Source organism: Paraburkholderia sp. MM5496-R1, assembly GCF_050436205.1.
GTDB classification, from domain to species: domain Bacteria; phylum Pseudomonadota; class Gammaproteobacteria; order Burkholderiales; family Burkholderiaceae; genus Paraburkholderia; species Paraburkholderia tuberum.
Genome location: NZ_JBNDLT010000002.1, coordinates 1,201,640 through 1,259,310, shown reverse-complemented (window position 1 = coordinate 1,259,310; position 57,671 = coordinate 1,201,640). Strand labels below are relative to the sequence as shown.

Below are 57,671 nucleotides of genomic sequence, written 5' to 3'. Positions count from 1 at the left end.
GGCAACTGCACGCTCGCGCTGCCGGCCACCGCGCCGTGACCGTAAATCAGCGTGTTGCACAGCACGGCCGAGCGCACGTTGCGTTGCGCGGCGTCGAGCACCAGTTGATCGATCGCGACGCGCGCGGCCTTGTCGGCGGTCGGGGTGGGCAGCGCGTCTTCGTGATAGATGCGTGCTTCACCCGCTTCGCCGCCCGACGCATCGCCGACGATGCTCGACCCGCTGGTGTGCAGGAACACCTTGCCCGAACCGGCGAGTCCGTCGATCAGCGCGCGTACCGCGCCTTCGTGATCGCTGCTCGCGGCGTTGATCACCGCGTCGGCCGCTTGCGCTTCGGCGATCAGCAACGCGCGGTCGTCGAGCGTGCCGAGCACGGGCTCGATGCCGAGCCGCTGCAACTCGCCGCTGTGTTCGGGTTTGCGAATCAGCCCGCGCACCTGATGGCCGGCGCGCGCCAGATGCGCCGCGATCGAGCCGCCGATAAAACCGCTTGCACCAGTAACGAAAATCTTCAAGACGTTCTCCTGAGGGAAATGCCAAGACCGCAATCTCTTGCATGGGATCGGAGTAAGCGCTAAAGCGCCAACTCCGATCGACAGGCACGCAGTATCGCTCGCGCGGATTCTCGCAAAAAGCGTGTTAGTCTCAAATCAATCTTGATCTGAAATCAACAATGAAAACCTCCACCGACGAATTGCTGGTGTTCGTCACCGTGATCGACAGCGGCTCGATTACCGCGGCGGCCGAGAAGCTGGGGCAGACCGTCTCCGGCGTGAGCCGCGCGCTCACGCGCCTCGAGCAGAAGCTCGACACCGCGCTCGTGCGGCGCACGACGCGGCGTCTGCATCTGACCGAGGAAGGCGACGCGTTCCTGCGGCGCGCCCGCGCGATCCTCGACGCGCTCGAAGAGGCCGAGGAGTCGGTCGCGCGCGGGCGGCAACGGCCGTCGGGGCGCTTGCGCGTCGATGCGGCGTCGCCGTTCATGCTGCATTGCGTGGCGCCGCATATGACCGCGTTTTCGGCGCTGTATCCGCAGATCCGGCTCGAATTGACCAGCAACGAGCGGATCGTCGATCTGCTCGAACAGAAGGTCGACATCGCGATTCGCATCGGCGCGCTGCAGGATTCGACGCTGCATGCGCGCGCGCTCGGCGAGAGCAGGCTGCGCGTGCTCGCGAGCCCGGCGTATCTGGCCGAGCACGGCGAGCCGACCACGCTCGACGCGCTGCACGCGCATCGGCTGATCGGCTTTACGGCGCCGGAGCATTTGAATCGCTGGCCGTTGCGCGAAGGGGGCAGGGGAACGAAGCGCGCCAAGGGGCAGCGCGACGAAGCCGCGCTGCTGAAGATCGAACCGTCGATCACCGCGTCGAGCGGCGAAACCTTGCGGCAACTGGCGCTGTCCGGCTGGGGCGTCGCCTGTCTGGCCGACTTCATGACCGCCGGCGACGTGCGCGAAAACCGCCTCGTGCCGATTCTCGGCAACCTGCTCGTCGACGAACGGCAGCCGGTGCATGCGGTGTACTACCAGAGCGCATCGCTCGCGGGGCGCGTGCAGTGCTTTCTGGATTTCATCGCGGCGCGGGTCAAGCTCTGATCCGCGTCGCAGAGCCTTCTGTCCTATAACCCAGATATCGGCGGAGCCGGCGTGTCCGGCTTCCCGCCAGCGAGAGCGCGCCAATTTTGGCCAGATGGCGACCCGCGCCGCGAAGGTGTATATACAACTGTGGGCTAAATCACGGCGGCCACGCCGACCCATGCGTCCAGCACACGCCGCCTAAGACCTGCCGCCAAACCCGCCGCGCTCCCGCCGAGCCACGTGCCAAATAATGGAAATCCCCAGGCACGAAATCTCGAAAAACAAGTTGTATATACAAGGCCCGCCGGCTAGACTTATTTGAACTTGTATAGACAGGACGACAACCATGATTCTGAAGCCCGGCTACCTGAGCCTCCCGCAACTGCGCCAGATCGCGCGTGAGCAGGTCACCCTGCAACTCGATCCCGCGAGCCACGCCGCCATCGACGCGTGCGCGCAGGCCGTCGCCGACATCACCGCCAGGGGCGAGCCGGCTTATGGCATCAATACCGGCTTCGGCCGCCTCGCCAGCACGCACATTCCGCGCGATCAGCTCGAACTGCTGCAACGCAATCTGGTGCTGTCGCACGCGGTCGGTGTCGGCGAGCCGATGTCGCGCCCGGTCGTGCGTCTGTTGATCGCGCTGAAGCTGTCGAGCCTCGGCCGCGGCCACTCGGGCATCCGCCGCGAAGTGATGGAGGCGCTGATCGCGCTGTTCAACGCGGACGTGCTGCCGGTGATCCCGGTCAAGGGCTCGGTCGGCGCATCGGGCGACCTCGCGCCGCTCGCGCATATGTCGGCGACCCTGCTCGGCGTCGGCGAAGTGTTCGCGAAGGGCGAGCGCATGCCGGCCACCGAAGGCCTCGCGCTCGTCGGTCTGAAGCCGCTGACGCTGCAGGCGAAGGAGGGTCTCGCGCTGCTGAACGGCACCCAGGCTTCGACCGCGCTCGCGCTGTACAACATGTTCGCGATCGAAGACCTGTACCGCACGGCGCTCGTGGCTGGCGCACTGTCGGTGGATGCGGCGATGGGCTCGGTCAAGCCGTTCGACGCGCGCATCCACGAACTGCGCGGCCATCGAGGCCAGATCGACGCGGCCGCGGCTTATCGCTCGCTGCTGCAAGGCTCGGCGATCAACGTGTCGCACGCCGACTGCGACAAGGTGCAGGACCCGTACAGCCTGCGCTGCCAGCCGCAGGTGATGGGCGCGTGTCTCGATCAGATGCGCAATGCCGCCGAAACGCTGCTGATGGAAGCGAACGCGGTCTCCGACAATCCGCTGATTTTCCCGGACACCGGCGAAGTGCTGTCGGGCGGCAACTTCCACGCCGAGCCGGTCGCGTTCGCGGCCGACAACCTGGCGCTCGCCGTGGCGGAAATCGGCGCGCTCGCCGAACGCCGCATCGCGCTGCTGATCGACGCGACGCTGTCGGGCCTGCCGCCGTTCCTCGTCAAGGATGGCGGCGTGAACTCCGGCTTCATGATTGCGCATGTGACGGCCGCCGCGCTCGCGTCGGAAAACAAGACGCTCGCGCATCCGGCTTCGGTCGATTCGCTGCCTACGTCCGCGAACCAGGAAGACCACGTGTCGATGGCGACGTTCGCCGCGCGCAAGCTCGGCGATATCGCCGACAACACTGCGAACATCCTGTCGATCGAACTGCTCGCTGCCGCCCAGGGTGTCGATCTGCGCGCGCCGCACAAGACCAGCCCGAGCCTGCAGAAGGTCATGGACCTCGTGCGCAAGGACGTCGCGCACTACGAGCTCGATCACTACTTCGCGCCGGATATCGCGGCGGTCACGAAGCTCGTGCAGGCCGGCGCGGTCGCGAAGCTGAGCCCGTTCTCGTTCGCGTCGGAACAATGAGTCGTCGAGAGCGCGGATCACACCCATGAACGCACCCGCTTATCAGGGCATCAAGGACTTCATCCTCGCGCGCATTCATGCGGGCGAGTGGGCCGAAGGCGACCAGGTGCCCTCCGAAAACGAGCTTGCGCGCGAATTCAGCGTCGCACGCATGACGGTCAACCGCGCGTTGCGCGAGTTGACCTCGGAGCAGGTGCTGACACGTGTACAAGGCTCGGGTACTTTCGTCGCCCGTCCCAAGTACGAGTCGACCCTGGTGGCGATCCGCAGCATCTCCGATGAAATCGTTGCGCGCGGTCATCGCTATCAGGCGAGGGTGCTGAACATCGGCGCCAGCATCGCCGATGCGGCGCTCGCCGAAGAGATGCAGGTTAGCGCGGGCAGCCCCGTGTTTCATTCGCGCCTGCTGCATTTCGAAAACGAGGAGCCGGTGCAGCTCGAGGAACGCTGGGTCAATCCGGCCGTCGCACCCGAATACGCGCTGCAGGACTTCACGAACACCACGCCCAACCAGTACCTCGTGCGCGTCGCGCCGCTGCAGCGCGTCGAGTACCGCATCGAGGCGCTCGCCGCCGACGAGATCACGCGCGAGCTGTTGAACATGAGTGAACGCGAACCGTGTCTGGTGCTGCACCGGCGCACGTGGTCGCAAGGCGAGGTCGCCTCGATCGCGAATCTGTGGCATCCGGGCACCCGTTACCGCTTCACCGGGCATTTCTGAATTCGCTTTTTCGTCTTCGCCGAATCTTTATCGAACCTCTTCACGCATGATTAGGGACACCATGAACAATTCGAAACACATCGATCCGCGTCTCGATCCGACTCGCACGATCCGCGCACCGCACGGCGCGGAAAAGACCTGCAAGACCTGGATCGCGGAAGCCGCGTACCGGATGATCCAGAATAATCTGGACCCCGAAGTCGCCGAGCACCCGCACGCGCTCGTCGTGTACGGCGGCATTGGTCGCGCCGCGCGCAACTGGGATTGCTTCGATCAGATCCTCGCGTCGCTGAAGGACCTGAACGAAGACGAAACGCTGCTGATTCAGTCGGGCAAGCCGGTCGGCGTGTTCCGCACCCATGCGGACGCGCCGCGCGTGCTGCTCGCGAACTCGAACCTCGTGCCGCACTGGGCGACGTGGGAACACTTTCACGAACTCGACCGCAAGGGCCTGATGATGTACGGCCAGATGACCGCGGGCAGCTGGATCTACATCGGCAGCCAGGGCATCGTCCAGGGCACCTACGAGACCTTCTTCGCGGTCGCGAACCAGCACTTCAACGGTGACCCGAAGGGCCGCTGGATTCTGACCGGCGGTCTCGGCGGCATGGGCGGCGCGCAGCCGCTCGCGGCGACGATGGCGGGCTTCTCGATGATCGCGGTCGAATGCGACGAGACGCGCATCGACTTCCGTCTGAAGACGCGCTACGTCGACAAGAAGGCGAACACGCTCGACGAGGCGCTCGCGATGCTCGACGAAGCGAAGCGCGCCGGCAAGCCGATCTCGGTTGGCCTGCTCGGCAATGCCGCCGACGTGTTCGCCGAGTGCGTCGCGCGCGGCATCACGCCGGACTGCGTGACCGACCAGACGAGCGCGCACGATCCGATTCACGGCTACCTGCCGCAGGGCTGGACGGTCGGAGACTGGCGCGAGCGCATGAAGACCGCGCCGGAAAGCATCGTCACGCCGGCCAAGCAGTCGATGGCCAGCCAGGTGCAGGCGATGCTGACGCTGCAGGAACGCGGCGCGGCAACGCTCGACTACGGCAACAACATTCGCCAGATGGCGCTCGAAATGGGCGTGGAAAACGCGTTCGATTTCCCTGGCTTCGTGCCGGCGTATATCCGGCCGCTGTTCTGCGAAGGCAAGGGCCCGTTCCGCTGGGTCGCGCTGTCGGGCGATCCCGAGGACATCTACAAGACCGATGCGAAGGTGAAGGAACTGATCCCCGACGATCCGCATCTGCACAACTGGCTCGACATGGCGCGCGAGCGCATCGCGTTCCAGGGTCTGCCGGCGCGGATCTGCTGGGTCGGCGTGAAGGATCGCTATCGTCTCGGCCAGGCGTTCAACGAAATGGTCAGGAGCGGCGAGCTGAAGGCGCCGATCGTGATCGGCCGCGATCACCTCGATACCGGTTCGGTCGCGAGCCCGAACCGCGAAACCGAATCGATGAAGGACGGCTCGGACGCGGTCAGCGACTGGCCCTTGCTGAACGCGCTGCTGAACACGGCGGGCGGTGCGTCGTGGGTGTCGTTGCATCACGGCGGCGGCGTCGGCATGGGCTTCTCGCAGCACGCGGGCGTCGTGATCGTCGCGGACGGCACGCAAGCCGCGCACCAGCGCCTCGGCCGCGTGCTGTTGAACGATCCGGCCACCGGCGTGATGCGTCACGCGGATGCGGGCTATGAACTCGCGCAGCAGACGGCGCGCGAGGCCGGTCTCAATCTGCCGATGCTGGGCCGCTGATCGTGACCATGGCCAACCAGGCGGGCGGCATGGCAAGCGTCACGCTGATTCGCGGCGCCGATCTCGTGGCGACGCCGTGGAAAAACGGCGGCGGCATCACGCGTGAGGTCGCGGCGTTTCCGTCGCCAGGCGGCGGGCAGGGTGCGGCGAGCGCCGACTTCGTGTGGCGCGTGAGCGTCGCCGATGTCGCGCAGGCGGGACCGTTCTCGCGCTTCGACGGCGTCGACCGGACGCTGGTGTTGCTGGCTGGCGCGGGCATGCTGCTCGATGAGCTGGGCGACGCGGGCGTCGCCTCGACGCATGTGTTGCGGCAGCCGCTCGACATCGCGCGCTTCGATGGCGCGACGCGCATCGACGCGCGGCTCGTCGACGGGGCAACGCGCGACTTCAACCTGATGGTGCGGCGCGACGTGGCGCAGGGCGAGTTGGACGTGTGGCGCACTGGCACGCGGCAGGATGCGCCGCGCGTGCTCGACGGCGACGTGGCGCTGCTGTTTTGCGCGGGCGGCGCGGTCACGGTCGGACTGGCGGCGGACCACGCGCAAGCCGTGCGGCTCGACACCGGCGACACGCTGCGCGTCGACGGGCCGAACGCGCTCGCTTGTACGCTGACGGGCGACGGCGCGGTGCTCGCGATCACGATCCGCTACACGCGATGACGAATCAACCGTGATAGGGCCTCACATGCGCTCCATCGCGGACAACCCATCCACAGACACGCAACGAGCGGCAAAGAGCACGCGATGAAGCAAACCGTCTGGCATCACCTGAATTTGTGCCCGCAGGGCGATCCTCGCCACACGCTCGCCGATGCCGCGATTGCGGTCGACGGCGGCCGCATCGCGTGGCTCGGCGCTTTCGCCGATTTACCCGCGCCCTATGCCGCATGGCCGCGCGAGGATCTGCGCGGCGCATGGGTGACGCCCGGGCCTGATCGATTGCCATACGCACCTCGTGTACGGCGGCCAGCGCGCCGACGAATTCGCGCAGCGGCTCGCGGGCGTCAGCTACGAAGCAATCGCGCGACAGGGCGGCGGCATCGTGTCGACGGTGCGCGCGACGCGCGCCGCGGACGAAGCGTCGCTGTTCACGCAAGCGGCCGCGCGGCTCGAACCGCTGCTCGCCGAAGGCGTGACGGCGATCGAAATCAAATCGGGCTACGGCCTCGATCTCGCGAGCGAGCGCAAGATGCTGCGCGTCGCGCGGCAACTCGGCGAACGCTATCCGGTCACGGTCTATACGACGTTTCTCGGCGCGCACGCGTTGCCGCCTGAATTCGCGGGCCGAGCGGACGCGTATATCGACGAAGTCTGCAACACGATGCTGCCCGCGCTCGCGGACGAAGGCCTCGTCGATGCGGTCGACGTGTTCTGCGAGCGCATCGGTTTTTCGCTGGAACAGAGCGAGCGCGTGTTCAACGCGGCCGCGCGCTACGAGCTGCCGGTCAAGATGCACGCCGAGCAGTTGTCGAACGGCGGCGGCACCGCGCTCGCGGCACGGCATCGCGCGCTGTCGGCGGATCACCTGGAGTTTCTCGACGAAGCCGGCGTCGCCGCGATGAAGGAAGCGGGCACCGTCGCGGTGCTGCTGCCGGGCGCGTACTACTTCATCCGCGAGACCCAGTTGCCGCCGCTCGAACTGCTGCGGCGCTACGAGGTGCCGATCGCGATCTCGACCGACAGCAACCCGGGCACCTCACCGGCGACTTCGTTACTGCTGATGATGAACATGGCGAGCACGCTGTTTCGCATGACCGTGCCCGAGGTGCTGCAAGGCGTCACCACGCACGCTGCGCGCGCGCTCGGCAAGAGCGATCGGCACGGTGCGCTGCAGGTCGGTCGCGCGGCCGACTTCGCGGTGTGGTCGGTCGATTCGCTGGCGGAGCTCGCTTACTGGATTGGCCGGCCGCTCTGCGCGCGCGTCGTGCGCGCGGGCGAAACCGTCTATACGCGGCGCGAGTCGCGTGTGACCTGAACTAGAACCTGAGAGATGACGCAATCCAATCAATCGCTGTTCGCCGCTGACGCGTATCTGCCTGAGGGCTGGCGCCGCAACGTGCTGCTCGAATGGGACGCTCACGGCACGCTGACCGCGGTCACGACGGATCAACCCGAGGCGCCGGCGGGGGTGCCGAAGGCGGCGGGCCCGCTGATGCCAGGCATGCCGAATCTTCACTCGCACGCGTTTCAGCGCGCGATGGCGGGGCTCACCGAATATCGCGCCAACGCGACGGATAACTTCTGGTCGTGGCGCGACCTGATGTATCGCTTTGCCGCGCGCATCACGCCGGAAGGCCTCGCGAGCGTCGCGCAGTGGCTCTACATCGAGATGCTGAAGGCGGGCTATACGTCGGTGTGCGAGTTCCACTACGTGCACCACGCGCAGGACGGCCAGCGCTACGCGAATCAGGCCGAGCTTGCGCAACGCGTGGTGGACGCGGCATCGGCGAGCGGTATCGGCATCACGATGCTGCCGGTGCTGTATCAGTACAGCGGCTTCGGCGCGCGCGCGCCGCGCGACGATCAGCGGCGCTTCATCAATACGCCTGAGAGCCTGCTCGATCTGCTCGGCACGCTACGCGCCGCGCGCCCCGAACATGCGGCGCTGCGTTACGGCGTGGCGCCGCATTCGCTGCGCGCGGTATCGGAGGCGTCGCTGCGCAGGTTGCTCGGCGGCATCGACGCAACCGTGCCTGTCCACATCCATATCGCCGAACAGACCGCCGAGGTCGACGCGTGCCTCGAAACCGAAGGCACGCGGCCGGTGCAATGGCTGCTCGATCGTTTCGATGTGGACAGCCGCTGGTGTCTCGTGCACGCGACCCACGTCGATGCGAACGAAACGCTCGCGCTCGCGAAGAGCGGCGCGGTCGCGGGTTTGTGTCTGACCACCGAGGCCAATCTCGGCGACGGCATTTTTCCCGCGCAAGACTATCTCGACGCGCACGGCCGCATCGGCGTCGGCTCGGATAGCCATGTCGGCGTCGATTGGCGCGCCGAGTTGCGTCTGCTCGAATACGGCCAGCGTCTGACGCGCCGGCAGCGCAACGTGCTGGCGTCGGCGCAAGCTCCGCATGTCGCGGATCGTCTGTACGCGGCCGCGCTCGACGGCGGCGCGCGTGCGGCCGGCCGCGCGGTCGGCGCGTTGCAGCCGGGTCGTCGCGCGGACTGGCTCGTGCTCGACGCCGACCATACGAGCATCGCCGGGCATGAGCGCGAGGCGTGGCTGTCAGGCGTCGTATTCTGCGAGCACGGCGATACGCCGATCCGCGACGTCTACGCGGGCGGCGTCAAGGTCGTCGACGATCGCCGGCATCGCGACGAAGAGGGTGCCTATGCGCGCTATCGCGCGGCGCTCGCGGAACTGCTCAAATAACGGCCATGACCCGCCGAACTGATTCTCCGATCCCACTGATTCCGGACTGACATGACTGCTTCGAACCTCACGCCGGTTTTCTCGCTGCATCGGGGAAGCCTGCCGCTGCTGATCTCGATCCCGCATCTGGGCACGCAAATCCCCGCCGACATCGCCGTGACGATGACACCGGTCGCGCAACGCACCGACGATTGCGACTGGCATCTCGATCGCCTGTACGCATTCGCGAAGCGCCTCGGCGCGTCGATCCTGACGCCGACCTACGCGCGCTACGTGGTTGACCTGAACCGTCCGCCCGACGGCGCGAACCTGTACCCGGGGCAGGACACTACGGGTCTGCTGCCGGTCGACACGTTCGACAAGGAGCCGCTCTATCGCGACGGCCATCTGCCCGACGACGCCGAAATCGCGCGCCGTCGCGACGCTTACTGGAAGCCGTATCACGACGCGCTGACCGGCGAGCTCGCGGCGCTGAAGGCCAAGCACGGCAAGGTGCTGCTGTGGGAAGCGCATTCGATCCGCTCGCGCGTGCCGCGTTTTTTCGACGGACGTCTGCCGGATTTCAACTTCGGCACGTCGAACGATGCGAGCGCCGAGCCGGGCCTGGCTGACGAACTGGCCGCGCTGGTCGGGCGTCACGGCGGCTATACGGCGATCGCGAATGGCCGCTTCAAGGGCGGCTATATCACGCGGCAATACGGGCAGCCCGAGCAGGGCGTGCATGCGGTGCAACTCGAGCTGTCGCAGATCACCTACATGGAAGAGCGCCTGCCTTATGCATACGATGAAGACCTCGCCGCGAAGGTCGCGCCGCTGCTCGAAGCGCTGGTAACGACGGCGCTCGCTCGCGTGAAATCCGCCTGAAGCTTGTATTCCTTTCTCACCACGCGGATCACGATTGCTGCAGGAGCGCGCGGCATCGTGGTCCGCGTCGGCCTGCATCGGTCAGCGTATCGCGAAGGTGTAACAGCATGTGTCCGTGATTGCGTGCCGGCGCGTTCATATGGAATGGTTTGAGCGTCGAGCGCGCACAGCGTATCGTGCGCCGGCTGTTTCAAGACGCGGCGCGCCATGAAAAAAAGCCCCGCGAAAGCGGGGCTTTTTGATGTGCACCGCGTCCCTCGGACACGGTTTCACCGCCATTAGTGGCAGCGCTTTTCCCAATGATGATGCACGCGCACCTTATGGCACTCGTGGTGATGCTCATCGGCCTGAGCGGGGACGATCACGCTCAGGGTGGCAACGGCTGCGGCGATGGCGAGAACGATTTTCTTCATTACGAAACCCTTAAGTCAGTGTTGTGGAGCCAGCCATGCAGCACGACGCGTGCCGCATCGGCGTGTAAGCATGCCACATCAAGCGGCCGCGGATAGGACCGGCGCGCAAATACGTGTGTCGATGCAACACGCGATGTGTCGTAAGCCCTGTTTTAACGCGCTTTGCGCTGAATTGGCCGGTGCGTACCGTGTCAAATGTGTACCTTCGACATCTGGGCCCCCCCGCACGCAAAGCGGCATAGCGGCATTGCACGCGACACCGCGAGACGACGACCCTTTCAAAACGATGACATGCGCGATGCGGTCATCGATTCATCAGGCGAAAAGATGGAAGACCCAGCGATGGAAGATTCCGACGAATTGCTGCTGCCAGTCTGGCGCGCGAACCTGGTGTTGCTGACCAGCGAGGTCGGCGCCGCGAGCCGGCTCGCGCGCATGATGACGTTTTCCGCGAGCTACCTGAAGCTGATGCTGTCGGGCCAACGCGAATTCAGCGAGGAATTCGTGCGCGGCGTCGAGGCCGTCACCGGTTTGCCGGGCGGCTGGATGAACGTGCCGCACACCGGTCAGGAGATCCCGCCAAATGCGCGCGAGGCGATCGACAACGAGCAGCCGCTCGCGCGCTTTCGGGGCACCGCGCATCCGGTGCGCAAGAAGACGGTGTTGCGGCCCGAGCCGATTTTTGGGCAGCCGCCGCCCGCGCGACGCCTCGAGGAAGAAACGCTCGATGTCGAAGCGCACCGCCGTCATGCGCATTTTCGCAAGGTGCGCGATCTCGCGACGCAGGAAGTGCGGCGCTTCGAGCGGCATCTGCTGCACGCGCCGGTGGAGCTCGCATCGATGCGCGCGAAGGTCGAGGACGTAATGGCCGCGGCCGAACTCGACGACCGCATTCAAGCCGACCTGGAGGGCCGGCTCGAACAGATCGACAAGCACCGGCACATGCTGCTGCGGCACGTGGAAAAACTGCAGGCGCTGCTGAGCCAGCTCGACGACGGCGAGTGAAGACGATCGACGCCGGCCGCTGCGTCGCGGGAGCGCCTGTGACTCCAATGCCGCTCGAGCTCGACGCGGCAACGCCGACCCCACCCCGAAACGCACGGGTCGGCGATGTGCTACAACGACGACACGAACCTGGCCGAGGTGGATCTTGGGGAACGTCGTCGTCACGTTGGCGCACACGTCGATCGCGATGATCGGGCGCGCATGCCGCGTGCGCGGCGTGCGCGCCGCGGCGTTGCTTGCCGCGCTATCCGCCGCGGGCGGCATCGCCTTGCCCCTTTGCGCGGCAGCCGGCGAAATCGCCACCTCCGCCAACGAACGCGCCCCTGCGACGATCGAGCGCGACGTCCATTTGTTCGTGATCCAGAAAGACGGTTCCGTCGAGGAACACGACGACACGCTGATGCGCGCGGACACGGCCAGCGGCGTCGACGAGATCGCGCAACGCTACGTGTGGTTCAACAAGGACATCGAGCAGGTGCAACAGTTGGCCGCCGAAACGATCGACCCCGACGGCACCGCGCATGCGGTCGGTCCCGAGGCGATCCGCGACGTGCAGGAGCCCCGCTCGTCCGGCGCGCCGAGCTTCGAGGACGGTGTGTTGCGCACCGTGATCTTCCCCGGCGTCACGATCGGCTCGCGCGTGCACCTGGAATTTCGCAAGACCCGCGCGAAGCCGCTGCAAGCGGGCACCTTCGCCTATCTGGTCGAGCCGTCGCTCCAGCCCGTCGACGAGCAGCGTCTGATCTTCGACCTTCCCGCCGACGTACCGCTCTATGCGGATGCGCGCGGCTACGTCGCGATGCCGACCATCACCGCGAACGGCCGCACGCGCTACGAGTTCGACTACCGGCACGGCCCCTATGCGCGGCTCGAAGCGGGCGCGGTCGGCTACGCGAACTGGGGCGACCGGCTGATGGTGTCGACGGTGCCGGACTTCGCGAGCTTTGCCGCGCGCTATCGCGGTCCCGCCGACAACGACGCGACCCGCGACGATCCCGCGATCATCGGTCTCGCACAGCAACTGACGGCCGGCCTTACCGATCCCCGCGACAAAGCCCGCGCGCTGTACGACTGGATGCGTCTGAACATCCGCTACGTCGCGCTTTTTCTCGGCGAGACGGCGGCGATTCCGCACAAGGCGGCCGACATCCTGCGCAACCGCTACGGCGACTGCAAGGACCACGTCGCGCTATACGGCGCGCTGCTCGCGGCCGCCGGCATTCGCAGCGAGCCGGTGCTGCTCAATCTCGGTCCGTACTACACGTTGCCCGAGGTCCCCGGCTACGGCGCGAGCGCGATCAATCACGCGATCATCTGGATTCCCGAGCTGGCGCAATTCGCGGACACGACGGCGGGCGGCACCGCGTTCGGCTATCTGCCTGGCGGCGTCATGGACCGGCCGGTGCTGCTCGTCGACGACGGCGTGCTCGCGCGCACGCCGGCCACTCAACGGCGCGAACGCAAGGCGCGCGTGCAGATCGACATCGACGAAAACGGCACCGCACATTATGCGTACCGGGTCGAGGATCGGGGCTATACCGCGGAGCTCGAACGCAACACGTTCCGCCGCGCGACGCGCGAGGGCGCGCAGCAGCTTGCCGCCAGGCGTCTGCTGCAAACGGGCTTGCACGGCTCCGCGCAATTGCAGACCGACGACGTCGCCGTGACCGGCGGTCCGTTCGCGACGTCGATGCAAGGCAGCGTGCCGCATCTGATCTGGCCGGACGGCACCACTGCTGTGCGGGCGCTCACGAGCCTCGCCGGCGGCATGGGCTCGCAGGTCGAGGCGTGGCTCGCGGAGCCCGTCAGAACGCAGCCGTGGGCGTGCATCGGCGGGGAGTTCGATGAAACGCTGGAAATGAGCTTGCCGCGCTTCGTACGCGTGACCGACCTGCCGACCGACAGCACGGTCGAGGACCCGTTGCTCACGTTTGCGTCGCACTACGTCTTCGATCCGGCGACGCGCACGTTGCAGGTCAACCGGCATCTGCGCGCCGCGTTCGGCCATCAGATGTGTACGCCAAACGAATTCGCGGCGATTCGCGACGCCCTCGTGCGCATCGAGCGCGATCTCGATGCCGAGGTGGTCGTCCGGGCGGCGAGCGCGTGGCAGTAGCGCGCCCCGCGCCGGCCACGCGCCGGGCAGGGCCGCGACGATCTACTGGACGTGGAGCTTAGGTGCCGCTCTTCGTCACGACCGGCACCCACGCGCCGTTCTTCACCTGATACAGCGTCGACGCGCCGCTCTTCAACGCGCCGGTGCTGTCGAACGAAATCTTGCCGGTCACGCCGTCGTAGTCGATCGACTTGAGCGCCGGACGGTACACGTTCGGCGAGTCGGATTTGGCCTGCTGCATCGCCTTGATCGCGACCCACGCGCCGTCGTAGCCGAACGGCGCATACGACAGCACGTCCGCGCCGAAGCGCTTCTTGAACTTCGCGTTGAAGTCCTTGCCACCCGGCAGTTGCGCGAGCGGGCGGCCGTATTCCCAAGCCATCGCGCCGTCGGACGCATCGCCCGCGAGCTTGATGAAGTCCTCGTCCATCACGCCGCCGCCGCCGACCAACTGTGCGTTCAGGCCGAGCTGCTTCATGCGCCGCGCGAAGCCTGCCGCCTGGCTGTCGAGGCCGGCGAAGAACACGAGGTCCGCATTGGCGCCCTTGAACTTGGTGATCTGCGTGCTGAAGTCGACCGCGTGGTTGTCGGTGTAGTCGCGCGCGACGATGTTGCCGCCGTGCGCCTTCACGGCCTTCTCGAACTCGTCGGCTTCGCCCTGGCCGAACGCGGTGCGATCGTCGATGATCGCGATGCGCCTGGCCTTCGTCACGTCGACGGCATAGGCGCCCGCATTGCCGGCGTTCTGCGCGTCGGTCGAAATCACCATGAAGGTGTTCGCGAAGCCGCGGCCCGTGATGATCGGATTCGTCGCGGCGGGATCGAGCACCGGAATGCCAGCCTGCTCGTAGACCTGCGAGGCCGGGATCGTCGTGCCCGAGTTGAAGTGGCCGACGACCACCGCGACGCCCGAGTCGACCAGCTTCTGCGCAGCCTGCACGCCGACGCGCGGGTCGGCCTGGTCGTCCTGCGAGACGATCTCGAAATGCGCGACCTTGTCGCCGATCTTGATCTTCTGCGCGTTGGCTTCGTCGATCGCGAGCCGCACACCGTTTTCCAGATCCTTGCCGTAGCCGGCATTGGCGCCCGTCAGCGGCGCGGCAAAGCCGATCTTGACCGGCAGGTCGTCGGCGAAACTGGCAACAGGCGCGACGGCAAACATCGCACCCACGAGCATGGCCAGCGGTTTCAGCGTGTTGCGAAGACTCATGGTCTCTCCTTGCATCGACGGTTGTTATGAAAGCGGTACGACAGCGAAGCGGTACGACACGTGAGGCCGAGGCAAGCCCTCGCGCATCGCAAGACTACGAAGGATCGCTCGCCGCTCACAATGCTGGAATACGCGCACTGGCGTTGAGCCTCGCAGCGTGTTCGCGACGTCAATCTGGGGCGAATATAGAAAGCCAAATTGCCGTCGTCTTGGCAATTCGTGGCGTTTTGGATGAGCATTTCGGCATAGGCGGCAACAGGTGCATGTGGTGCATGTGGTGCGCATGGAGCGTGCGTGAGGCATGCAAGCTGGCTTGCCGTGCGAAGGTCCGCCTGGGCTGCGGATTACGGCATATGCTTAAGAAGCCGGCGCGAGCGCGCCGGCCGGTGTTGCGGTGTTGCGGTGTCGGAGGAGATTCGAGCCTGTTGCCTAGCGCTCGCCTTGCTGGCGCAGCAGCTCTTCACGCAGACGCAAAAGCGGCGCCTTCGTGTCTTCGTCGGCCCACGTGTCGAGATCGTCGATTGCGCGCTGGCAGCCGTCGAGCACCACGTCGAGATCGACCGGCACGCCGTTGTTCAGCGCGAATTCGATCGTCTCGGCGAACTGCTGGCAGTCGTCCTCGCCGTACGAGATGTCGAGATTGTCGGCGATGATTTCGGCGATGTTGCTGCGTGCCTTGTCGTCGGCCGTCACCATGTCGACGATGCCGCGCGCGACGGCGGCCGAGTAGTAGAGCGCGATATCGAGCCATTGCGCGGGATCGAAGTCGGGCTGGTCGAACTGGTTCTCGAAGAACTCGATCGCTTCCTGTTCGTGCGCTTCGTCCGCGTCGACGCTGATGCACAACTGCTCAAAAAATTCTTCCCGCTCGCTGCGGATATGACCGTCCATCGAATGCCTCGTCTGCTGAATGCCGGATGCTGAAAATGCCATGGCGCGAGGGCGCAAGCCCTGGTCCACGCGGCACGCATTATAGGACGGCCGCCAGCAGGGTGCTGGCGAGGGGGCTCGGCAACGAGCGACGTGTCTAAGTTATCTAAGCCGTTTCCGCGACCCACGCATCGAACCACTCGCGCGGCTGGGCGATTTCATTTTGCATCGCCACCAGTTCGAGTTCATAGCGTCCGGCCTGCCAGGTCGCCTTGACGACCGCGTTGACCGCGGCGAGCGTGTGCTCGAAGGCCGAGCGGATCGAATCGCCGAGCAGCGTGCGCGCGACGAAGACCGCGCTCGTCAGATCGCCGACGCCGACCGGCTGGCGCGCGAACGGATAGAGCGGACGCTGTCCCATCCACGCTTCGCGTTCGGTGACGACGAGCATGTTGAAGCGGTCGGCGGGGCTGTTGCGATCGAGCAGATGCTTGACGAGCACGAGCTTCGGCCCACGCGCGAGCAGCTCGCGGCACGCGGTGACGGCTTCCTCGAACGTCTCGATCTCGCGACCGACGAGGCGCTGCAATTCGATGTGATTCGGCGCGATCCCGTCGGCGACTTGCGGCATTTCTTTCACGAGGAATTCCTGGATGCCGGGCTCGACCTTGTAGCCGCCCGTGGCGCCCATCACCGGATCGCAAAAGTACCAGGCGCGGGGATTGGCGGCCTTCACGGCCTTGACGATGTCAATCACCGCCTGCGCCTGTTCCTTCGTGCCGAGATAGCCGGAGACCACTGCGTCGCAGCGCGGCAGCATGCCGATCGCGCCGATGCTGTCGACGAGATCTTCCATCTGCGATGCGTCGATCGCGCTGCCGCTCCAATGCCCGTATTGCGTGTGATTCGAGAGCTGCACGGTGTGGAGCGGCCACACGTTGACGCCGAGCCGGCACATCGGAAACACGGCCGCGCTGTTGCCGGCGTGACCGAACACGACATGGGACTGGATGCTCAGAACGTTTTTCGTCATGGTAAGGCTCGCGCAACCGGTCATGCGCGGTCAACAAAACAACTGGAAGGGGAGGCTCGCGCGGGCGGGCCGATGGCCCGGGCGCCGTGCGGCAGACATGCCTGATACAGATGGTGCAGGAAAAACCCACGAACTGCATAGCCGGCAAGTCAGCAAACGATACAGGAGTTTGACAGCCGCGAGTTGATCCGTCCCCGTGCTGTTGCGCCGAACCATCAAACGCGCGTGAAGATTAACGAAACCGGACCGTTCAACGTGCGGCGGATGCTTCAGACGAGCTCGCGATACAAGGCCAGATAGCGGTCGGCCGACGCCCCCCAGCCGAAGTCCTGGCGCATCGCGCGCCGCTGCGTGGCCTTCCATTCGGTGCGGCGTCCGTACAGCGCGAACGCGCGGCGGATCGCCGAGGCGAGTCCCTTCGGATCGAAGCGTTCGAACACGAAGCCGGTGGCGAAATCGTCGGCGAGGTTTTCGAGCGATGCGTCGGCGACCGTATCCGCGAGACCGCCGATGCAGTGCACGAGCGGCAGCGACCCGTAGGCGAGCGCATAGAGCTGGGTGAGCCCGCACGGCTCGAAGCGCGACGGCACCGCGACCACGTCGCTGCCGGCGATGATCGTATGCGCGAGGGTTTCGTCGAAGCCGAGCTCGACCGCGACCGATTCCGGATGCGCCTGCGCGACCATCCTGAGGCCATTCTCGAGCGCCGGATCGCCGGTGCCGAACACGACCAGTTGCCCGCCGCGCTTGACGATCTCGGGCACCGCGCCGAGCAGCAGATCGAGGCCCTTCTGCTCGGTCAGCCGGCTGACGACGCCGAACAGCAGCGCGTCGCTTCTCTGCGCGAGGCCGAAGCGCTTTTGCAGCGCTTCCTTGCAGGCGAGCTTGCCCGCCAGTCTCGACGCGCTGTAGTGCGTCGCGAGCAGCGTATCGGTGGCGGGATTCCACACCGTGTAGTCGACGCCGTTCAGGATGCCGCTCAGATCGTGCGCACGATGGCGCAGCAGTGCATCGAGCCCGCCGCCGTGCGCGAGCGTCTGGATTTCGCGCGCATAGGTCGGGCTGACGGTCGTGATGCGCTCGGCGTAGTAGAGCCCCGCCTTCAGGAACGACAGCTGACCATAAAACTCGACGCCGTGCATGTTGAAGAAATCGTGCGGCAGGCCGAGCAGGCCGAACTGATGCGCGGGAAAAATCCCCTGGTAGGCGAGGTTGTGGATCGTGAACACGCTGCGCGCGGGCGCGCGGCCGTGCTCGCGTTCGGCGGCCTTCAGGTAGGCGGGCGCGAGCCCCGCGTGCCAGTCGTGCGCGTGAACGATCTGCGGCGACCACGTCGGGTCCGTTTGCTGCGCGAGTTGCGCGGCGACCCAGCCGAGCAGCGCGAAGCGCTGCGCGTTGTCGCCGTACGGCACGTGTTCATCGTTCAGATACGGGTTGCCGGGGCGATCGTACAGCGACGCGGCGCGGATCACGTAGACGGCGAGCCCGTTGGTGGGCAGCGTGCCGCGTTCGAGCGTCACGTTCGGCGCGCCGAAGCGCGCTGCCCAGTTGCGCGACCGGCTGCAGATCGCGCAGGCCGGCGAGCACGGCCGGAAAGCCCGGCAGCAGCACGCGCACGTCGGCGCCGCGCTCGATCAACGCGGACGGCAGCGCGCCCGCGACGTCGGCGAGACCGCCCGTTTTGAGGAGGGGATACAGCTCGCTTGCGACGTGCAGGGCGCGAATCGTCATAGGCCGGGTTTCTGTCGGGGTGGCAGGGTTGCTCGGGGTCGGCAAATAGTCAGCGGTGGTTCGGGCGAAGCCGGGTGAAGCAAGGTGAAGCCTGGCCGGCGGCGCGTGGCCGCCGGCGCGGGCAGCGGTGGGCGCGCTACTACGGATGCTCGCGCAACGCCTCCTGCGTGACCAGCACGACGCCTTCGTCAGTGCGATAGAAGCGCTCGGCGTCGCGCGCCGGGTCTTCGCCGATCACGGTGCCTTCCGGAATCGTGCAGCCACGGTCGATCACGACCTTCTGCAGGCGGCAACTCGCGCCGACCGTGACCTGCGGCAATAACACTGCCTCATTGATATTACAGAACGAACTCACTTTCACGTTCGATGACAACACCGAGCGCGAAATCTGCGAGCCCGAGATCACGCAGCCGCCGCAGACGATCAGATTGTTGCCCGAGCCCTGCAGCCCCTTCATGTCGCGTACGAACTTCGCGGGCGGCAACTGCTCCTGGTATGTCCAGATCGGCCATGACTCGTCGTACAGGTCGAGCGTCGGTATCGTCGACGCGAGGTCGAGGTTCGCGGCCCAGTACGCGTCGATCGTGCCGACGTCGCGCCAGTACGGCTCGACGCTCGGGTCCGACGACACGCACGACATGCTGAACGGATGCGCGATCGCCACGCCCCGCGTGACGACGCGCGGCAGGATGTCCTTGCCGAAGTCGTGATCGGTATCGATCGCGGCGATGTTCTCTTCGAGCTGCGTGTACAGGTAGTCGGCGCTGAACACGTAGATGCCCATGCTCGCGAGCGCCGTGTCGGGGCGACCGGGTATCGCAGGCGGGTCGGCCGGTTTTTCGACGAAGCCGGTCACGCGGCGATTTTCGTCGACGGCCATCACGCCGAACGCGACCGCTTCCATGCGCGGCACCTCGATGCAGCCGACCGTGCAGTCGGCGCCGCTGTCCGCGTGATCGGCGATCATGCGCGTGTAGTCCATCTTGTAGATGTGGTCGCCCGCGAGCACGACCACGTACTTCGGGCGGATCGAGCGGATGATGTCGAGGTTCTGGAACACCGCATCGGCGGTGCCGCGATACCAGTGCGCGCCTTCGACGCGCTGCTGCGCGGGCCACAGGTCGATGAACTCGCCCATCTCGCCGCGCAGGAAGCTCCAGCCGCGCTGCAGATGCCGCAGCAGCGAATGGGCCTTGTACTGCGTGACCACCGCGATGCGGCGGATGCCGGAATTCAGGCAATTGGACAGCGCGAAGTCGATGATCCGGTATTTGCCGCCGAAGTGCACCGCCGGCTTCACGCGCTTGTTCGTGAGCGGTCCGAGCCGGGTACCGCGTCCGCCGGCGAGGACGATCGCGAGGGTAGTGCGCTGTAAGTCGTTCAGCCGTGCCGGAGTATTCATATTTGTCTCCTGTCGATCGGAGTGAGCCCTTCAGCACTCGCTCCGACCGCATGCAAGATGGTTGCTTGATTGATATACCCCCGGGGGTGATCTGGTCGCTTCCTCTGCGCTGATGATTCGGGCTGCCTGGCAGTCGTGCCGCATTGCCGTTCTTCGCTGCCTGTTTTCGCGGGTCCGTCAGTCAGTTCTAGCACCGATTGGACGCGAGCGAATAATGTTTATTGCGGGGGCGGCGTGGCGGACCATCCTCGAACGATCGCCTGTTACGGCGCGTTTTTCGGTGCGGCGCAACACATTGGCCACGAGGTCGTGCCGGACGATGCTTGAGCCCAGAAGGCGCAATACGCATGCCATCTCGCCACGGCCGTGTGCCGTGTTCGCAGTGCACGACTGGCGGCGGAGTTCGGCGGCGCATCGTAGAATCGTGCGCTCCCTGCCTCGTGCATCCCTATTGCGTTTTTTGCAGAGCATCCCGATGAACCTTCGCCGCCCATTCCTGCTTGCCCTGTCGAGTGTCTGCGCCTGCGCCATGTTGTGCGCGGCGTCTGTCGCGGTGTCCGCCACGCAGGCGGGCGTGCCGGTCGGCGAGGCGAGCCCGGCCGTCGCGAGCGCCGCGGCCGCGTCTTCCCTCGACGATTCCGGCCCGGCCTACGGTCCGGAACTGCAGGGCTTCAGCTACCCGGCGTCGGTCGAACGCTTCGAATTCACCTCGCAGGGCGTGCCTTTGCAGATGGCCTACATGGACGTGAAGCCCGCGCATGCGAACGGCCGCACCGTGGTGTTGCTGCACGGCAAGAATTTCTGTTCGGCGACGTGGGACGCGACGATTCGCCGGCTGAGCGATGCCGGCTATCGCGTGATCGCACCGGACCAGATCGGCTTTTGCAAATCGAGCAAGCCCGAGCATTACCAGTACAGCTTCCAGCAACTCGCGCGCAATACGCATGCGCTGCTCGATTCGCTCGGCGTCAGCGAGGTGACGGTGGTCGGCCATTCGACGGGCGGCATGCTCGCCGTCCGCTATGCGCTGATGTATCCGCGCGAAACGCAGCAACTGGTGCTCGTGAATCCGATCGGACTCGAGGACTGGAAGGCGAAGGGCGTGCCGTCGCTGTCGGTCGACCAGTGGTATCAGCGGGAGCTGAAGACCACCGCGGACGGCATCCGCCGCTACGAACAGGCGACCTATTACGCGGGGCAATGGCGCGCGGACTACGAACCGTGGGTGCAGATGCTCGCGGGCATGTATCGTGGGCCGGGCAAGCAGATCGTCGCGTGGAATTCCGCGCTGCTCTACGACATGATTTACACGCAACCGGTCGTCTATGAGCTGGGGCAGCTCAGCATGCCGACGCTGCTGCTGATCGGTCAGAAGGACACCACCGCGATTGGCAAGGACGCTGCGCCGCCGGAAGTGCGTGCGAAGCTCGGCCATTATCCGGAACTCGGCAAGGCGGCCGCGAAAGCGATTCCGCATGCAACCCTCGTCGAATTCGCGGGGTTGGGGCACGCGCCGCAGATGCAGGACCCGCAAGCGTTTCATCAGGCGCTGCTAGATGGGATCGCGGCGGTGCCGGCGAATCGGTGAGCGTTCAAAAGGCTTTCTGTCCCGCCACCGTACTCCTACGTCGTTCACCGCTAGGCGAAACTTCCTAGCGGCTACTTTATGGTTCTTCGCGGATTTCAAGGGGGGACGCTCGCGGACAGGCTGTAGTCGGCCAGGAGCCGCCGGTCGAGGTCGCCATCCAGTTTAATCAGCCAAGGTCTCGTTTGCCTCGCTCAATGACCGGTTTCCGGCGAGCGAATTACCGGAGGCGCCGCCTCAACTCGGCCAGAAGCGGCCCTTCGGAATGGGTTAGCGAAGGTCCGTTCAAGTGTGAAGATCCGCTATTCGGCGACGCAAGCAGCCCGTCTTCCAGGCTGCCGACGGGTCGCTTAGCCAGTGCGAGACTGCTTTTCCCTGCGATCGGCGAAAGAAATGCAAACGTGCAGTCTGCCGAACATGTAAAGCGGTAGTGACTACTCGAATGAAATATTGAGTCGCGTAAAGCTCCCGGGACATTTGCGCCATCATGGGGTTTTATTGCGCTCTTACCAAACAGGCTTGGAGCTTTCGGAACGGAGCGTTAATCATTAGACGCTGGCTGCTTGCATCGAACCAAAAAGTAACCACCCGCTAGAGCCAGCACCACCGCGGCCACGCCGATGAGGGAAGTGCCCGCCATGTGCTCTACATCCAAATTAATCACGTGGCGGCCAACGGCGATGATGGCCACGGCCAAGATGGTTTCCAGCCGAATGCGGTGCGATTTGAAATATACACGCAGTGTCTCCATAAGCTCGAGCCCGAGAATGATGAGGAGCACGCCGGAAAAGGCCGACTGCACCGATTTCATCAGTTCCGGGACGGTATCGAGGCTGCTAACGCGCTCGACGAGACCGGACGAAAACATTACCCAAAGCTGGATGACCATCGCCAAGATCACTGCCATCAGCAGGATCTGAGCGGCAACCAATACGGATTGTTCGAACCAGTAGGTGATTTTGGAGGTGGGTTTTTCTACTTGCATGGCCGACGATATTCCTAGTTAAGGCGTGCTTAGACTATCCGTCCAATTACGCAGATGCGGGGTAGAGCCGGCGACTCAGTTCGTCCGGTCGGGTGAGCGAGGCCCTGCGGCACCATTTATTCATGGCGCAGTCGCGGGCGGCGAACGGTAAGTGACGCGTTGACGGCCTGGATAGCTTGCCGCGAGCAATTCGATGAACCACGGGGTTCAACGCGTCGCTAATCGGGCTGCCCGCTGATGGGGAAGTATTCTGCTCGAATCTCGCGGTCGATCCATGTGGATGACAAGTCAACTATAAGCTAATTGTAAGGTGACTGTATGCGACAGCCTGTCGCCAACGAATGCTTAATTGATCGGTCGGTGTTGCTTCTGGGAATGTGCTCAAAACACGCGTGGACTCAGATTTTCATTCCAGCGCGTGCCCAGGACAATGAGGGGATGAAACAGACCGAGCTGAACTTGACCTGACGAACCAGCGCGGCAGTTTGCATAGCAATGGCAGGTCAACTCCCGAAAGCTGCCATTGAGATCGTGCGGGTCCAAGGACCGAATCGGGTCGGGAGTACGCACTGGCGAGTGGCCGCTTCAGGGCAGCTGAATTCCAATGGCCGCTTTCCAGCGATGAGTTTGAAGCGCGGACGGACGCAACGCGACCCGTTGCAGCCGGTCGAGCAGTCTCTGTTCTAAGGGTAGGTATCGGAGTGGAACGATCATTCCGTGCCGTCGCCTGGGGGGCAAGTCATCGGCCTCTGCGGACGCTTAGACCCGTGAGTTGGTGAGGCGGCTTACGCCGTGCAAGGATGACGTCTTGCTCGACCCTCGAATTGCTCTCGAACTTAAGTTTGATTTCTCTATAAGCAATCAGCTTGTCGTTCACCAGATCGAAAGGAAGCGCCCGCAAGGTTAGGGATGGTGTTCAGAACTCGTTTTGCCGCACTGAGCCATCCACATAGGGCCGATGCGGTGGAAGCGGTGCGGCACCTGGCTCGAATGCAGCGCTACGTTCGGCATAAGGAAGGCGCCGATTGCCTGCCCGCGCGGGCGGCTTTTGCGCTCATGCAGCGGCCTCGCGCATCAGTCGTTCGCGCGTCATCCACAGATTGCTTAGAGCGAACAGCGTGTGCAACTCTGCGGGTTCTTCATCAGGCCGCGATAGCGCACCTTTAGATGCCACCGTGCGCGGCGATGAACATGGCGACGGCCGACCGGCAATAGGATTCGATTTCGTTGTCATCCTCTGCTCTCGCCTCATCGAAGCGTGCGACAAGCAGAAGATCGGATCCTTTGAAAAGCGCGGCAAACAAGCGGGCGGATCGGAGAGCATCGGGTACGTTCAGAATCGCTTTCGCGTGCAACTGACGCAACACGGCCTCGATTTGGGCGATGACATGGGCGGGCCCGGCTTCGTAATGGAGCTTGCTTAACGACTTTTGATTCGTCTTGTCGGCCAAAACCATGGCTTCGACACTGCGGACGTCCGGGCTCAACAGCGTGCGAAGCAGGGATGATCCCACCGCCATGAGCTGATCTTCGGCTGAACCGTCGACGCTTTCAGAAAGGGCCTGGGGTGCAAATTGATGGCAGTGGGCCACCATGGCCGCGCTGAACAGCGCCTCCTTGTTCTCGAAGTGCCGATAGATGCTGAGCTTGGATATCTTCGCCCGCTGCGCGACCTTGTCCATGGTCGTCGCTTGAAAACCCAATTCCACAAAGAGCTCGCAGGCGGCGTCGACGATCGTTTGGCGAAGCGCCTCGTTGGCGGGCCGGCCGCGCCGGCTCTGGCTGTTTTCGGTCACAACAATTCCAGTACTTGACAGTATTCAAATTCTTGCACTACGATACCACGCAGTATCTTAAATGTGCAAGCCAAGGACAGGTTTCAACCAGTTGCCCAAATCAGGTTTCCCCGGGGCGCCTGGCGATATCGAATGCGGGATTGTGGGGCCGATCAATACAGCCATCAGCAACTTTCTCGCCAATGCCGAAGCCCTACTCGCTGACCGTCTCAAGCGCGTATCGCTGGACGATATTGCACACCACGCCCAGCCCACCCCTCCAATCACAACACGGAGCCCATCACCATGGATGACGTCATCATCATCGGCGGCAGCTTCGCCGGCCTCGCCGCCGCCCTGCAGCTCGGTCGTGCCCGCCGCAAGGTCACGGTTCTCGATACCGGCCGGCCGCGCAACCGCTTTGCAGGCCACTCGCATGGCTTGCTCGGCCACGATCACAAGCCACCGCTGGACATCCTGGTCGAGGCGCGGCAGCAGTTGACGCGCTATCCAACGATCAGGCTGGTCAATGCCCGGGCCGAGAGCGTGTCTGGCGCCATCGACGATTTCTGCGTCGTCACTGACGATAACGAAAGCCTGAGGGCGCACCGCCTGATCCTGAGCTATGGCGTCGCCGACCAGATGCCTGATGTTCCGGGCTTTGCCGAAAGCTGGGGCACGTCCATCGTGCCCTGCCCCTATTGCGACGGCTTTGAAGTCGCCGGCCAGCATTGGGGCCTCGTCTGGTCCAGCCTGCAGTCGCACCAGTCTGCCAGGCTGTTCCGCGATTGGACGGACAAGCTGACTGTCTTCGCCGATGGTCATGACATTGCGCCCGATATCCAAGTCGATCTGGCGCGTCGCAACATACCTGTCGTCGATGGCCGGATCGTCGAGATCGCCCATCACAAGGGCCATATCAACACCGTCAATCTCGATACCCGCCGCAATGTCGCGGTCGACGTCCTGTTCGCCCATCCGCGCAACAAGCCGTCCGCACGCCTGCATGAATCACTGGGCCTCGCCACGGTCGATACGCCCACCGGCATCGTCCTCAAAGTCGACGAGCGCCGCCAAACCAGCATGCCCGGCATCTACGCCGCTGGCGACCTCGCCACGCCCTTCTTGCCCTCGGTCACCCAGGCTTCATCGCAGGGCGCGATGGCGGGTATCTTCGCCCAGCAGTCGATGGTGGTTTGAGAGCACAGATCCTTGTTGCGTCGTCGCCTTCGAAAAGGTTGGCGTAAATCGACGCGGCGAAAGGCGGATCGTCGAGTCAAGGAGATGACATGGCAAAGCAAAGTGCTGATCAGGTGGGTGACTGGAATGGTCAAAGCGGGGAGCGCTGGGTCGCCAACCAGGCCCGGCTCGACGCTCTGGTGGCGGTGTTCGGCCAGGCCGCGATCGAAGCCGCCGCGCCCGCGACGGGTGAGCGCGTGCTGGACATCGGCTGCGGCGCGGGTGCGTCAAGTCTGGCTCTGGCCGCTCGCGTCGGCGCGGGGGGCCAAGTGCTGGGCGTGGACATATCCGAACCGCTGATCGATCGAGCGCGCGCGCTTGCGCGCCACGATACGCCGGCCCTGTTTCAGGTGGCCGACGCCAGAAGCGCAGAGCTGCCCGAAGGCGCGTTCGACATTCTGTTCTCGCGTTTCGGCGTGATGTTTTTCCCCGATCCGACAGCGGCGTTCGCCCATATGCGACGCGCGCTCCGGCCGGGCGGCCGGGTCGCTTTCGTCTGCTGGCGCGGTGCGGCCGAGAACGATTGGATGCGACTGCCGGTGGGCGCGCTCAAGGACATCGTCCCGCCGAGCGCGCTCCCCGATCCCGAAGCGCCCGGCCCGTTTTCGTTCGGCGACCGGGAGCACGTGGCGCGCATCCTGACGGCGGCCGGTTTCACCGAAATCGTTATCTCGCCCTTCGACGCGGCCGTCCCATTCGGCGAGGGCGAAACGCGGGACGCGGCGATCGACGACGCAGTGAGGATGTCGCTTGAGGTCGGCCCGCTGTCGCGTGCGCTCGCTGGTCAGCCCGACGACATCCGCGCCCGTGCCTCCGCCGCAGTTCGTGCCGCCTTCGCGAGCCTCCCCGGCGAGGGGTCGGTGATGATCAACGGCGCGGCATGGGTCGTCATGGCACGAAATCCGGCAAGCTGACAGGGATTAACAGGGGAGATGCCTCCGCTCGGTGGAACAGGGCGTCTTTGGCCGGCCAGATTGATGTCCCTTCTGGCCGCTGAACGAGCGCTCGCCTTGCGACAATCAGATGGCCGGTTGCGAAGCAGAGCCGACGCCTGAGCGGCCTTCCGGCGGCGCATGTGACCGGCAGTTTGTGGCCGATTGGGTAAGGTCGCCAACGGCCGCTTACCGGTATTCCAGTCCGCAAACTTGAAATTGGCTGACTGACCGGTTTGGAGCAAGTTGTCTGACCGCAGTGGGTCGAACTGGGACCTTCAAAGTTGCTTTGCCCCTTCACGTGGGCGATAGTTCAGAGGGTGGAATGACAAGCCCAAGGCCCGCCAGATATAGCGGCTCACTCCAGCTGTAGCAATTCTGTAGCAAACCAAAATTCACCCCGCGGTACCGCGCCCATAGCCCCACGCGGCAACAATCGACCGATATCCGAACGTTGCGATATGACAGCGCCTTCTTCATCCAAAAAAACCGTCTTATTTTCGCTCGAAGTCTGTCACCATTTCATGCGACACCGACCGTGAGCGTAGCGCTGGTCCTGCATTGCGGAAGTATGTCCTAACGGGAGAGTCCTGATGAGCAAGAAGTCCGAAACGAGCGGTAAGAGCGGCGCGAATGAGTCGACCGCTGCGACGCTGGCCGCGCTGGCGAATTACATCAGTGAGTTCGTCATCAATGGGACGCTCGACACCAGATGCGCCGCGAAACTAGTTAAGCGCCTGAGAAAGGAAGCCGAAACCATTTTGGAAAATGGAAGCGCGACAAAGCTGGCACAAAAGGATCTTAAGAAAGCGTTCGACACGGTTGACGCTGCAGTCCAGGACCACGATGCGAAACTGCTGGTCACAGCTAACGCCGCACTACGTACAGCAGACGAGGGGAAAAAGGCGGAAAAGTCGCACTGAAGACTCGCACGCCTTGACGCTGTAGTAGCTGCGTCCCTCAGATAATGTTTTCAACGGCGAGATACGCCCGCAGAATCACCTGGAGCACGGTCAGTACCGGCCATCAAGCGTCATTCGCCCCTCCCGTTAGACAGACGTTCAGACGTCGGCTCCGCATTGCAAACGGTCCTTGGCCTTTGGGACACGAGCGCCGGTATCGTCCATCGCCATAGGCTGTCCACAGCACGTGTCACAGGCGACTGGCAGAACCCAGTCGCGTCGTGGCGCAGTTTCGCGTTGATTTCGTAAAAGCATCTGCAGATGCCGGTACACGCCAGGCGGCCACAAGCGCACAGAATAAAAGGCGAAGAAGGCGCAAAACGCAGAGATATCGGCATGCGTCGGCGACGCGAGCGGCTATTCTTCAGACGCTGCGACTATCGCGTTTCCGGTCGGCTCTGCTGGTCGTCGGCAGCCATTCCGCGCCCCACGCGGAAAGGGGGGGTATGTCACGTCCAAAACTACCTCGGCGCACGCGACGCGCACTGCGTCGTCGGCAGTCAGCCGGACGCCGGTGGCTCGTCATCGGCAGTTCGCTCACCGGTCTGTCCTTTGCCCATGCGGCGCTCGCAGCGGGCACCCTTCCACAAGGCGGCACTTACGTGGCCGGCACGGGCGCGATAGCAAGCCAGGCCAACGGCCTCGTGATCACGCAACCGGGTTCGACGCGCGGCGTGATCGAGTGGAACAGTTTTTCGATCGGCAGGAACAACAGCGTGACGTTCGACAACGGCTCGGGCGCGACGCTGAACCGCGTGACGGGCGGCTCGCCGTCCGCCATCTTCGGCAGGCTCAGTGCGACGGGCAGCCTGTATGTGATCAATCCGCAAGGCATCGTCGTGGGGCCATCGGGCGTGATCAGCACCGGTGGCCGTTTCGTCGCGTCAACGCTCGATGTCTGCGACGACGCGTTCATGCAGGGTGGTGGTTCCCTCACGCTGTCGGGCGACCGGGACGCAAGCGTGATCAACCTCGGCAAGATCAGTTCGAGCAGCGGCGATGTGTTCCTGATTGCGCGACACGCCGTGATCAACGCGGGCACTATCACAGCGCCCAACGGTACGGCCGAACTGGCTGCAGGCGAACAGGTGTTGTTACAGGACTCGGGCAGCAGCAGACAGGTATTCGTGCAGATGGGCAGTCAGGGCACCGTGGTCAATAGAGGGCACATAAAGGCCGCGCAGGTCAGCCTGCAGGCCGCCGATGGGAACGTCTATGCGCTTGCTGGCGGCGGCACGCGCATTCGCGCGACGGGCACGGCGGATCGTGACGGTCACGTGTGGCTCGTCGCCGATGGCGGCCGTGTCAGTCAACTCGGCAAGATCTCCGCGAGCAACGCGGATGGCAGCGGCGGAACGGTCGACACGCAAGCGGCACAACTCGCATTCGGCAGGCATGCAGCCGTTCACGCGGGCCAATGGAACCTTTTGACGCCGGCTTTCACGATCGATGATGCCGCCGCGCGCGCGTTGCAGCGCAGCCTGAACGCGGGCACGTCGATCGATGTCACGACCACAGGCGCGAACGGCGCAACGGGCGACCTGGGCATTGCTTCGAGCCTGAACTGGAGCGGTCCGGCTTCGTTCACGCTTGCCGCGTACCACAACGTCTCAGTGACGACGGGCACGACGATAGCGAACAATGGTGCGGGCAATCTGGCCTTGCGCTCCGACGCTTCGGGCATCGATAACGGCGGCAGCGTCATCAACAATGGCACCATCGACTGGTCGAAAAGTACGGGCATCGTCAGCGCGTTCTACGATATAAACGGCAGTTACAGCCCCGGCACGCTTGTCGGCAATGCGGCCTGGAGCGCGCCGCTCTACAACGGCTCGGGCGCGACGCTGAACCGCGTGACGGGCGGCTCGCCGTCCGCCATCTTCGGCAGGCTCAGTGCGACGGGCAGCCTGTATGTGATCAATCCGCAAGGCATCGTCGTGGGGCCATCGGGCGTGATCAGCACCGGTGGCCGTTTCGTCGCGTCAACGCTCGATGTCTGCGACGACGCGTTCATGCAGGGTGGTGGTTCCCTCACGCTGTCGGGCGACCGGGACGCAAGCGTGATCAACCTCGGCAAGATCAGTTCGAGCAGCGGCGATGTGTTCCTGATTGCGCGACACGCCGTGATCAACGCGGGCACTATCACAGCGCCCAACGGTACGGCCGAACTGGCTGCAGGCGAACAGGTGTTGTTACAGGACTCGGGCAGCAGCAGACAGGTATTCGTGCAGATGGGCAGTCAGGGCACCGTGGTCAATAGAGGGCACATAAAGGCCGCGCAGGTCAGCCTGCAGGCCGCCGATGGGAACGTCTATGCGCTTGCTGGCGGCGGCACGCGCATTCGCGCGACGGGCACGGCGGATCGTGACGGTCACGTGTGGCTCGTCGCCGATGGCGGCCGTGTCAGTCAACTCGGCAAGATCTCCGCGAGCAACGCGGATGGCAGCGGCGGAACGGTCGACACGCAAGCGGCACAACTCGCATTCGGCAGGCATGCAGCCGTTCACGCGGGCCAATGGAACCTTTTGACGCCGGCTTTCACGATCGATGATGCCGCCGCGCGCGCGTTGCAGCGCAGCCTGAACGCGGGCACGTCGATCGATGTCACGACCACAGGCGCGAACGGCGCAACGGGCGACCTGGGCATTGCTTCGAGCCTGAACTGGAGCGGTCCGGCTTCGTTCACGCTTGCCGCGTACCACAACGTCTCAGTGACGACGGGCACGACGATAGCGAACAATGGTGCGGGCAATCTGGCCTTGCGCTCCGACGCTTCGGGCATCGATAACGGCGGCAGCGTCATCAACAATGGCACCATCGACTGGTCGAAAAGTACGGGCATCGTCAGCGCGTTCTACGATATAAACGGCAGTTACAGCCCCGGCACGCTTGTCGGCAATGCGGCCTGGAGCGCGCCGCTCTACAGCGGGCTCGTGACGCAGATAACCGGCTATAAACTCGTCAATTCGGTCACGGACCTGCAGAGCATCGAGAACGATCTTGCCGGCAACTACGCACTCGGCAAGGACATCGATGCTAGCAATTCCGCGTTCACAACGCTCGGTTACTCTTCCGCCACGCCGTTCACGGGTCAGTTCGACGGTATGTGGCATACGATTTCCAACATCTCTCCGCGTTTCGACGCGGTTTTTAACGATATTGGGGCGAAGGGTGTCGTGCGCGACGTGAACGTCAACTCGAAGGTCGGCACAACGGTTTTCTTTTTTGACGGGACCGCAATATTGGCCACCAGCAATCACGGCACGGTGGCCAACGTCTTTACATCCGGGGCCATTACCTCACAGTCCAGTGATGCAGGCGACTCATTCGCCGGGCTTGTCGCCACTAACTACGGGCTGATCGCGCGCTCGGGCAGCAGCGCGACGGTTACGGCCGACGGTTCTGTCGCTGGGCTGGTTATCCTTAACGAAGGTACGATCACCGAGTCATACTCCATCAGCCGAGTCTCCGGAATCAGCTCGCACGGCCCAGCGGGAGGACTCGTCGCGTACAACGGCGGAACGATCACACAGTCCTTTGTGTCGGGTCCCGTGGGGTCGGTATCGGGGCTGGTAGGCGGTGTCTGCGCCAGTTGCGGTGGTCTCGGCAACGATGTCTACTGGAACGTACAGACAACGGGACAGTCGTCGAGTGGCGGCAACCTGCCAGCATCGAACGGGCTCACTACCGCCCAGATGAGCGCCCCGGCGAGTTTTGTCGGCTGGGACTTCGGTCCGAGTGGCGCCTGGACGATGCCGCCCGGGGCCACGCACCCCGTCCTGACCTGGCAAGTCACCGGGCAGTGAGCCATATTTTATGAGCTGGGCCAGCTCAGCATGCCGACGCTCCTGCTGATCGGCCAGAAGACACGACGGCGATCGGCAAGGACGCCTCGCCGCCCGAGGTGCGCGCGAAGCTCGGCCATTACCCTAAATTGGGCCGCGCGGCCGCGAAGGCGATTCCTATGCGACGCTGGTCGAGTTCGCGGGGCTCGGTCACGCGCCGCAGATGCAGGACCCGGAAGCATTTCATCAGGCACTGCTCGACGGACTCGCGGCGGTGCCGACCAATCGTTGAGCGTTCAAGCGGCTTTCTGTCTCGCTACCGTACTCCTGCGTCGTTCACCGCCAGGCGAAACGTCCTGGTAGCTACTTTATGCCCCTTCGCGGATTTCCACGGAGGACGACGCTTGCGGACAGGCTCTAGTCGGCCAGGAACTGCTTGCGACCTGAAGACAGCCTAACCGTCAACCGAAATAGCGGGATGCATTTCAAGCGCCGCGTTGGCGTCCCTTTTAAACGGAACCGCCGCCAGCACCGATGCAAGTACCATCAGACCTCCGCCAAACCATGCCCAGCCAGAAAGATGCTCACCGAGCCATACGTATGCGAATAGCGCACCGAACGCGGGCTCGCTTCCCATCAGCAAAGCGACGCGCGTTGGGTTGCTGCGCTTGACGGCAAAGTTCTGTGCGAAGAAAGCGAACAACGTACAGGCGAGCACGAGGTAAGCGATGCTCGCCCAGAAGTCACCGTGCCCACTGAGCGACGGCAGCGCATCCCAATGTTGTGACGGCAGCACGAACGCCGCCAGGACACTGCCCAATGCAACGACGCCTGCCTGGACCGCCGTCACCGACAGCGCAGCAAGTTCCGATTCGCGCATCACGCGCTTGGTCACGCACACCATCAGCGCACGCAGTAACGCCGCAAGAAGAATCAGCGCGTCGCCCGCGGTCGGAATGATCACGCCTGCGCTCACGAACGCGGCGCCCGTCAGCGATAGGCCCACGGCGATCCATTCGCCACTCGACGGCTTTCGTCGTAGCAACACCCATTCGACCAGCGGCGTAAGCGCGACACACAGACTGATAAGGAACGCCGCATTCGACGCGCGTGTGTGCGCTATTCCGAAAGTCTCGGCCAAAAAGATGCCGAGCAGGATTGCACTGGAGCCGAGCGCACCCAGCAACGCGGACGCTTTGACGTGTCGGAGCGAGCGCAACGCCGGCGACAACACGAGGAACGTCAGCCCGAAGCGCAACGCCAGCAGACCGAGCACGGGATAGATCGTGAGCGCGCCTTTCACGACCCCATAACTGGTGCCCCACACCATCGCGACCGCAAGCAGCATGAGGTCCGATATCCACAACGCGCTCTTTTGCTTCGACATGATGGACCTTCTGTTTTCATTCGAACGGCCCAAATTGTCAGGTATTGCATTGATAAATATAATCCGGGTCAGTGGAACATCTTTTATGTTTGAGATGCACAAATGACTGGTGCGCGTGCGAGGGTCGCGATGAATCCCAATGAACTCTTTGCGTTGCTACCCGACATGGCGACGTTTGCGAGGGTCGTCGACGCCGGCAACTTCTCCATTGCCGCGCGGCAACTGGGCAGTACACCGTCGACTGTCAGTCGGCAGATCAAGCGCCTTGAGGATTCGCTTGGCACGCGCTTGCTTGAGCGCTCGACCCGTAGCATCCGTTTGACGGATTCAGGCGCGCAGATCTACCGGTATTGCCGGGATATGGTCGGCGCAGCGTCGGGTGCCGTCGACGTCGCTGGACAAGTGACGGGTGATCCGCGAGGCAAGGTCAGCATCAGTGCGCCGATTTCATTTGCGAGATCTGTCATCCATCCGCTTGTTCCCGAATTTCTGCGCATGTGGCCCGACGTGGATGTCCATCTGGTCTTCGCCGACCACGAAGTCGATCCGCTACGTGACGATGTCGATATGGTGATCCGACTCACGCGTTCGCCTCCGCCAGGGCTTGCTGCCCGGCGACTTGGAGCGGTCAAATGGGTTCTATGCGCGTCACCTGCCTATCTCGCGGAACGGGGGACACCGGCCGAGCCGCATGACCTTGCTCGGCATGCATGCATGTATCTAGGGGAGACGGTCGACGACAATCGATGGCATTTCCGCCGCGACTCTGAGACACAGTCGGTCGAGGTGAAGGGGCGATACATCGCCAATGATGCGGGCGCGCGATTGGATGCTGCGCTGCATGGGCTGGGCATTGCGAGCTTGCCCGATTTTGCTGCTGCGCAGGCGATTTCGAGGGGCGACATTGTCCGGGTGCTGACCGACTGGGAGTTCGAGGCGCGTACATATATGGGACCGGTCTGGCTGCTTTATCCGTCGAGCCGTTTTTTACCGTCTCGAGCACGTGCGCTCATCGATTACCTGGTGAGCCAGCTTCACGACAGGTAGGCTGCCACACCGACGGCATCAGGCGCGCAGGGCTGCGCGCCTCCTTTGCTGTCAGCCGTGGTAGAAGCCGTCGGTGACCGAGTTTTGCAGCACGCCGTCGACATAGACGCCGACAGGGTCGCCATCAGCGGACGTGAGGATCGAGCCGATATGCTGGCCGGGTAGTTTCATCCGGCCGCCTTGAATTCTGGTCATCTCCTGGTGATCAAGTTCTGCAGCGTTCTGGATGTCGTCGATGCTCAGCGTGTTCATGATGTGTCTCCTTGAACAAGAGGGTTGTACAAACATTTAAGCGGCCGGCTGCTTGCAGCACACAACGCACATGTCATGCCATCCGGGCGTGACCTGCGCGGAGCGCATCCCCCGGTGAATCGCGATGATGCGAGTTTGGGCGCCACCATCACTTAGCCCAAACGAAGTTGGAAAATCGCTGACATGGCCTTGCTTTCCTTCTCCTACAACAGCAACGAATCGCAGGCGTTCTTGACCGAACCGCCTCACTGGTCGATGGTGGCGCATCGATTACACGTACGTGAACCTCCTGGCGGCATCCGACGTTCAAGACCCGATGTCGCCATTTTTAATTCATCCATTGAAAGGAAATTACCCATGGACCTGAACCTGACAGGCAAGCTCGCACTGGTGAGCGGCAGCACAGCCGGCATCGGTCTCGCTATCGCCAGCACGTTGGCGCAGGAGGGCGCTCGTGTGATCGTGAACGGCCGCGCCCAGTCATCTGTGGACGACGTGGTCGCGCAGCTGAAAGCGCAGACGGGCAGCGACGTGCAGGGATTTGCGGGCGATCTCAGTACCGCCGCTTCAGCAGAAGAGCTCGCACGACGCTATCCGGACGTGGAAATTCTGGTCAACAACCTGGGCATCTTCGAGCCCAAGCCGTTTGAAGAGATCCCCGATGCGGACTGGCAGCGGTTCTTCGACGTCAATGTCTTGAGTGGGGTACGCCTCGCTCGCCTGTTTTTGCCTGCGATGAGGCAGGCCAACTGGGGGCGCATCATTTTCATTTCGAGCGAAAGCGCGGTGCAGATTCCCGCTGAAATGATCCACTACGGGATGACGAAAACCGCGCAGCTGGCGGTCTCGCGGGGGCTCGCCGAAGCTGTTGCCGGCACGGGCATTACAGTCAATAGCGTGCTGCCGGGGCCGACGAAATCGCGGGGAGTGGGTGAATTCGTGGAGACCCTTGCCAAGGCCGACGGCAAATCGTTTGAAGCGTTCGAAACAGAGTTCTTCGAGAAGGTCCGTCCCACCTCGCTCATCAAGCGATTTGGTTCGCCGCAGGAAATCGCGTCGCTCGTGGCCTATATCGCCAGTCCGCTTTCGTCGGCCACGACGGGAGCCGCGTTGCGGGCCGACGGGGGCGTTATAAAAAGCGCCTTCTAGACCGAATGGCACTTACTTAAGCCCGTGGAGCGTGCCCATATTTTTGGACGCGCTCACGTGCGATGTGACGAGGCTCTTTCAGCCATGGGTAGGACTTCGGTCTTCGTTTGCGCATTCGTGGTTCGATGCGACCGGGGCGACTCCCAACGCAAGACTGCGTGATCAGGTTGAACAGGAGACTCTGGTTGTGAGTTGCCGTCAGACCTCTGGCCAGCCATTCAGTCCATAACTGCACCGTGTGTTTGAAACTCAGTGTTCTCGGGTCAGTGGCATGGTGACTGGCGGCCTGAGCCATCAGCAGCCGAATCACGTTGTAGGCCAGCAGATGGACCCAGATCTCCTTTTCGTTCATGTGGGCAGTCTGGCAATGCAGCACATCCATGCCCATCGTCGTCTTGATGTTACGTAGATCCAGTTCCACGTTCCAGCGCCTGGCATACAACTGCGAGAGGTCCTGTTTGCTGGTCTTGCGTGCATCAAGCATCGTGGTGACCAGCACCCGGTGATGCAGCCTGGACTCGCGCACCATCAGTTCATCGGGGAAGGCCTGGTACTGCTCATGCGTCATCCAGTCAGGACGCTGCCGGGGTTTGGGCCACGTCACAATGTGATCGCGCGTGCCCAGGGACCGGCCTCGCCGAAAGTCGGTGCGGCGTGCCCCATGCTGTTCCATCACGACGTCCACCCCGGCGGCGATCATTGAGGCCATCAGAAAGTAGTGGCAGTACAAGGCATCGGCGACGATCACGTCACCTTTGCGAAACGTGCCTTGCAGCATGCGAAACGCCGTCAGCTCCCCGCTGCCTTTGCCCGCGTAAGTTCCGACCGCCGACTCCAGTACTGCGCCGCTTGCCAGACAGATCACCGCAACCAGATAGGCCAATGGAAAGCCCACTCCTTCGGCCTGAGCACTGGACTGCGGGAAACGGGCCTGGTTCGACGGCGTATCGGGCATCGAGATCCCGGTGCCGTCAACCAGCTTGACCGGGCGCCCGCGCCACTTCCAGGCAGCCTCGGCCTGCTCATGCAGTTGGCGCCCCGTCTCGCGCGCCAACTCCCGCACCATCGTCAGCGGCAGTCTCTGGCGAGCGCGGCAGTAGCCTCCCGTACGCACACTCATGGGCCGCAGCCCGTCGGCAGCTCGCTGCGCCGCCCACCCGTTGACTGCCTTCTGACAGGAGGCGTCCTCTTCCAGCGCCTGGCGCATGAACATCGACAGTGTCACCGTCGGCGGATACAGCCGTTCCCGATGTTCTGGCAAATACGCTTCCGTTATGCCCAACAGCCCCGGGCTCGTCAGTATGTTGAAGTAGTCTACCGCCTGGGCCCTGCACGCCCGGCTTTGAACCCTGCTTCGTGTTTGCCTGTGATGACTTCGTGCATTACGATCCATGGGGGCTGATCTTTGGAATGAGACGGTGTTTGCCTGGTAACAACCATCGTATCAATCCCTGGATCAGCCCCCTCCCTTTCTCTTCAAGCACTTACCCGCGTCTTCTCCTCCATGTAGGCTTAAGTAAGTGCCATTCCTTCTAGACCCCGAAGGCATTGGGCCGGCTTCTCACACGACCGGCCCCAACTCAGTGCAAAGACAAGGGCGGCTTGCCATGAGCCGCCCTTTTTTCGTGCGTCGCCGTGTCCGCCGATCGGTTCGCGAACCGCTTATCTGGCCGCCATCATTTCATCGCGCACCTCGGCGCCGATCTCGAACGAGCGCAGCCGCGCGGCGTGATCGTAAATCTGCGCGGTCAGCATCAACTCGTTCGCGCCGGTCTGCTCGATGATCGATTGCAGACCTTCGCGGATTGCGTCGCGATCGCCGAGCACCGTGCAGGCGAGCGCACGCGCGACGTTGTTCAACTCCATCTCCGACGCGTCGAGCCGCTCGACCGGCGGCTGCAATTGTCCCGGCGTGCCGCGCCGCAGATTGATGAACTGCTGCTGCAGCGACGTGAACAGCCGTGCGGCTTCGTCGTTCGTGTCGGCGGCGAACAGATTGACGCCGACCATCGCATAGGGCTTCGCCAGCGTCGCGGACGGCCTGAACTGCGTGCGATACACCTGCAACGCGGTCATCATGTAATCGGGCGCGAAGTGCGACGCGAACGCGAACGGCAGCCCGAGCGCCGCGGCCAGTTGCGCGCTGTACAGCGACGAACCGAGCAGCCACAGCGGCACGTTCAGGCCCGCGCCCGGCACCGCGCGAATGCGCTGGCCCGCGACCGGCTCGGCGAAATACCGTTGCAATTCGACGACGTCGTCGGGGAAGGTTTCGGCGCTCGCCTGGAGATCGCGGCGCAGCGCGCGAGCGGTGGTCTGATCGGTGCCGGGCGCGCGGCCGAGGCCGAGATCGATCCGCCCCGGATACAGCGACGCGAGCGTGCCGAACTGTTCGGCGATCACGAGCGGCGCATGGTTCGGCAGCATGATGCCGCCGGAGCCGACGCGAATCGTCTTCGTGCCGCCGGCCACGTAGCCGATCACGACCGAGGTCGCCGCGCTCGCGATACCGGTCATGTTGTGATGCTCGGCGAGCCAGTAACGCTTGTAGTTCAGCTTTTCCGCGTGCTGCGCGAGTGACAGTGTGTTCCTGAACGCGTCAGCCGGCGTGCCACCCGCGGTGACCGGCGAAAGATCGAGAACCGAGAAGGGGATCATTGTCTGTTGATTGCGATGGGCGGCGCTTTCGCGCGATGGGGCATTGTGGCAAAGCGGCGCCTTTTCTGCTGGCGGCGCGGCGATGCCCCTGTCGACCGAAGGGTCGGCAGGACCGATGAGGCGCACTGAGGCGCGACCCATGGCGCGGAAATTGCGCGTGCGTAGCGTGTTCGTGCGGCGGTGCTTCGCATTCGCAGTGCGCCCGAATAAGCAATCCAGCGAGTGACCGTGCGCCGATCGGAATTCGAGTGTACGGTTAAGTATCGGTGCGGTGACGCGACCCGTTGCCGGACATCCGGAATGTAGCGAAGGAGTTCCCGATCCCATGAATGTCGTCAAAGAGTTTCGTACCCGGTCATTCCAAGACGTGTCCCACGCATTGCTCGACCGCGAGGAGATCGCGCTCGTCGACGTGCGTGAGGAAGATCCGCACGCGCGCAGTCATCCGTTGTTCGCCGCCAATCTGCCGCTGTCGCGGCTCGAACTCGACGCGCCGCTGCGGCTGCCGCGCCCGGCCGTGCCGATCGTCGTGTTCGATGCCGGCGAAGGCCTCGCGAGGCGTGCGGCCGAGCGCTTCGCCGAACTCGGCTATACCAACGTCGCCTTGCTAGAAGGCGGCCTGCAAGGCTGGCGCGAAGCGGGCGGCGAGTTGTTCAAGGATGTCAACGTGCCGAGCAAGGCGTTCGGCGAACTGGTCGAAAGCGTGCGTCATACGCCGTCGCTGTCCGCGCAGCAGGTGCAGGCGCTGCTCGATCGCGAGGCCGATGTCGTGGTGCTCGACGCGCGCCGCTTCGACGAGTTTCAGATCATGAACATCCCCGGCAGCATCAGCGTGCCGGGCGCGGAGCTGGTGCTGCGCGCCAGGCAGCTCGCACCGGATCCGGCCACGCGCATCATCGTCAATTGCGCGGGGCGCACGCGCAGCATCATCGGCGCGCAGTCGCTGATCAACGCGGGCGTGCCGAATCCGGTGGCCGCGCTGCGCAACGGCACGATGGGCTGGACGCTCGCCGGTCAACCGCTCGCGCACGGCAGCGCGCGGCGTGTCGAAGGTGCGGTCGACGACGCTTCCCGTCTCGCCGCGGCAGACGGCGCGCGCGCGCTTGCCGACCGGGCGCGCGTGCGCCGCACGTCGCGCGACGAAGCGCGCCGCTGGGCCGACGAAGCGATGCGTACCGTCTATCGCTTCGACGTTCGCAACCCCGAGGAATACGAGGCGGGCCATGTGCCCGGTTTTCGCAGCGCGCCGGGCGGCCAGCTCGTGCAGGAAACCGACCTGTTCGTGACGGTGCGCGGCGCGCGCGTGATCCTCGCGGACAGCGACGGTGTGCGCGCGAACATGACCGCATCGTGGCTCGCGCAGATGAACGTAGAGGTGTACGTGGTCGATGGCCTGACGGCGGCCGATTTCGCCGAGAAGGGCATGGCGCCGTTGGCGCGCAACGCGGTCACGCCGCCCGACGTCGACGACATCGCGCCGGCCGAGCTCGCCGCGCTGCTGCAGTCGACGGGAACCGTCGTGCTCGACTTCACGAGCAGCACGCACTATCTGAGGCGGCATATTCCGGGCGCGTGGTTCGTGATCCGCAGTCAGCTCGCCGACGCGCTGCGCACACTGCCCGACGCGAAGCGCTATGTGCTCACGTGCGGCAGCGACGTGCTCGCGCGCTTCGTCGCGCCGGAGCTCGCCGCGGCGACCGGGCGGCCGGTGCAGGTGCTGCGCGGCGGCACGATCGCGTGGATCGACGCGGGCCTGCCGGTGGAGTCGGGCGGCACGCGGATGGCGTCGCCGCGGATCGATCGCTATCAGCGGCCGTATGAGGGCACCGAGAACGCGCGCGAAGCGATGAGCGCATATCTGGAGTGGGAGCATGGGCTCGTCGCGCAACTCGCGCGCGACGGCACGCACGGCTTTCGTGTGATTTGATGGGCCGGCCATTCAGGGGCCGGCCATCCGGCACCCCTCTTGCGCCACGCGAATCTTCTGCCGATTCGGTGTAAACGCGCTCTCGTCGAAAGCCTCCGATGCGTTTAAATTAGCGGCATCTGGAAGGCTTTTCGAGGGACCAGGGCGGCCATAAAAGGCAGCGGTTTGTCATTCGGCGATGGCGCAAGGTGAGTAGCCAAGGTTGCTCATCGCTTCGTCTGGAGCAGACCGCTGCGCGTCGTCCGCGGTGCTTCGCGCAAGGCGGCCAATGAGCCGCCGTCACTTCCGGTTGATCCTATCGACCGACATGGCGACGCTGTATACAGCGTCGCCTTTTTGCTTTTGGCGTGCCCATCTCAGCCGACCTCAGCCGATCCATTACCGCTGCGCGCAACACGTTCCTCGCGGTTTTCTCCGTGCGCGGTTATCCTTGTAGTACACACTACAGACCGGCCAGGCGCCGCGACGACAGATCCCACACATCCGGACAGGAACCGAAGTGAGCCTCAAACCGCTGGGCGTCACGCTACTGATAGCGTGCTTTGCGCTGACCGGCTGCGACCAACAGCAGAGCGATCAAGCCGTGCAAAAACTCAAGGACTTTTTCAACGCCGTCAAACCGGACGCGTTGCTGCTCAAGAACATGACGCCGGGCGTCACGACCGAAGCGCAAATCCTCGCGCAGATGGGCAAGCCCGAGACCACGCGCACCTTCACCGACGGCTCGAAGCGCTTCGAATATCCGCGCGGCCCGCAAGGCCTGAACACCTACATGGTCGACATCGATCGCGACGGCAAGCTGCAGGCGATCACGCAGGTGCTGACCGCGGACAACTTCGCGCAGGTTCGCTCGGGCATGACCGAGGACGAGGTGCGGCGCTTGCTTGGCAAGCCTGGACAGGTGGCGGTGTTTCCGCTGAAGCCGGAAACCGTGTGGAGCTGGAAATGGCGCGAGGGCGGCGTGACCGAAGAAGGCATCTTCAACGTTCACTTCGACCGGAACCAGAGGGTGTACACCACGTCACGCTCGGACGTGATCCGCGGGCGATAGGCGGGGGCAATGTCGATCAGAAGACGGCCGGATAAGCGGGCCGAAAAAGCGGGGTAGGCATGATACGTCGACGTCGATACAGCCGGATCGGGCTGGTGTTGGGGGGCGGCGCCGCGCGCGGCTGGGCGCATATCGGCGCGATTCGCGCGCTGCAAGACGCGGGCATCAGGCCCGACGTCGTGTGCGGCACGTCGATCGGCGCGCTGGTCGGGGCGGTCTATGCGAACGGCGATCTCGACTGGCTCGAGGAGTGGGTGTCGCGCCTCACGTGGCAGACCGTGGTGCGGCTGCTCGATCTGCGCATCTCGGGCGGCCTGCTTGGCGGGCGCAAGGTGATCCAGCTATTCGCCGACAAATTCGCCGGCCGCTCGATCGCGCAACTGCACATGCCGTTCGCGGCGGTCGCGACCGAACTCGACACCGGCCGCGAAATCTGGCTGCAGGACGGCAGCACGATCGACTCGGTGCGCGCATCCATTGCGATTCCGGGCATCTTCACGCCGGTATGGCACAACGGCGTGTGGCTCGTCGACGGCGGGCTCAGCAATCCGGTGCCGGTGTCGGTCGCGCGGGGCATGCGCGCGGACTGCGTGATCGCGATCGATCTGAACAACGACATCCTGAACGGCCGCGATTTCGGCGGCCCGGTCATTCAAACGCCCGCGCTCGATCCCACCGCACCGCCGCCCGTCGCGCTGCGCCGCAACGGCAAGCCATGGCCGCGCTGGCTCGCGCCGGCGGAGGCGAGCGCCACCGACGACGTGCGCGTGCCGCCGAAGCCAAGCGCGCAGGTGCCGTCGATGCTGAGCTCGATCGCGCAAAGCATCGACATCATGCAGGTGCGCATCACGCGCAGCCGGCTCGCTGGCGAACCGGCCGATATCCTGATCCAGCCGCGTCTCGGCGGCATGGGCATCTTCGATTTTCATCGCGCGGCGCCAGCCATCGAGGAAGGGCGCGAGGCGGTCGAGCAGATGCTGCCGGCGATTCGCGCGCGGCTCGGGCTCGACTGAGCGCGAGCTGTCAGGCGTCGGAGCCGGCGTGAACGCGCTGATGCAACGGCGCGACGCGATCGGGCGGTGCCACCGCCGTCGGCGCGGCCTATCGAAAAAGCGACCCGAAACTTGCGAAATCGCCGCACGGCCAGGCGCGCGCGGCGCGCCCGACAACACGATAACCCCCGTGAAACCAAGCGCTACGAGGGTTCCGTCGTGCGTCGAAGTGTCATGTTGCGTCGCAGCAAACCACCCGCTGGGTATTTGAGAAATTGATTTCAGCTTGCGAGACTCCGCGCCATGCCGGAGCAGCGAGCAGCCCATGAAGCCGCCGCCATCCGCGCCAATTCTACGAACCTGGATGGAGACACGCGTGTTCCTATACGGCTTTGGTCCCGTGCTGCTCGCCGGCACGCTCCAGACGATCGAGCTGTCCGTTCTGTCGCTGGCGGCCGCTGTGTTGCTCGGCCTCGCGGGCGCGGCGGCGAAACTCTCGTTCAACCGGCCCTTGCGGGTCGTCGCGACCGGCTACACGACGCTGATCCGCTCGGTGCCCGACCTCGTGCTGATGCTGCTGCTGTTCTACAGCATCCAGATCTGGCTCAATGATCTGACCGACATGTTCAGCATCGAGCAGATCGACATCGATCCGTTCGTGGCCGGCGTGCTGACGCTCGGTTTCATCTACGGCGCGTATTTCACCGAGACGTTTCGCGGCGCCTTTCTCGCGGTGCCGCGCGGCCAGCTCGAAGCGGGCAGCGCGTACGGCATGAGCGGCGTGCGCGTGTTCACGCGCATCCTGTTCCCGCAGATGATGCGCTTCGCGCTGCCCGGCATCGGCAACAACTGGCAGGTGCTCGTGAAGGCCACCGCGCTCGTGTCGATCATCGGTCTCGCCGACGTCGTCAAGGCCGCGCAGGACGCGGGCAAGAGTACCTTCAACATGTTCTTCTTCATCCTCGTCGCCGCGCTGATCTATCTGGCGATCACCACCGTATCGAACCTCGTGCTGATCTGGCTGAACCGCCGCTATTCGATCGGCGTGCGACACGCGGAGCTCTGAGCGTCATGATCGACATCCTCAATCAATTCTGGAAGGCGTATCTGTTCTGGGACGGGCAACGCCTGTCGGGTCTCGCGGTCACGCTGTGGCTGCTGGTCGCGTCGATCGCGATCGGCTTCGTGTGCGCCGTGCCGCTCGCGGTCGCGCGCGTGTCGAAGAAGCGCTGGCTGTCGACGCCGGTACGTCTGTACACCTACGTATTTCGCGGCACGCCGCTCTACGTCCAGCTGCTGTTGATCTACACCGGCGTGTACAGTCTCGCGTTCGTGCGTTCGCACAGTCTGCTCGACGCGTTCTTTCGCAGCGGCTTTCACTGTGCGATCCTCGCGTTCGCCTTGAACACCTGCGCGTACACGACCGAGATTTTCGCGGGCGCGATCCGCTCGACCTCGCACGGCGAAGTCGAGGCGGCGCGTGCCTACGGCATGAGCGCGTTCACGATGTACTGGCGCATTGTGATACCGTCCGCGCTGCGCCGCGCGTTGCCGTTGTACAGTAACGAAGTGATCCTGATGCTGCATGCGACGACGGTCGCGTTCACGGCCACGGTGCCCGACATCCTGAAGGTCGCGCGCGACGCGAACTCGGCGACCTACCAGTCGTTCAACGCGTTCGGGCTCGCGGCGCTGATTTATCTCGTGGTGTCGTTCGCGCTCGTCGCGCTGTTCCGGCGCGCCGAGCGTCGCTGGCTCGCGCATCTCGCGGTGCGCACGCACTGAGCGCGCGTTGACGACATAGCATCGGGCGCCTCGAGCTTCGGCAGGGCGGCGTCCGCACCAGACCGATCCGTATTCTCACTGGGAGAGCATCTTGCTCCATACCACTCAAACCGAAGCTTGCAAGCTCGCCGTACAGGACATCCACAAGAGCTACGGCGACAACGAAGTGCTCAAGGGCGTGTCGCTCAACGCGAACAAGGGCGACGTGATCAGCATCATCGGCGCGAGCGGCTCGGGCAAGAGCACTTTCCTGCGTTGCATCAATTTTCTCGAGCGGCCGAACGCCGGGCAGATCATCGTCGACGGCGAAGCGGTCAAGACGAAGACCGATCGCGCCGGCAATCTCGAAGTCGCCGATCACAAGCAGCTTCAGCGCATCCGCACGAAGCTCGCGATGGTGTTCCAGCACTTCAACCTGTGGGCGCACATGAACGTGCTCGAGAACGTGATCGAAGCGCCGATTCATGTGCTCGGTCTGAAGCGCAAGGAGGCCGAGGACCGGGCGCGCGAGTATCTGGAGAAGGTCGGGCTCGCGCCGCGTCTCGAGAAGCAGTATCCGTCGCATCTGTCGGGCGGCCAGCAGCAGCGTGTCGCGATCGCGCGCGCGCTCGCGATGGACCCGGACGTGATGCTGTTCGACGAACCGACCTCCGCGCTCGACCCCGAACTGGTCGGCGAAGTGCTGAAGGTGATGCAGAAGCTCGCCGAGGAAGGCCGCACGATGATCGTCGTCACGCACGAAATGGGCTTCGCGCGCAATGTGTCGAACCATGTGATGTTCCTGCACCAGGGCCGCACCGAGGAGGAGGGCAATCCCGCCGAGGTGCTGAGCGCGCCGCGCAGCGAGCGCCTGAAGCAGTTCCTGTCCGGCAGCCTCAAGTAACGCGCGGCTCGTTCGTTTTCACTGACAAGCAATGGCCCGCACGTCCAGCCCGGCTCGCACGACGCAGGTCGCGATCGTCGCACTGCCGCCCGTGTCGATGTCGGGCGTCGGGCCGATCGTCGACGCGCTCAGTCTCGCCAATGAAATCGACGGCCGTGCGCTGTATCGCGTGCAGGTGTGTTCGTGGGACGGCCGCGCGGTGCCGCTCGCGGGCGGCGCGCAATGGCCGGCCGATGCCGCGTTCGGCGACGCGATCGCGTGTGACTGGCTGATCATCGTCAGCGAGCGGTTCCAGCAGTTCGCCGACTACCGGCTGTTTCTCGCGAGCCTCGCGCGCGTCGGTCAGCGCACGCCGCTCGTCACCGGTATCCACCACGGCGTGTGGTGGCTCGCGATGGCGGGGCAGCTGTCCGGCTATCGCGTCAGCGTGAACTGGGAAACCTATCAGCAGTTCTCTGAACAGTTCGAACGCTCGATCGTCACGCAGCAGATCTTCGAAATCGATCGCGATCGCGCGACCTGCGCGGGCGGCCAGGCGACCGTCGACTTCATGCTCGCGATGATCGGCCGCGAGCACGGGCCCGAACTCGCGGAGCGCATCGCCGATACGCTCGGCGTAGGCGTGCTGCGCGCGGGCGAGGAGCGTCAGCGCATTCCGTTCGTGACCGCGCCGGGCGAGCGCCACCCGCGCCTGAACGACGCGCTGCTGCTGATGGAAGCCAATATCGAGGACCCGCTGACCACCGATGAAATCGCCGGCTTCGTCGGCGTCTCGCGGCGGCAGCTCGAGCGCCTGTTTCGCCAGTATCTCGGCTCGATGCCGTCCAAATACTATCTGGGGCTGCGGCTGTCGAAGGCGCGCACGCAATTGCAGCGCACCAGCAAATCCGTCGTGCAGATCAGCCTCGCATGCGGGTTTGCGTCGGCGGCGCACTTTTCGAATGCGTATCGGGAGCGCTTCGGCGTCACCCCGCGCGAGGATCGCCGCAACTGGATCGACCGCCAGAGCGGCGCGCACGGCGGCGCGAGCGAGCCGCGGCCGGCCGCGCTGATCGAGCGGCCCGAGCTTGATTGATGCAAGCCATCTGAAAGCGAAACCGCGGCAAGTTCAGCGCAAAGCTCGACAGCCGCGACGCGCGGAACCTCATAGAAAGCGTCGCGTATGCGCAAGACGTGCCGCGCGCGGTTTCCTACACTAGCTGTATTACCTGTCACCCGTAAAAGGAATTGCCATGAACGACCTGACTGTGACACGCGAGACCTTCGACGAAGTCATGGTGCCGGTGTTTGCCCCCGCCGCCTTCGTACCGGATCGCGGTCTCGGCTCGCGCGTGTGGGACACGCAAGGCCGCGACTATATCGACTTCGCCGGCGGCATCGCCGTCACCGCGCTCGGTCATGCGCATCCCGAGCTGCTGAAGGTATTGCATGAGCAGGGCGGCAAGCTGTGGCACATCGGCAATGGCTACACGAACGAGCCGGTGCTGCGCCTCGCGAAGCGCCTCGAAAGCCTCACGTTCGCCGACCGCGCGTTCTTCGCGAATTCGGGCGCCGAGGCGAACGAGGCCGCGCTGAAGCTCGCGCGCCGGGTCGCGTTCGACCGTCACGGCGCGCAGAAAGATGAAATCATTTCGTTCGCCCAGTCGTTCCACGGCCGCACGCTGTTCACCGTCAGCGTCGGTGGCCAGCCGAAGTACTCGGAAGGCTTCGGCCCGGTGCCGGCCGGCATCACGCATCTGCCGTACAACGACATCGAAGCGGCGAAGAAGGCGATCGGCGCGCAGACCTGCGCGGTGATCGTCGAGCCGATCCAGGGCGAGGGCGGCGTGATCCCGGCCGATCCGGCGTTCCTGAAGGCGCTGCGCGAAGCGTGCGACCAGCACAACGCGCTGCTGATTTTCGATGAAGTGCAAACCGGCGTGGGCCGCAGCGGCTTCTTCTACGCGTACCAGGACACCGGCGTGACGCCGGACATCCTGACCACCGCGAAGGCGCTCGGCAACGGCTTCCCGATCGGCGCGATGCTGACCACCAAAGAGCTCGCCGCGCACTTCAAGGTCGGCGTGCACGGCACGACTTACGGCGGCAATCCGCTCGGCTCGGCGATCGCGGAAAAAGTGGTCGAACTCGTCAGCGACCCGAAGCTGCTCGAAGGCGTACGCTCGCGCAGCGAAGTGCTCAAGGGTCATCTCGCGAAACTGAACGAGCGCTTCGGGCTATTTACCGAAGTGCGTGGCAAGGGTCTCCTGATCGGCGCCGAACTGAACGACACGTTCCGGGGCCGCGCGAAGGACTTCGTCACCGCGGCTGGCCAGCACGGCGTGATCATGCTGATGGCGGGTCCGGACGTGCTGCGCTTCGTGCCGTCGCTGATCATGCCGCTCGACGACATGGCCGCAGGTTTCGCGCGCCTCGAGACGGCCTTCGGCGAACTCGTCGGCGCGAACGCGCAGGCGGCGTCGCATTGATGTTCAGGCAGTCCCGCACGCCCACGCTGATGCAGCGGATCATGCGTCACATTCAACAGGAACGATGATGCTCTTCGTACGTCCAGGCCGCCTTGCCGATCTCGATGCGCTCGAGCATATGGCGCGCACCGCGCAGCCGGTGCTGCATTCCCTGCCGCACGACCGGCGCGCGCTCGAAGCGCGGGTCGCGTTGTCGGAAGACTCGTTTCGCGCGGAGGTCGATTTTCCGGGCGAGGAGTTTTATCTGTTCGTGCTCGAAGACTCGGAGACCGGCAAGCTGATGGGCACCGCGAGCATCGTCGCGGCGGCCGGTTACGCGGACCCCTTCTACGTGTTTCGCAACGACGCGCTGATTCATGCGTCGCGCGAACTGCACGTGAATCGCAAGATTCACGCGCTGACGATGTCGCACGAGCTGACCGGCAAGAGCCGGCTCGCGGGCTACTACATCGACCCGTCGCTGCGCGGCGACGCGGCCGCGCAACTGATGTCGCGCGCGCGGATGATGTACATCGCCGCGAATCGCAAGCGCTTCACGCCCGAGGTGTTCTCGCTGCTGCTCGGCGTGACCGACGAAAACGGTGTATCGCCGTTCTGGGAAGCGGTGGGGCGCAAGTTTTTTGGCCGCAATTTCGCCGACATCGAAGTCGAATCGGGCGGCCGTAGCCGCACCTTCATCGCCGAAGTGATGCCGACCTATCCCGTGTATGTCCCGCTGTTGCCCGAGGCGGCCCAGCGCGTGCTCGGCGAGCCGGACGCGAACGCGCTGCTCGCCTACGAGATTCACCTCGAGGAAGGCTTCGAGACGGATCGCTACGTCGACATCTTCGACGCGGGTCCGGTACTGACCGCGCTGTTGGATCGCAGTGTCAGCGTGAAGTACAACGAAACGCGCGTCGTGCGCGAGGCCCCCGCGACGCACGGCGCAACGTACCTGATCGCGCACAACGGCGCCGCCGGCGAGTTCCGTTGCGTGCTCGGCGATCTCGCGCCCGGCAAGGAGTCGGGCGCCGGGTTGTCACAGGCGGCGCGCGCCGCGCTCGGCGTACGGGAAGGCGATGCGGTGCGCTGCGTGCCGCTGCATCAGCCGCAGGATGAACCATCGGGAGAAGCGCAATGATCGTCGTTCGCGTAGTACAACGAGGCGATGTGGATGCGCTGATGCGGCTCGCGCAGGAAACCGGACCGGGCCTGACCACCTTCAAACCGGATCGCGATGCGCTCGCGGCGCGTGTCGAGCGTGCGCGGCGCACGATGGAAGATCAGGCCGCGCCGCACGAGGCCGGTTATTTCTTCGTGATGGAAGACACCGCGACCGGCGACGTGGCCGGCGTCTGCGGTATCGAAACGGCGGTGGGTCTGCAGCAGCCGTTCTACAACTATCGCGTGAGCACGGTCGTGCACGCGAGCCAGGATCTCGGCATCTGGACGCGCATGCACGCGCTGAACATCTCGCACGACCTCACCGGTTATGCGGAAGTGTGCTCGCTGTTCCTGAGCCCGCGTTATCGCACGAGCGGCGTCGGCGGCTTGCTGTCGCGCTCGCGCTTCATGTTTCTCGCGCAGTTTCGCGAGCGTTTTCCGCAGCGTCTGTGCGCGGAGTTGCGCGGCCATTTCGACGAGCAGGGCACGTCGCCGTTCTGGCGCGCGGTCGGCTCGCATTTTTACCAGATCGATTTCAACGCGGCCGACTATCTGAGCTCGCACGGCCGCAAGGCGTTTCTCGCCGAGCTGATGCCGCGCTATCCGGTGTACGTCGAACTGTTGCCGGAAGAGGCGCAGCGCTGCGTCGGCCTCACGCATAACGACACGATTCCCGCGCGCCGCATGCTCGAAGCCGAAGGGCTGCGCTATGAGAATCACGTCGATATTTTCGACGCGGGTCCGGTGCTCGAATGCCATATCGCCGATTTGCGCACGGTGCGCGAAAGCGTGCTGGTGGCGGCTGAAATTGGCGAGGCAGCGGAGCAAGCCGCGCAGGACGGGCCGAAGTCGATGGTATCGAATACATCGCTCGGCGATTTTCGCGTTGGCGTCGTGGCGGACGTGCCGCGCAACGGTGTGTGCCGCCTGAGCGCGGCCGAGGCCGACGCGCTTCGCGTGCAGGCAGGCGATCCGCTGCGGGTGCTGCCGTTGAAACACAAACAAGGACGATCATGAGCGAGCTTTTCATCGACGGCGAATGGGCCGCCGGCACAGGACCCGTATTCGCATCGCGCAATCCCGGCACGGGCGCGGTGGTGTGGCAAGGCAACAGCGCGTCGGCGGACGAGGTCGATCGCGCGGTACGTAGCGCGCGCCGCGCGTTCGCCGCGTGGTCGGCGCTGACGCTCGACGAGCGCTGCGCGGTGGTGCGCCGCTTCGCCGCGCTCGTGACAGAGCGCAAGGAAGCGCTCGCCGAAGCGATCGGCCGCGAGACCGGCAAGCCGCTGTGGGAAGCGCGCACCGAAGCGGGCTCGATGGCCGCGAAGGTCGAGATCTCGATTCAGTCCTACAACGAACGCACCGGCGAAAAGCGCTCGGCGATGGCCGACGGCACCGCGGTGCTGCGGCATCGTCCGCATGGCGTGGTGGCGGTGTTCGGGCCGTACAACTTCCCGGGCCATCTGCCGAACGGGCATATCGTGCCCGCGCTGATCGCCGGTAATGCGGTCGTGTTCAAGCCGTCCGAACTCGCGCCCGGCGTCGCGGCGCTGACCGTGCAGATCTGGCGCGACGCGGGGCTGCCTGCCGGCGTGCTGAATCTCGTACAGGGTGAGAAGGACACCGGCATCGCGCTCGCGAATCACCGGCAGATCGACGGACTATTCTTCACCGGTAGTTCGGATACCGGAACATTGCTGCACAAACAGTTCGGCGGACGGCCGGAGATCGTGCTCGCGCTCGAAATGGGCGGCAACAATCCGCTCGTGATCGGCCCGGTCGCGGACCTCGACGCCGCCGTGCACCACACGATTCAATCGGCGTTTCTGTCGGCGGGGCAGCGCTGCACGTGCGCGCGCCGCATCTTCGTGCCCGACGATGCGTTCGGCGAGCGTTTCCTCGCGCGCCTGACGGAAGTGACCGCGCGCATCGGCGTCGGTGAATACAACGCCAAGCCGCAGCCGTTCATGGGCGCCGTGGTGTCGGCGCGCGCGGCCTCGCGTTTGATCGGCGCGCAGGAGCGTCTGCTCGCGAGCGGCGCGAAGGCTCAGCTGAAAATGGAGCAGCGCGATCCGCAACTCGGCTTCGTCACGCCCGCGATCCTCGACGTGACCGACGTAAAGGACCTGCCCGACGAGGAGCACTTCGGTCCGCTCGCGCAGATCATCCGCTACCGCAATTTCGACGACGCGCTCGAACGGGCGAACGATACGGAGTTCGGTCTCTCGGCGGGCCTGCTCGCCGACGACGAAGCGCTGTGGACGCATTTCCAGCGCACGATTCGCGCGGGTATCGTCAACTGGAACCGGCCGACCAATGGCGCTTCTTCAGGAGCGCCGTTCGGCGGGCCGGGCCGCTCCGGCAATCATCGGCCGAGCGCGTACTATGCGGCCGACTACTGCGCATACCCAATGGCCTCGGTCGAGAGCGCGCAACTGACCATGCCCGCGAGCGTCTCGCCGGGCCTTCAATTCTAAGGATCGACGATGCTGCAAGCCACTGAAGCCAATTTCGACGGCCTGGTCGGCCCGACTCACAACTACGCGGGCTTGTCGTTCGGCAACGTCGCGTCGCAGAACAACGAGAAGTCGGTCGCGAATCCGAAGGCCGCCGCGCGCCAGGGTCTGCGCAAGATGAAGCAGCTGGCGGACCTCGGCTTTCATCAGGGCGTGCTGCCGCCGCAGGAGCGTCCGTCGATGCGTCTGTTGCGCGAGCTCGGTTTTTCCGGCGACGATGCTTCGGTGATCGCGCGCGTCGCGAACAACGCGCCCGAACTGCTCGCGGCGGCGAGTTCGGCCTCGGCGATGTGGACCGCAAACGCGGCGACGGTGAGCCCGTCCGCGGATACGCACGACGGCCGCGTGCATTTCACGCCGGCCAATCTGTGCAGCAAGCTGCATCGCGCGATCGAACATGAGTCGACACGCCGCACGCTGCGCGCGATGTTCAGCGACACCGACCGCTTCGTCGTGCACGAGGCGCTGCCCGGCACGCCCGCGCTCGGCGACGAGGGCGCGGCGAATCACACGCGCTTTTGCGAGCAATACAATGCGCGCGGTGTCGAATTCTTCGTGTATGGCCGCAGCGAGTATCGTCGCGGGCCGGAACCGAAGCGCTATCCGGCGCGCCAGACGTTCGAGGCGAGCCGCGCGGTCGCGCATCGTCATGGCTTGCAGGAAGCGGCGACCGTGTACGCGCAGCAGAACCCTGAAGTGATCGACGCGGGTGTGTTCCATAACGACGTGATCGCGGTCGGCAATCGCAACACGCTGTTCTGCCATCAGCTCGCGTTCGTCGAGCAGCAGGCGGTGTACGACGAGCTGCGCGCGAAGCTCGCGAGCCTGCACGCAGGGTTCAACGTAATCGAAGTGCCCGACGCTCAGGTCAGCGTCGCCGATGCGGTGACGTCGTATCTGTTCAACAGCCAACTGCTGACTCGGCCCGATGGCAAACAGGTGCTGGTCGTGCCGCAGGAATGCCGCGAAAATCCGCGGGTGGCCGCGTATCTGGATGAGCTGACTGCGCACAGCGGTCCGATCGACGAAGTGCTCGTGTTCGATCTGCGCGAGAGCATGAAGAACGGTGGCGGGCCCGCATGTCTGCGTCTGCGCGTCGTACTCGACGACACCGAACGCGCCGCGGTCGCGCCGGGTGTGTGGCTCGACGACACGCTGTTCGGCCGTCTCGATGCGTGGATCGAAACGCACTACCGCGATCGTCTCGCACCCGCCGATCTCACCGATCCGAAGCTGCTGGTCGAGTCGCGCTCCGCGCTCGATGAGCTGACGCAAATCCTCGCTCTGGGCTCGCTGTATGACTTCCAGCGCTGAGCACCCGATGGCGGCCCCGAGCGCGATGCTCGACGATTTTCTCGCGTGGACGCTCGCGGGGTCCCGGCCTGCCGCGCAGCAAGCGCAAGGCACGTGTGCGAACGGCGTGCGCTGGACGTGGCAGGGCGACGGTATCCTCGTCATCGAGCCCGCGGAGCAGCACGCGGACATCCGTAGCGTGCTCGTGTCGGCCGGCGTGCATGGCGACGAAACCGCGCCGATCGAACTGCTGTCGCGCATCGTCGCCGATATCGCGCAGGGCCGCGCCGTGCTTGCATGCCGGTTGCTGGTGATTCTCGGCAACATCGAGGCGATGCGCGACGGCGGCCGCTATCGCGACGACGATCTGAACCGGCTGTTCAGCGGCCGTCATCTGCAACTGCCGCACAGTCATGAGGCGCCGCGCGCGGCCGCGCTCGAACAGGCCGCGACGCGCTTTTTCGCCGACGCGTCCGCCGCGCCCGGCGCGCGCTGGCATATCGACATGCATACGGCGATCCGCGCGTCGGTGTTCGAGCGCTTCGCGCTGTTGCCGCATACCGGCAAGCCGTTTTCGCGCGCGATGTTCGAATGGCTCGGCGACGCGCGTATCAGCGCGGTGCTGCTGCACACGACGAAGGGCAACACCTATACGCACTTCACCGCGCAAGCGTGCGGCGCTGCTGCGTGCACGCTCGAACTCGGCAAGGTGCGGCCGTTCGGCGAGAACGACCTGACACGCTTCGAGGGCGCGGATCTCGCGGTGCGCGCGCTGCTGGCCGGCACGCGAGCGGGTTCGCGAGCCAACACGCAAGCCGACGCGCAAGCCGCTCTGCCGCGTGTGTTCACCGTCGTCGATCAACTGACCAAGCAAAGCGACGCATTCGAACTGCTGCTCGCGCCGGACGTACCGAACTTCACGCCGCTCATAAAGGGCAGCTTGCTGGCGCGCGACGGCGACTATCAATACACGGTGCAGCGCGACGAAGAGCGCATCGTGTTTCCGAACCCGACGGTCAAGCCCGGCCTGCGCGCCGGTCTGCTCGTCGTCGACACCACCGCCGATACGCTGCCCAGGCTTGTCTAGACAGGGTCCATGTACAATCGCGGGCTTCGCGGCTGTCGCATCTACGGGTCACGCCGGCCGCGCGAGTCCGAAGCGCGGCGCGCGTAATCCGCCTGTGCGCGCCGAATCGGCTCCGTTTCAGTCCACACCGTAAAGGAACATCCGTAATGAAGAAGTATTGGCCCAACCTGGCCGCGCTCGCGCTGGTCGCGACGGCGGTGTTGACGGCAGGCACCGCGTCGGCGGCTGAGATCAAGGAAGTGCGCTTCGGCGTCGAGGCGTCGTATGCGCCGTTCGAATCGAAGTCGCCCGCTGGCGAGTTGCAGGGCTTCGACATCGACGTCGGCAATGCCGTGTGCGCGAAGCTGAAGGCCAAATGCGTGTGGGTCGAGAACTCGTTCGACGGCCTGATCCCGGCGCTCGAAGCGCGCAAGTTCAGCGCGATCAACTCGGATATGACGATCACCGACCAGCGTCGCCAGGCGATCGACTTCACCGATCCGATCTACACGATCCCGAACCAGATGATCGCGAAGAAGGGCAGCGCTCTGCAGCCGACGCCCGCATCGCTGAAGGGCAAGCACGTCGGCGTGCTGCAGGGCACGATCCAGGAAACCTATGCGAAGGCGCGCTGGGCGCCGGCCGGGGTCGACGTCGTGCCCTATCAGACGCAGGACCAGATCTACGCGGACCTCGCGTCGGGCCGTCTCGATGCGTCGTTCCAGGACGCCGAAGCGGCATCGAAGGGCTTTCTGAAGAAGCCGCAGGGCGCGGGCTTCGAGTTCGCCGGTCCGGCCGTCAGCGACGACAAGCTGCTCGGCGCGGGTGTCGGCTACGGCGTGCGCAAGAACGACAAGGTACTGAAGGATGCGCTGAACGGCGCGTTGAAGGAGCTGAAGGCGGATGGCACCATCGACCGCCTCGCCGCCAAATACTTCGACGTTAAAGTCGTGCTGAAGTAACGATGCATCGAAGTGTGCAAAACGGCCGCGCGTTGCGGCCGTTTTGCTTTCTGCACGCGTGTCGCAAACGTTCAGCAAATATTTCGAGATATTGCCTCGTAAGCCTGTTCGTGCCCAATGACGCTGCGATAAAATTGCGACGCACACTGCCGCGCGCGACGGAGCTTGCAACGTCACAGAAACGCGCCAACGTGCAGCGAAAAACAGAACATAGCGGCCAGGCGCCAGCGGCGCCGAGCGGGGGACTGGAATGACCACCATCGCAATCGAGACTCTGAGCCACAGCGGCACGACCGACGACGCGTCGCTCACCGCCAGCTACGCAAGGCAGCCCATTCTGAATCGGGACGGCATGCTGTGCGGCTATGAGATCAAGGTGCGTGCGCCCGAGCTGCCGCTCGCCGACGCGGACCTCACCGCCCCGCAAGCCAATACCGATCTCCCTCCCGAAACCGACGCGTTGCCGGGCCGCGCGCCCACGCCGGTGCAACGCGTCGCGCGCGCGATCGCGCGCGGGCTCGTGCAAGGCGACGTGCGCGGCGCGCTGACCGGCCATCCGGCCTACGTCGACGTGAGCCGCGAGCTGCTGCTCGACGACGCGATCCTGAGACTGCCCGCCGAGCGCTTCATGCTCGAGCTGCCTTCATCGCTCGAAGTCGACGACGCGTTGATCGCGCGTGTCGTGTATCTGCATGGCCGCCGCTACCGCTTCGCGCTCGACGACGTCACGCAGCCCAACGAGACTTTCGCGAAGCTGCTGCCGTACGCCGAAGTCGTCAAGATCGACGTCACGCGCACACCGCGCGCGCTGCTGCCGAAGCTCGCGAGCGTGCTGAAGTCGGCTGGCAAGCTGCTGCTCGCATCAGGTGTCGATGCGCAGGCCGACTTCGAAACGTTGCACGAGCTCGGCTTCGACCGCTTCCAGGGTTATTACTTCGCGCGCGCGCAAAGCTCGGCGACGCGCCGCGTCAGCGCGCCGCGCCACGCGCTGCTCAATCTGCTGCAACTGCTCGCGGGCGACCCGACGGTCGCGCAGCTCGAAGCCGAGCTGAAGCTGAACCCGGTGCTCGTCATGCATCTGATGAAGCTCGCGAATTCGAGCGGCCTCGCGGTCGGTCACAAGGTGACGACGCTGCGCGACGCGATCAACGCGACCGGCACCGACCGCATCGCGCGCTGGACGCAGCTGCTGCTCTACGCAGACGGCCGCAAGGTCGCGCTGGAGGACGATCCGCTGCTGCAACTCGCGGCCGCGCGCGCGCGCTTCATGGAACTCGCGATCGAGCGCATGCCCGAGGCGGGCCGCGACGAAGCCGATGCGGCCTTCCTGACCGGTGTGTTTTCGTTCGTCGATGCGGTGTTCGGCGGCTCGCTCGAAAATACGTTGAACATCCTTACGCTGTCGCGACCGATCCAGGCCGCAATCCTGCATCGCGAGGGCAGGCTGGGTCTGCTGTTGAGCGCGGTCGAAGCGCTCGAAGGCGGCGCATGGGAGCGCGTCGCCACGCTATGCGAGCGTCTTGCTCCATTGACCGTGGAAGAGGTGGCGCAGATGGGTCTCGCGGCCGGCGCATGGGCCGGCGTCGCGGATCGCAGCGCGGAAGGGCTCGAGCGGATCGAGGATTGAGTGGGGTAAAAGCCCCACACGGTGCCCGGATAAAATCGTTTGCGGGCAAACACGGAAAGGATCGAAGTGAAGCGGCGTGATCAACGATCACGCCAGGTCTTCACATCGTCTCCATTTCCCGCATCTGCCCCTGGCCGAAAAAACGTCCTAACTCCCGTGCCAGTTCGTTGAGCACGCTCATCTCCTTCTGCGAGATGCGGCGCGCCTCCTGCGTATGCGACCAGTCGCCGTAGAGCAGCGCGACCGTCTGATCGGTTTCGTCGACGATCGGCAGCAGCACGAACGCGCGCGCGTCGTCGAACGAGCGCCGGAACCACTCGGGCAGCCGCGCGACCATCTTCGGATCGCGCGCATTCTCGATGAAGATGCCCACCGAGTTCGCGATCGCGAGATGAAATACGTCGGGTTCGAACGCGGTGCTGAACGAGAGCCGCGGCAGCGCCGCGTCGATCTTCGGCCCGAAGCCGAGACGCGCCTTGAACGTGCCGCTGCTGTGCTTGACGTACACCACGGTGCGCGAGAAGCCGAGCGCCGCGAGCACGGTCTCGGCGGCCATCGCGAGCGTCGGTGCGAGCGGGCTGCCCTCGGGCAGGCCGCGCAGATCCTTCACCCCGATCTCGATGCGCGCCTCGGGTGTGAGCGCCTCGCGCGCGATCGCATCGGCATTCGCGCGCAACTCGACGATCTCGCGCATCACGCTGTCGCCGCCATCCTCACGCGATAGCGCGACGCTCATCTGCAGCAGCACCTCGGGGTCGGTGTTCAGCGCGCCGCTGTACTCGTGCGCAAGCTCGCCGATGCGTGCCTCGCGCTCCCCCTCGGGCATGTTCTGCTGGGTGAGCACGTCGGCGACCGCGGTCGAGTAATTGGTGATCGCGCGCAGCCACTGCACCTGGCGCGGTTGCGTCACATCCTCCGGATCGAACTCGCCCATGCCCGAGCGGATCGTGTCAGGCAGGCGCCAGCGCACCGCGGCTTCGGCGCCGATTTCATCGAACGTCACGCCGAGCACGAGCACGCACGCATCGGTTTCGAGTGCGCCGCCGTCGATATGGCGGCGAATCTGGTCCCATTCGGCGTCGAGATAGAACACGACCAGCAGCTTGCCGATCTGCCGCATCAGCGTGCAGACCACCGCTTCCTCGCCGGCGCGCAGGTCGCCGCGCTCGGTCAGCTTGCGCGCGACGCAGCCCGACAGCAGCGTGCGGTTCAGTTCGAGTTTCGCGTCGATGCGGCGCGGCGCGCTTTGATGAAAGTGATCGACGATCTTCAGACCGACGACCAGATGGCCGACCGCATCCATGCCGAGCACCATCAGCGCGCGCGACACGGTCGTGATGTTGCCGCCGAACGCGATGTACATCGCCGAGTTCGCGAGGCGCAGCACCTTCTGGGTGAGCGCGAAGTCCGACAGCACCACTTGCACGAGGCCGGTGAAGTCGAGGTCGTCGTTGGTCACTGCCGCCATGGTGGTGCGCAGCGATTGCGACAGCATAGGGAAATCGCCGCGCTCGCTCATTCGCGTCCAGAGCCGGTCGAGCACTGCCGCCTTTACCATGTGAGTCCCGCAAAAGCCATACGTGTTCCAGTGAATGCCATGCCGGTCGTGAGCCGGCTTGTTGCGCTGCCTGGGCGTCGTGTCTGCATCGCCCGTTACGCGCCGTGCAACTGAAGCTCGCGCGATTCGAAGCGCTGCGCGAGTTCCTCGGACGGCAGCGCCTTGCAAACGAGCCAGCCCTGAATGTGATCGCAGCCCATCTCGGTGAGCAACGCGCGTTGCGCTTCCGTTTCGACGCCCTCGGCTACCAGTTCGAGGTCGAGCGTCTGCGCAAGGCCGACGACAGCGCTAACGATTGCCTGATCGTTTCGCGAGGTTAGCAGATTCTCCACGAAACTCCGGTCGATCTTCAGCTTCGCGAGCGGAAAACGCTGCAGGTACGCGAGGCTCGAATAGCCGGTGCCGAAGTCGTCGACGGCGAAGCGGATGCCCATCGCGGTCAGCTCTTCGAGCAAGCCTTTCGCGTGCGCCGGATCGTGCATCAGCAGACTTTCGGTGATCTCGAAGACGAGGCGGCGCGGATCGATGCCGGTCAACTCGATCGCCTCGCGCACCGAGTCCTTGAAGCGCGGATCGCGAAACTGCTGCGGCGACACGTTGACGGCCACGTACTGTAGCGAGATGCCCTTCGCGTCCCACTGGATCAGTTGCATGCACGCGACCTTCAGCACCCAGTTGCCGAGAAAGTTGATGAGCCCGATCGACTCC

The 57,671-nt window shown here is 64.6% G+C and carries 45 protein-coding genes and 4 pseudogenes (2 of these 49 running past the window's edge); 33 read left to right on the top strand and 16 right to left on the bottom strand.

Translation table 11 applies throughout. The annotated features are described in order from the left end of the window. Positions 1-515, bottom strand: the 5' portion of a protein-coding gene (locus OKW38_RS12640) for an NAD-dependent epimerase/dehydratase family protein (RefSeq protein WP_187612004.1). The gene continues 400 nt to the left of window position 1, outside the view; only the first 515 of its 915 coding nucleotides appear in the window; the start codon lies at positions 513-515; its stop codon lies off the left edge, out of view. A gap of 158 nt (positions 516-673) precedes the next feature. Between OKW38_RS12640 and OKW38_RS12635 the strand changes: the two genes are divergently transcribed. The 8 genes and pseudogenes from OKW38_RS12635 to hutG all read left to right on the top strand — a co-directional run bounded on the left by OKW38_RS12635 (position 674) and on the right by hutG (position 10,156). After that, positions 674-1,597, top strand: coding sequence for a LysR substrate-binding domain-containing protein (locus OKW38_RS12635; protein WP_429336106.1), 924 nt, complete (start codon positions 674-676; stop codon positions 1,595-1,597). 328 nt (positions 1,598-1,925) lie between these two features. Then, complete coding sequence (gene hutH / locus OKW38_RS12630) at positions 1,926-3,446, top strand: histidine ammonia-lyase (RefSeq protein WP_090803955.1); 1,521 nt, start codon at positions 1,926-1,928, stop codon at positions 3,444-3,446. 25 nt (positions 3,447-3,471) lie between these two features. Next, complete coding sequence (gene hutC, locus OKW38_RS12625) at positions 3,472-4,167, top strand: histidine utilization repressor (protein WP_090803957.1); 696 nt, start codon at positions 3,472-3,474, stop codon at positions 4,165-4,167. A 61-nt stretch (positions 4,168-4,228) separates the two neighbouring features. Continuing rightward, the gene (gene hutU, locus OKW38_RS12620; protein ID WP_429361741.1) at positions 4,229-5,917 is read left to right on the top strand and encodes a urocanate hydratase; all 1,689 of its coding nucleotides are present in this window, start codon (positions 4,229-4,231) and stop codon (positions 5,915-5,917) included. A gap of 8 nt (positions 5,918-5,925) precedes the next feature. After that, positions 5,926-6,576 carry a HutD/Ves family protein gene (locus tag OKW38_RS12615; RefSeq protein WP_429361740.1) on the top strand — a complete coding sequence of 217 codons (651 nt, stop codon included), beginning with the start codon at positions 5,926-5,928 and terminating at the stop codon, positions 6,574-6,576. Between the two features lie 84 nt (positions 6,577-6,660). Further along, positions 6,661-7,891 (top strand): annotated as a pseudogene (gene hutI, locus OKW38_RS12610) (imidazolonepropionase). A gap of 15 nt (positions 7,892-7,906) precedes the next feature. Next, positions 7,907-9,292 carry a formimidoylglutamate deiminase gene (locus OKW38_RS12605; RefSeq protein WP_429361739.1) on the top strand — a complete coding sequence of 462 codons (1,386 nt, stop codon included), beginning with the start codon at positions 7,907-7,909 and terminating at the stop codon, positions 9,290-9,292. A gap of 51 nt (positions 9,293-9,343) precedes the next feature. Further along, on the top strand, positions 9,344-10,156 hold the full coding sequence (gene hutG / locus OKW38_RS12600; RefSeq protein WP_429361738.1) for an N-formylglutamate deformylase: 813 nt from the start codon (positions 9,344-9,346) through the stop codon (positions 10,154-10,156). 278 nt (positions 10,157-10,434) lie between these two features. Here the strand turns inward: hutG and OKW38_RS12595 are convergent, their stop codons facing one another. Continuing rightward, positions 10,435-10,569: a hypothetical protein gene (locus OKW38_RS12595; RefSeq protein WP_279613323.1), complete on the bottom strand. Its 135-nt coding sequence runs from the start codon at positions 10,567-10,569 to the stop codon at positions 10,435-10,437. A 342-nt stretch (positions 10,570-10,911) separates the two neighbouring features. Between OKW38_RS12595 and OKW38_RS12590 the strand changes: the two genes are divergently transcribed. Together OKW38_RS12590 and OKW38_RS12585 are read left to right on the top strand one after the other, a co-directional pair. Next, complete coding sequence (locus tag OKW38_RS12590) at positions 10,912-11,574, top strand: hypothetical protein (RefSeq protein ID WP_090805671.1); 663 nt, start codon at positions 10,912-10,914, stop codon at positions 11,572-11,574. A 187-nt stretch (positions 11,575-11,761) separates the two neighbouring features. Further along, entirely contained in the window at positions 11,762-13,690 is a 1,929-nt protein-coding gene (locus OKW38_RS12585) for a DUF3857 domain-containing transglutaminase family protein (RefSeq protein WP_429363731.1), read from the top strand. A gap of 58 nt (positions 13,691-13,748) precedes the next feature. Here the strand turns inward: OKW38_RS12585 and OKW38_RS12580 are convergent, their stop codons facing one another. The 5 genes and pseudogenes from OKW38_RS12580 to glgC form a co-directional block, all read right to left on the bottom strand. Beyond that, positions 13,749-14,900, bottom strand: a complete 1,152-nt coding sequence (locus tag OKW38_RS12580) for a branched-chain amino acid ABC transporter substrate-binding protein (protein ID WP_090803969.1) — start codon at positions 14,898-14,900, stop codon at positions 13,749-13,751. Positions 14,901-15,329: 429 nt separating this feature from the next. Further along, entirely contained in the window at positions 15,330-15,791 is a 462-nt protein-coding gene (locus OKW38_RS12575; protein WP_090803970.1) for a hypothetical protein, read from the bottom strand. A 145-nt stretch (positions 15,792-15,936) separates the two neighbouring features. Continuing rightward, entirely contained in the window at positions 15,937-16,803 is an 867-nt protein-coding gene (pdxY, locus tag OKW38_RS12570; protein ID WP_429361737.1) for a pyridoxal kinase PdxY, read from the bottom strand. Between the two features lie 269 nt (positions 16,804-17,072). Beyond that, positions 17,073-18,534: pseudogene (glgA, locus tag OKW38_RS12565) on the bottom strand (glycogen synthase GlgA). A 139-nt stretch (positions 18,535-18,673) separates the two neighbouring features. After that, the gene (glgC, locus tag OKW38_RS12560) at positions 18,674-19,936 is read right to left on the bottom strand and encodes a glucose-1-phosphate adenylyltransferase (RefSeq protein ID WP_090803975.1); all 1,263 of its coding nucleotides are present in this window, start codon (positions 19,934-19,936) and stop codon (positions 18,674-18,676) included. A 475-nt stretch (positions 19,937-20,411) separates the two neighbouring features. On the opposite strand from glgC, the gene OKW38_RS12555 reads away from it, so the two are divergent. After that, positions 20,412-21,524: an alpha/beta fold hydrolase gene (locus OKW38_RS12555; RefSeq protein ID WP_429361736.1), complete on the top strand. Its 1,113-nt coding sequence runs from the start codon at positions 20,412-20,414 to the stop codon at positions 21,522-21,524. 538 nt (positions 21,525-22,062) lie between these two features. Here OKW38_RS12555 and OKW38_RS12550 read toward each other — a convergent pair. The 3 genes and pseudogenes from OKW38_RS12550 to OKW38_RS12540 form a co-directional block, all read right to left on the bottom strand. Next, positions 22,063-22,506, bottom strand: a complete 444-nt coding sequence (locus tag OKW38_RS12550; protein WP_429361734.1) for a phosphate-starvation-inducible PsiE family protein — start codon at positions 22,504-22,506, stop codon at positions 22,063-22,065. A gap of 1,054 nt (positions 22,507-23,560) precedes the next feature. Continuing rightward, positions 23,561-23,682, bottom strand: a pseudogene (locus tag OKW38_RS12545) (IS5/IS1182 family transposase); the annotation flags it as partial. Continuing rightward, complete coding sequence (locus OKW38_RS12540) at positions 23,670-24,302, bottom strand: TetR/AcrR family transcriptional regulator (protein WP_018421953.1); 633 nt, start codon at positions 24,300-24,302, stop codon at positions 23,670-23,672. The pseudogene OKW38_RS12545 and the gene OKW38_RS12540, both read right to left, overlap by 13 nt. Positions 24,303-24,587: 285 nt before the next feature. Between OKW38_RS12540 and OKW38_RS12535 the strand changes: the two genes are divergently transcribed. From OKW38_RS12535 to OKW38_RS12515, 5 genes and pseudogenes are all read left to right on the top strand, one after another. Then, on the top strand, positions 24,588-25,481 hold the full coding sequence (locus tag OKW38_RS12535) for an NAD(P)/FAD-dependent oxidoreductase (protein ID WP_429361732.1): 894 nt from the start codon (positions 24,588-24,590) through the stop codon (positions 25,479-25,481). Positions 25,482-25,570: 89 nt separating this feature from the next. Next, positions 25,571-26,434: a class I SAM-dependent methyltransferase gene (locus OKW38_RS12530; protein ID WP_429361730.1), complete on the top strand. Its 864-nt coding sequence runs from the start codon at positions 25,571-25,573 to the stop codon at positions 26,432-26,434. Positions 26,435-27,045: 611 nt separating this feature from the next. Then, complete coding sequence (locus tag OKW38_RS12525; protein WP_429336186.1) at positions 27,046-27,375, top strand: hypothetical protein; 330 nt, start codon at positions 27,046-27,048, stop codon at positions 27,373-27,375. Between the two features lie 485 nt (positions 27,376-27,860). Then, a complete protein-coding gene (locus tag OKW38_RS12520) occupies positions 27,861-31,220 on the top strand; it encodes a beta strand repeat-containing protein (protein WP_429361728.1) in 3,360 nt (1,119 codons plus the stop codon). A 3-nt stretch (positions 31,221-31,223) separates the two neighbouring features. Next, positions 31,224-31,491: pseudogene (locus OKW38_RS12515) on the top strand (alpha/beta fold hydrolase); the annotation flags it as partial. A gap of 162 nt (positions 31,492-31,653) precedes the next feature. On the opposite strand, the gene OKW38_RS12510 reads toward OKW38_RS12515, so the two are convergent. Continuing rightward, positions 31,654-32,586: a DMT family transporter gene (locus tag OKW38_RS12510; RefSeq protein WP_429361726.1), complete on the bottom strand. Its 933-nt coding sequence runs from the start codon at positions 32,584-32,586 to the stop codon at positions 31,654-31,656. A gap of 129 nt (positions 32,587-32,715) precedes the next feature. On the opposite strand from OKW38_RS12510, the gene OKW38_RS12505 reads away from it, so the two are divergent. Further along, positions 32,716-33,633, top strand: coding sequence for a LysR family transcriptional regulator (locus tag OKW38_RS12505; protein ID WP_187618859.1), 918 nt, complete (start codon positions 32,716-32,718; stop codon positions 33,631-33,633). 51 nt (positions 33,634-33,684) lie between these two features. Here OKW38_RS12505 and OKW38_RS12500 read toward each other — a convergent pair whose 3' ends face one another. Next, a complete protein-coding gene (locus OKW38_RS12500) occupies positions 33,685-33,885 on the bottom strand; it encodes a hypothetical protein (RefSeq protein WP_429336189.1) in 201 nt (66 codons plus the stop codon). Between the two features lie 357 nt (positions 33,886-34,242). Here OKW38_RS12500 and OKW38_RS12495 point away from each other — a divergent pair, with 357 nt between their 5' ends. Then, entirely contained in the window at positions 34,243-35,034 is a 792-nt protein-coding gene (locus tag OKW38_RS12495) for an SDR family NAD(P)-dependent oxidoreductase (protein ID WP_184070003.1), read from the top strand. Between the two features lie 16 nt (positions 35,035-35,050). Here OKW38_RS12495 and OKW38_RS12490 read toward each other — a convergent pair whose 3' ends face one another. Further along, complete coding sequence (locus OKW38_RS12490) at positions 35,051-36,427, bottom strand: IS4 family transposase (protein ID WP_090812824.1); 1,377 nt, start codon at positions 36,425-36,427, stop codon at positions 35,051-35,053. 269 nt (positions 36,428-36,696) lie between these two features. Further along, a complete protein-coding gene (locus OKW38_RS12485) occupies positions 36,697-37,692 on the bottom strand; it encodes an LLM class flavin-dependent oxidoreductase (protein ID WP_429361724.1) in 996 nt (331 codons plus the stop codon). A gap of 325 nt (positions 37,693-38,017) precedes the next feature. Here OKW38_RS12485 and OKW38_RS12480 point away from each other — a divergent pair, with 325 nt between their 5' ends. The 15 genes from OKW38_RS12480 (at position 38,018) to OKW38_RS12410 (ending at position 55,405) form a co-directional block, all read left to right on the top strand. Next, positions 38,018-39,619, top strand: a complete 1,602-nt coding sequence (locus OKW38_RS12480; protein WP_184062057.1) for a rhodanese-related sulfurtransferase — start codon at positions 38,018-38,020, stop codon at positions 39,617-39,619. A 499-nt stretch (positions 39,620-40,118) separates the two neighbouring features. Then, complete coding sequence (gene bamE / locus OKW38_RS12475; RefSeq protein WP_090803993.1) at positions 40,119-40,670, top strand: outer membrane protein assembly factor BamE domain-containing protein; 552 nt, start codon at positions 40,119-40,121, stop codon at positions 40,668-40,670. 59 nt (positions 40,671-40,729) lie between these two features. After that, on the top strand, positions 40,730-41,683 hold the full coding sequence (locus tag OKW38_RS12470; protein WP_090803995.1) for a patatin-like phospholipase family protein: 954 nt from the start codon (positions 40,730-40,732) through the stop codon (positions 41,681-41,683). 355 nt (positions 41,684-42,038) lie between these two features. Next, positions 42,039-42,728 carry an ABC transporter permease gene (locus OKW38_RS12465; RefSeq protein ID WP_429363729.1) on the top strand — a complete coding sequence of 230 codons (690 nt, stop codon included), beginning with the start codon at positions 42,039-42,041 and terminating at the stop codon, positions 42,726-42,728. A gap of 5 nt (positions 42,729-42,733) precedes the next feature. Beyond that, positions 42,734-43,447: an ABC transporter permease gene (locus OKW38_RS12460; protein ID WP_184062056.1), complete on the top strand. Its 714-nt coding sequence runs from the start codon at positions 42,734-42,736 to the stop codon at positions 43,445-43,447. Between the two features lie 91 nt (positions 43,448-43,538). After that, on the top strand, positions 43,539-44,330 hold the full coding sequence (locus OKW38_RS12455) for an ABC transporter ATP-binding protein (RefSeq protein WP_090803998.1): 792 nt from the start codon (positions 43,539-43,541) through the stop codon (positions 44,328-44,330). 31 nt (positions 44,331-44,361) lie between these two features. Next, complete coding sequence (locus tag OKW38_RS12450) at positions 44,362-45,405, top strand: GlxA family transcriptional regulator (RefSeq protein WP_429361722.1); 1,044 nt, start codon at positions 44,362-44,364, stop codon at positions 45,403-45,405. Positions 45,406-45,562: 157 nt separating this feature from the next. After that, a complete protein-coding gene (locus OKW38_RS12445; protein WP_429336191.1) occupies positions 45,563-46,798 on the top strand; it encodes an aspartate aminotransferase family protein in 1,236 nt (411 codons plus the stop codon). 67 nt (positions 46,799-46,865) lie between these two features. Then, a complete protein-coding gene (gene aruF / locus OKW38_RS12440) occupies positions 46,866-47,918 on the top strand; it encodes an arginine/ornithine succinyltransferase subunit alpha (RefSeq protein WP_429361720.1) in 1,053 nt (350 codons plus the stop codon). After that, the gene (gene astA, locus OKW38_RS12435; protein WP_429361718.1) at positions 47,915-48,958 is read left to right on the top strand and encodes an arginine N-succinyltransferase; all 1,044 of its coding nucleotides are present in this window, start codon (positions 47,915-47,917) and stop codon (positions 48,956-48,958) included. Before aruF ends, astA begins: the two co-directional genes overlap by 4 nt. Then, positions 48,955-50,418 carry a succinylglutamate-semialdehyde dehydrogenase gene (gene astD, locus OKW38_RS12430; protein ID WP_429361716.1) on the top strand — a complete coding sequence of 488 codons (1,464 nt, stop codon included), beginning with the start codon at positions 48,955-48,957 and terminating at the stop codon, positions 50,416-50,418. Before astA ends, astD begins: the two co-directional genes overlap by 4 nt. A gap of 12 nt (positions 50,419-50,430) precedes the next feature. Continuing rightward, on the top strand, positions 50,431-51,771 hold the full coding sequence (gene astB, locus OKW38_RS12425; protein WP_429363727.1) for an N-succinylarginine dihydrolase: 1,341 nt from the start codon (positions 50,431-50,433) through the stop codon (positions 51,769-51,771). Further along, entirely contained in the window at positions 51,755-52,837 is a 1,083-nt protein-coding gene (astE, locus tag OKW38_RS12420) for a succinylglutamate desuccinylase (RefSeq protein WP_429361714.1), read from the top strand. Before astB ends, astE begins: the two co-directional genes overlap by 17 nt. 146 nt (positions 52,838-52,983) lie before the next feature. After that, positions 52,984-53,778, top strand: a complete 795-nt coding sequence (locus tag OKW38_RS12415) for an ABC transporter substrate-binding protein (RefSeq protein WP_429361712.1) — start codon at positions 52,984-52,986, stop codon at positions 53,776-53,778. A 250-nt stretch (positions 53,779-54,028) separates the two neighbouring features. Next, positions 54,029-55,405, top strand: coding sequence for an EAL and HDOD domain-containing protein (locus tag OKW38_RS12410; protein ID WP_429361710.1), 1,377 nt, complete (start codon positions 54,029-54,031; stop codon positions 55,403-55,405). Positions 55,406-55,505: 100 nt separating this feature from the next. Here OKW38_RS12410 and OKW38_RS12405 read toward each other — a convergent pair whose 3' ends face one another. Beyond that, positions 55,506-56,963 (bottom strand): HDOD domain-containing protein, encoded by a 1,458-nt coding sequence (locus tag OKW38_RS12405; RefSeq protein ID WP_090804012.1) that lies wholly within the window; start codon positions 56,961-56,963, stop codon positions 55,506-55,508. Positions 56,964-57,058: 95 nt separating this feature from the next. Beyond that, positions 57,059-57,671 carry the final stretch of a putative bifunctional diguanylate cyclase/phosphodiesterase gene (locus OKW38_RS12400; protein WP_090804014.1) on the bottom strand. It continues 1,202 nt past the right edge of the window, so only the last 613 of its 1,815 coding nucleotides appear in the window; the start codon falls outside the window, past its right edge — the gene reads right to left on this strand; the stop codon is at positions 57,059-57,061.

What these genes read in the sequence shown, in the direction of transcription:
- OKW38_RS12635 (WP_429336106.1), top strand. Translation starts at nt 674, where the DNA reads ATGAAAACCTCCACCGACGAATTGCTGGTGTTCGTCACCGTGATCGAC.
- hutH (WP_090803955.1), top strand. Translation starts at nt 1,926, where the DNA reads ATGATTCTGAAGCCCGGCTACCTGAGCCTCCCGCAACTGCGCCAGATC.
- hutC (WP_090803957.1), top strand. Translation starts at nt 3,472, where the DNA reads ATGAACGCACCCGCTTATCAGGGCATCAAGGACTTCATCCTCGCGCGC.
- hutU (WP_429361741.1), top strand. Translation starts at nt 4,229, where the DNA reads ATGAACAATTCGAAACACATCGATCCGCGTCTCGATCCGACTCGCACG.
- OKW38_RS12615 (WP_429361740.1), top strand. Translation starts at nt 5,926, where the DNA reads ATGGCCAACCAGGCGGGCGGCATGGCAAGCGTCACGCTGATTCGCGGC.
- OKW38_RS12605 (WP_429361739.1), top strand. Translation starts at nt 7,907, where the DNA reads ATGACGCAATCCAATCAATCGCTGTTCGCCGCTGACGCGTATCTGCCT.
- hutG (WP_429361738.1), top strand. Translation starts at nt 9,344, where the DNA reads ATGACTGCTTCGAACCTCACGCCGGTTTTCTCGCTGCATCGGGGAAGC.
- OKW38_RS12595 (WP_279613323.1), bottom strand. Translation starts at nt 10,569, where the DNA reads ATGAAGAAAATCGTTCTCGCCATCGCCGCAGCCGTTGCCACCCTGAGC.
- OKW38_RS12590 (WP_090805671.1), top strand. Translation starts at nt 10,912, where the DNA reads ATGGAAGATTCCGACGAATTGCTGCTGCCAGTCTGGCGCGCGAACCTG.
- OKW38_RS12585 (WP_429363731.1), top strand. Translation starts at nt 11,762, where the DNA reads ATGATCGGGCGCGCATGCCGCGTGCGCGGCGTGCGCGCCGCGGCGTTG.
- OKW38_RS12580 (WP_090803969.1), bottom strand. Translation starts at nt 14,900, where the DNA reads ATGAGTCTTCGCAACACGCTGAAACCGCTGGCCATGCTCGTGGGTGCG.
- OKW38_RS12575 (WP_090803970.1), bottom strand. Translation starts at nt 15,791, where the DNA reads ATGGACGGTCATATCCGCAGCGAGCGGGAAGAATTTTTTGAGCAGTTG.
- pdxY (WP_429361737.1), bottom strand. Translation starts at nt 16,803, where the DNA reads ATGACGAAAAACGTTCTGAGCATCCAGTCCCATGTCGTGTTCGGTCAC.
- glgC (WP_090803975.1), bottom strand. Translation starts at nt 19,936, where the DNA reads ATGAATACTCCGGCACGGCTGAACGACTTACAGCGCACTACCCTCGCG.
- OKW38_RS12555 (WP_429361736.1), top strand. Translation starts at nt 20,412, where the DNA reads ATGAACCTTCGCCGCCCATTCCTGCTTGCCCTGTCGAGTGTCTGCGCC.
- OKW38_RS12550 (WP_429361734.1), bottom strand. Translation starts at nt 22,506, where the DNA reads ATGCAAGTAGAAAAACCCACCTCCAAAATCACCTACTGGTTCGAACAA.
- OKW38_RS12535 (WP_429361732.1), top strand. Translation starts at nt 24,588, where the DNA reads ATGGATGACGTCATCATCATCGGCGGCAGCTTCGCCGGCCTCGCCGCC.
- OKW38_RS12530 (WP_429361730.1), top strand. Translation starts at nt 25,571, where the DNA reads ATGGCAAAGCAAAGTGCTGATCAGGTGGGTGACTGGAATGGTCAAAGC.
- OKW38_RS12525 (WP_429336186.1), top strand. Translation starts at nt 27,046, where the DNA reads ATGAGCAAGAAGTCCGAAACGAGCGGTAAGAGCGGCGCGAATGAGTCG.
- OKW38_RS12520 (WP_429361728.1), top strand. Translation starts at nt 27,861, where the DNA reads ATGTCACGTCCAAAACTACCTCGGCGCACGCGACGCGCACTGCGTCGT.
- OKW38_RS12510 (WP_429361726.1), bottom strand. Translation starts at nt 32,586, where the DNA reads ATGTCGAAGCAAAAGAGCGCGTTGTGGATATCGGACCTCATGCTGCTT.
- OKW38_RS12505 (WP_187618859.1), top strand. Translation starts at nt 32,716, where the DNA reads ATGAATCCCAATGAACTCTTTGCGTTGCTACCCGACATGGCGACGTTT.
- OKW38_RS12500 (WP_429336189.1), bottom strand. Translation starts at nt 33,885, where the DNA reads ATGAACACGCTGAGCATCGACGACATCCAGAACGCTGCAGAACTTGAT.
- OKW38_RS12495 (WP_184070003.1), top strand. Translation starts at nt 34,243, where the DNA reads ATGGACCTGAACCTGACAGGCAAGCTCGCACTGGTGAGCGGCAGCACA.
- OKW38_RS12490 (WP_090812824.1), bottom strand. Translation starts at nt 36,427, where the DNA reads ATGGATCGTAATGCACGAAGTCATCACAGGCAAACACGAAGCAGGGTT.
- OKW38_RS12485 (WP_429361724.1), bottom strand. Translation starts at nt 37,692, where the DNA reads ATGATCCCCTTCTCGGTTCTCGATCTTTCGCCGGTCACCGCGGGTGGC.
- OKW38_RS12480 (WP_184062057.1), top strand. Translation starts at nt 38,018, where the DNA reads ATGAATGTCGTCAAAGAGTTTCGTACCCGGTCATTCCAAGACGTGTCC.
- OKW38_RS12470 (WP_090803995.1), top strand. Translation starts at nt 40,730, where the DNA reads ATGATACGTCGACGTCGATACAGCCGGATCGGGCTGGTGTTGGGGGGC.
- OKW38_RS12460 (WP_184062056.1), top strand. Translation starts at nt 42,734, where the DNA reads ATGATCGACATCCTCAATCAATTCTGGAAGGCGTATCTGTTCTGGGAC.
- OKW38_RS12450 (WP_429361722.1), top strand. Translation starts at nt 44,362, where the DNA reads ATGGCCCGCACGTCCAGCCCGGCTCGCACGACGCAGGTCGCGATCGTC.
- OKW38_RS12445 (WP_429336191.1), top strand. Translation starts at nt 45,563, where the DNA reads ATGAACGACCTGACTGTGACACGCGAGACCTTCGACGAAGTCATGGTG.
- aruF (WP_429361720.1), top strand. Translation starts at nt 46,866, where the DNA reads ATGCTCTTCGTACGTCCAGGCCGCCTTGCCGATCTCGATGCGCTCGAG.
- astA (WP_429361718.1), top strand. Translation starts at nt 47,915, where the DNA reads ATGATCGTCGTTCGCGTAGTACAACGAGGCGATGTGGATGCGCTGATG.
- astD (WP_429361716.1), top strand. Translation starts at nt 48,955, where the DNA reads ATGAGCGAGCTTTTCATCGACGGCGAATGGGCCGCCGGCACAGGACCC.
- astE (WP_429361714.1), top strand. Translation starts at nt 51,755, where the DNA reads ATGACTTCCAGCGCTGAGCACCCGATGGCGGCCCCGAGCGCGATGCTC.
- OKW38_RS12415 (WP_429361712.1), top strand. Translation starts at nt 52,984, where the DNA reads ATGAAGAAGTATTGGCCCAACCTGGCCGCGCTCGCGCTGGTCGCGACG.
- OKW38_RS12410 (WP_429361710.1), top strand. Translation starts at nt 54,029, where the DNA reads ATGACCACCATCGCAATCGAGACTCTGAGCCACAGCGGCACGACCGAC.
- OKW38_RS12405 (WP_090804012.1), bottom strand. Translation starts at nt 56,963, where the DNA reads ATGGTAAAGGCGGCAGTGCTCGACCGGCTCTGGACGCGAATGAGCGAG.